Below are 57,671 nucleotides of genomic sequence, written 5' to 3' on the forward strand. Positions count from 1 at the left end.
TTGCCAGCCATAAGGAAAGTTGTCAATCAGTACCATTCTTCCACCTGTTGCTGTTGTGATGTTATGGATTTTCAAGTTGCCAACGTCACGGAGTACGTGTACGCCCTGTCCGAACTGATCGTTATAACCGCTGATAACATGAACAGTGTCAATCGTGATGTCGCGTTGCGTATTGACTGTCGTGATATCATCCCCACCAAGGCGAGCAACGGATAAAATCCCTTCCCCAGTCGCATTCTTTAATACAATGCCACTTACTACGTTAGACCCGCCGCTGGATGTCCGTAAAATGCTTGTGTGTGATTTTCCGTCCATTGACGTTCCCTTGACTTGGATACCGTCAAACGTAATGCCTGTTACGTCTCCGCCTTTTCCATACCCTTGGTAGATGCCAAGCCCACCAGTACTTGGTCGAGCATTCGCCACGCAAGCATCATCCCCAAATGTTCCGCGTATGTGGGTCACTTGAATGTTATGGGACGGCCCTAAAATATGAACACCGTCTTGATTTTGGTATCCTTCGAGGTTAAATGTAACATCATTAATCGCTCCATCGGTACTGGCTTCTGGAACCAAAGCCCACCGCATTGTTGAAGCGACCGTAATACCTGAAATCCCAAAATGATTAACCTTGTAAAAATGCACGCCGATGTTTTTGTAAGGTGTACTGGGGAGAACCTGCCCAGCGCGATTTCCATTCAATTCTGCATCCCCGAAACCGAAAATGAATATGTTTTGATTTCCGTTTACAAAGTCGGAATTGGTGATGATTCGCTCGTTCACTCCATCAGCCATAGTGAGCTTTGCACCGTTAAGCACGAGTGTTGTATCGGATGGAATTTTCAATGTCTTGTCAATGGTGTAACTTCCCTGCGGAATCACGACTATTTTTTGATGATCGCTCACCGTCATGTTTAATGTGTTTTGGATTTTTTGTGTAATGGTAGAACCAGACGTTTCCAACACGTTGTAACCCTGACCGACAAACGATTTAATGTCGTCGTTGTCGCATCCTGCTAAGATAATTGTCATAAAAGCGTATCCTGCTAAGAGAAATTTTCGAAGCATGGAGATCCCCAACCTTTTCATTTTTTCTCCATTTCACGCACCGATTATTTCATTAAATCGTTTTGCTTTTCTGTAAACCGGGCCTTTGTCTCTTTAACTTTTAAAAGCTAAAAGGCGCAGTCAATTGCTCGGAGCTTCTAACGCTTTTTTCTCACTTGGCACCATCTTAGCAAGCACATAAACAAATCCGATATGCACCCAACACATTGCCAATGTATGCCCTGGAGTGAAGTTGTAAGCGAAAATACTTAGAACCATTCCAGCGACCATGCCTGTTAAGTATGCTTTGTGTTTTTGATCTTTACAACGCCAAATTGCAGCAAATCCTTTTAACAATACATGAAGCATCAATATTACAATCATGGTCAGACCGATAATGCCTGTATCGTGCAATATGGCGACAAATGTATTCAATATCCAAGGAATAGTGTCCATGCCTGCTGCTTTGATAGAAAAGTAGCCACGTCCCCAAATAGGGTCTTTTCCCCAATCATAAAGCGCCAGCTCAAGATTATGAACCCTATAACTACCTGTTCCAGAATCAGAATCAAATAATGTATCTAATTTCATGCTAAACATACCATCAGTACCCGATAATTGATCAAAAGAACTTGAGAGATAGGGAAATATTAAAAGAAATGCCCCCGTAATAAGAAATAATATAATCACATTTCTTGGTGAAAAGAGCCTCAATTTATACACGAAGATGATTATAGAAAGACAGAGAACTATACCGATCCATACTGAACGTGTCCATCCAAGTGTTATTCCCACTAACAATAATATCATCACAGGTATACTTGTAAGAAAAAAAGGCTTATCTTTTATTTTTGCTACGAATAAAGTAATCAACAGCAATAGTACGCATCCCGCATATATAGAAAACAGATTTGGTTCAAACAACCCTCCTCTTAATGATATTGATGTTTGCCACTGACCAGTATGAAGGGCACCGTATTTTTTACCAAATAAAAAAATACCTGTGGAAGAATAATAAAAATAACTAGCTAGAGCATATATGGTTTGAATTATGCAAACACCGATATAAACGTGAATGTACTTATAAATTCTTGCGGGGTCAACGTAACTAATTAAATATATAAAGACAAATCCCATAAAAGCAAAAGCAAGTTGAAAAATTCCTGCCAGTGAATCCGATTTAAATACTGGCGTTTTAATCGAAATAACTAGTGCATATAACAAGTAAAGAATCATAATGATTATCGGCAAATTTAGTCGAGGTAGTTTTTTATCATAGCGCCTGAATATGTGTTGGATTAGGGCTATAATACAAAAAATACTGGCAATCATATCCACTCTTGCGTTGAGTCCAAACATATTGATTTTAAAAAGATTGCATGAAGCAGCGAATAAAAATACATATAAACTGTATTTCCATGAAAATGGCAAAGTTATTACTAATGTTAAAACGAGTATTCCAACAAGAAACATTACATTGAATTGGGTCGACAATATGCCGATTAAAAGAGAGACAATACTCAACAGGAGGTAAGTGTAAAACTTTGAGTCAAGAATCCGTTCCATTATTCTCTCCTCCGTGTCCGTTATTGCTCTTTTCCTGAGAAATGAAATTTAACCAAAAATCTTTTGTCGTCTTCGTAAAAACTCCGTGACCTAATTTTTGAAGCTCTTTGAACAGTTCCATATCAGATTCATTCGTCGGGTCAAAACTAACTGACTTACAAGGATACTTTTTATTCAATTAAATTCTCCTTCGCTACAAAATGTATCATTAATACAAACTGTAACATTAGATTAGCATTTATGCAATTACTTAATTGAAAAAGCACTCTTTAATTTTTTTATCACTAGTTTTTACTAATACTGCTTTATGTATATCCTCAAACCAGCAGTTGTCAAATTTAATACTATCGCCTCGATCGACTATTACTCCCTGATCCGCTTTTTGTATGGTAGATGTGATGAAATTAATTAATTGTGGCGCGTTGTCTCCTACAGGAATATTGTTATCATCAATCTCCCTCGACAACAAAACGCCCGTCCCGTTCCTTGTATGCCGGCGACTGTCTTTAATCCATCAATCTCGCAATTGAAAACGGTATGTTGCGCGTTCTGTTCGGTCATTTTTAAACCTGTACAGCCCGGATAGGTTAATGGGTCATAATATATTTCCACGCCTTCAAAGCGGTTAAATTGATATGGAAGTAGAAGTCCATTCACACCGCCCCGAAACCACATCCCCGCTTTTTTAAATCCACCAACGAACCATAAATTTTTAAATTCACTGTTCCAACATCCGCCATCTGTTCGAGTGGCAGAGGCTCTAACATTAAAATAAAATGCATAATCCTTAAAGCCGGCACAATCAATTTGGATGTTTTTCATTGCAATATTTGTCAAGGGACCGCTTATTTGCGTAAACAGAGCCGTATTTCCTGCTTTAGCTTATGATCGTTTTCCCACATTAAATCCAACCAACTTAACCCTAGTCTTAAACTCAATATTTTCGAGTACGAATGTCCCTGATGGAACTCCTATCGGCGCTCCTATTTCTATAGCCCTTTCTACTAAGAATCAAAAAAAACAGCTTTTCTTAAATGTCTGACCTTGATTTATCTTAACCATACCCAACAAATCAAGGATACCAATAACGGAATAGCTAATTTGGTAGTCCAGAATAAACCGATAACAAAACTACCATATTCACCCCGAATGATACCGCTTACATATATGGACATGTATTCATCTAGTCTTTTCGTGGCCCTGACGTTCAATCGAATCTCCCTGTTGGAGATAACGAATCATGCCGCTGTTGTAATACACGGCAGCAGCCATTAATGCTATTCCCAACAGCAGACATCCACAACTAATCACCCAGCGTTTCCGCGAATTCCCATTCATCCAATCTTTACTCATGCCATTATTGCTAATGGCATTGAGTAGTCCGAATAACATTCCTGTGTGCCACTTACAATTTCGATGTCCAAATCTTTGCTCTCCGGGCATGCACATTCCATGCAGTGACAAAGTGGAATCGTCGTCTTAAAGTAGCCTGTTTTGAAAACCTTCTCTGCGTTGCCTTTCACCATAATCATATTACATTCGACACAATAAACCATTTCCGAATTTTTCATCTTAATGCCCCCTTAAAATATATCTAAATGTCGCAAACTGTTACATTATGTATATATTATTTATTATATGATACATTATGTAACTGTTCAAGGGGTTATGTGTTTTTTAATGCGAATTGTTTGAACTATTTGTGAAATCGATAAATAGAGCAAGATGCCTAGCATTGCGCCTATTGTATCTAGAAGCACATCGGATGCCAACGCGGTGCGACCTGGAACAAAGCTTTGATGAAATTCATCGGTTGCTGCGTAAACTGAACATATAAGGACGGAGCAGAGAAAGTTCCAGCTTAAGCGCCAACGGGTAAGTGCTTTGAGTAAGCGAGTGATTAGCATGCCTAATACGCTATAGATGAACAAATGGGCAAATTTGCGAATGAAAAATTCTACAAATCCAAATACACCACTTGTTTTAATACTTATTTTATGAGAGCCATAGTTGAAGCTAGTGCCGGCAAAATGGTTCTTTATACTTTTATCCGAAAGCTCTTTTTTTATGATAGGTTTAATATCCTGCGTTTTAGAAGTTTGTGAGGATAGAGCAAAAATAAGTCCGAACCATAGCAGTATTGGCAAAATGTACAAAATAATCTGTTTCAGATTTATATTCGCTATCATTCTTGCATCACCTTATATCCATTATATAATTATTATTTGTATGCAAATCGCGCAATTCTTGTAGGCTCGGCGACATCGTATATGTTCTACATCCAAATTAATCTTTTGTATATATTAAATAAAAAACACTCCCCAAACCTTCTTTAAAAAGAATGGATGGGGAGTTTAATATTTTAGTTATTTATAAGTATTTGAGTATCTTTATACTCTATTAAAAAGTCTTTAAGCCCATCCTTCCAGGATCGAATCATTTGGAACCCGTTTAATTCTAAAGCTGAGTGTTGCATTACCGAATAACGCGGACGTTTTGCAGGTCTAGGAAATTGTTCCGAAGTAACCGGGATAAGATCAATTGTAATAGAAGCAGAGTTAAATATCTCCTTAGCAAATTCATACCAAGAGCAATACCCCGAGTTAGAAACATGATAAGTACCATACTTATCTGTTTCCATGATATCCGAAATACACCTTGCTAAATCGATGGTATAAGTCGGTGAACCAATTTGATCATGAACTACTGATAATGATGTTTGCTTCTGGGCAAGCTGCAGCATTGTTTTCACAAAATTATTTCCATGTAGTCCATAAACCCAAGAGGTTCGTACAATAAAATATTTTGGACATATGCTTCGCACAAATTCTTCACCAGCTAATTTGGATTCCCCATAAACATTGATTGGATTTGTCGCATCAAACTCTTGATAAGGCTCCAGCTTTTCTCCATTAAATACATAATCAGTACTTATATAGATTAACTTTGCCTGATATTTATCTGCAGCAGTTGCTAAATTTCTAGTACCTAGAGCATTAATATTAAAAGCTAATTCATACTCAGTTTCTGCAAGATCAACTTTTGTATAGGCAGCAGTATGTACCACGATATCAGGGACTATTTGAGAAAATATTTCTTCCACTTGATCTTTAATTGTAATATCTAACTCTTTTTTACCGAAACCATAAACTTCGTATCCTTGATCTTGCAACACTTTGATTACATCTGTACCTAACTGCCCTTCTCCACCAGTTACCAATACTTTGGTATTAGACATATAATCTCTCCCCATATTGCAAGGAGTAATAGTTCATATACTCTCCTGATTTAATCCTACGCCACCAAGTTTCATTGTTTACATACCAATCAATGGTTTCCTTTAAACCTTCATTAAATGTGTAATTCGGTTCCCAACCTAAGTGTGTTTGAATTTTAGTAGGATCAATTGCATAGCGTCGGTCATGTCCTAACCGATCCGTCACATATTGAATAAGCTCATCTGATTTTCCTAGAGTATCTAAAATAATATCTACTACTTCCCTATTTGTTCTTTCATTATGACCACCTATATTATACACTTCACCAGAAATCCCATTACGCATTACAAGGTCAATAGCATTAGCATGATCCGATACATGCAACCAATCCCTAATGTTTAATCCGTCTCCATACATAGGGAGATGCTTATCTTCCATTGCATTTGTTATCATAAGAGGAATTAATTTTTCCGGGAAATGGTAAGGACCATAGTTATTTGAACAACGGGTTATGTTTACATTTAACCCATACGTTTCATGATATGCTTTTACAAGAAGATCTGCTGAGGCCTTGCTTGCGGAGTAAGGACTATTCGGAGAAATGGGAGAGTTCTCAGTAAAATATCCAGTCTCGCCTAATGAGCCGTAAACTTCATCAGTTGAAATTTGTACATACTTACTTATTTTGTACTCACGCGCTGCATCAAGCAATACCTGAGTGCCAAACACATTTGTTTTCAGAAACAAGTCTGGTTCAAGGATACTTCGATCCACGTGAGATTCTGCAGCAAAATTCACAATCGTATCAATTTGATGAGCTTCAATTAAGCTTCGAATCAAGTCTTTGTCGCAAATATCGCCTTTAACAAAGAAATGGTTCGGTTCATTTTCAATGTCACTCAAATTCTCGAGATTACCAGCATATGTTAATTTATCAAGATTCACAATTTGATCAGTAGGGTAACGCTTTACCATATATCTTACAAAATTACTTCCAATAAAACCGGCTCCACCCGTCACCAATATATTCATTATTTAATTACTCCTTTTAATCGAAAATTTGTTTTGCCTCAGCAAGTTTCGGGTGCTTACCATCTTTATCTGATAAAATAGGCACACGAATCGGCCAATCGATTGCTAAATCCGGATCATTCCAACTAATTCCGCGATCATGCTCAGGTGAATAATACTCATCTACTTTGTAGTAAACTTGTGTATGGTTAGTCAAAGTGCAAAATCCATGTGCAAAGCCCCTCGGCACTAACAACTGCCGTTTATTCGCTTCACTAAGAACAACACCGACCCATTGACCGAATGTTGGGGAGCTCTTTCGAATATCCACCACTACATCATAAATAGCACCAGCGATGACCCTCACTAGTTTAGTCTGAGCTTTTGGCGATAGTTGATAATGCATACCTCTAAGAGTTCCCGCTTCAACAGATAAAGAATGATTGTCTTGAATAAAGTTATAATCAAAACCGATCTCTTCAAACTTCCTTCTATTATAGCTTTCCATAAAAAAACCACGATGATCCTGATGCAAATCTGCTTCAAGGATAAATACCCCATCCAACTTTGTAGCTTGTAAGTTCATGAATTTACTCCATCTCCATAATTACAATTTTATACATGTATAGGTTGTTTCTTTAAGCCTTGATTTGCAATCTTCACCAAATATTTGCCATACTCATTTTTCCTCATCGGCTCAGCCAAATTCAACAAATGTTCTCTTGTAATATAGCCTTTGTGAAAAGAAATCTCTTCCAAGCATGCTACTTTTAAACTCTGCCTTTTTTCAATGGTCTCGATGAATTGGGAAGCTTCTAATAATGATTCATGTGTTCCTGAATCCAACCAAGAATAGCCACGACCCATTATCTCAACTTGAAGATTACCTTCAGACAAATAAATCTTGTTTATATCAGTAATCTCTAATTCTCCACGAGCTGATAGTTGTATCTGCTTTGCTATCTCAACTACTCGATTATCATAAAAATAGAGCCCAGTCACCGCATAATGCGACTTAGGCTCCTCAGGTTTCTCTTCAATAGATAAAGCCTTTCCTGTGTCATCAAAATCAACTACACCAAAGCGCTCCGGGTCATTAACATAGTAACCAAACACTGTAGCCCCATGTTCCCGTTCGGCTGCTTGTTGCAATAGTTGAGTTAATCCATGGCCATAGAATAGATTATCACCTAGAATTAATGCTACAGAGTCATCGCCAATAAAGCTTTCTCCAATAATAAACGCTTGAGCTATCCCATCTGGTGCAGGCTGCACTGCATAGGAAATCGATATTCCCAGATCCGTTCCATCATTAAAAAGTTGTCTGAAGCGAGGAGTATCTTCAGGCGTAGATATAATAAGAATTTCTGTAACACCAGCCAGCATTAATACAGATAATGGATAATAAATCATGGGTTTGTCATAAATCGGTAGTAATTGCTTCGAAATTGTCCTCGTTAACGGATATAATCTTGTACCGCTGCCACCAGCAAGGATAATTCCTTTCATATTGACACCGCTCCTTTTGATAACTGAACCTCTTTATTTTCTAAAGCTAGTTGGGTATCAAGGAATAATGATTCGTAGGTATCTACAATCTTAGTCCATGAATAATCATTCTCAATTCTCTGTCTGGCTTTTGTTTGCAATGCTTCAATAATGCTGTGGTCGTAATAATCAGCTTGATCAATTAAAGTAGCAAGTGAGCCATCTTTTTTAGTAAAATAGACTGCTCCGTCTCTACCAACCTCTTTATTAAATACCACGTCTAGCAGCAAATTTAATCTGGTGGACGCGAGTGCTTCTAAAAGTGATGGATTTGTTCCTCCCACTTCATGACCATGAAAATACCCATATGCTAATTCCCGTATCTTTTTTAAAAGTTCTTGATCGTATACTGTACCTACAAATTTAATCCTTGAATCTTTTTGGAACTGAGTTCTTTCAGAGAGCCCTTGAAAAAACTGGTTTTGTTCTACATTGGAAATGATGACCAAATCCTTGCTGGAATTGGATTTCATGAACTCATGGATCATAAGTTCATAATTATTTTCAGGAACAAAGCGTCCCACAATCAAATAATACTCATTTGAACGAATATCGTGCTTCTGATACCAATTTTGCAGACCCTCTGCTTCGTCAGTTAAGTTAGACCTAGTGACGTCTGCGCCATAAGCAATAAACGAAGTTTTTGGTGAGTAAGCAGCGTAATCCTCTTGTATATAGCTTTCAATACCAACAGAATCACATACTAGCAGATCTGCATGCTTCACCATAAGTCTCTCTGATATCTTCCAATAGCGCTTAATCCATTTGTTCCACTTACTACGCTTCCATTCGTGACCATCAGGATTAACAAAAACTTGAACCCCCAACTGCTCAAGCTGTCTTTTATAGAAATAAAAAAAAGGCCCGATTCTACAGGCCAAGATGTATACAATACTATCTTTTAAGTTGTGTTCACGTATATACTTAATGCATTTTTGTAGGCTTCGAATATCATATAAAACAGCTGTTGCTCCACCGATTTTTTTCGTTTTTACATTAAAACATCTAGCTCCATTATGTTCAAAGACATCATCGTTTTCGGCCATGCAGGATACGTGATAGCGAATACTTTCTCGTTGACGACGAACGGTCAATTGTTCTACAAAGGTTTCAAACCCACCGTATTTAGCAGGTATTCCCTTCGATCCGATAATAAATATATTTTTCATTTATTCTATCTCCTATGAAGAATATTGGTAGAGCTCAATAATCTCTTTCGCATGCTTTTTCATCTCGTAATCAAAGTTCATATTTAAAATATTTTCATTGATCTGTCTCAAAATATTTCTATCGTTAATTATTGTTAGAAGCAGAGATTTAAGTTCGTCCTTGTTTGCTTTAAATATAATACCAGTCTCTCCATTTTCAATAATATCCTGGCACCCTACATATTCAGAAACTACTATTGGGACTCCAAAAGATAATGCCTCTAATCCAATAAATCCAAAGGTTTCTTTCCATATACTCGGTATTACGAGAACATCAATTTGATTAAATATTTCCTTTAACTTAGAATGATTGTATTTTCCATAAAAAGTAAACAGACTGCTATCATATTCTTCACTATCACTCTTATTATCACCATGAATATGTAAATGCCAGTTAGAATTATCTATATCTTTGAGAACTTCTTCTAAAAAATAAAAACCCTTATATTGGTCGATTGGTCCGAGGTAACCAATGTTTAAGGGTTTTTGTTGATCATATGTTTTATGTCCTCTTGCATCATGAATATCTCGGTGTGCAATTGGTATTATTTTCCCTGGCGTTTCAAAATATTTATCAAATTCCTGTTTTGCTATAGAGCTATTAAAATGAAATACATCTACTTGTTTAAACATCTCCATATAATATTCTCTTAAATTGGAGTATTCCTTTGCCATCTCTTGAATATTTTCTTTTTCATTATATATTTCATTCTCTGACCGGTTTAAATACTTTTTTTTCTCATTTTTTCTTAGTTTTTTTACTATAGAACTATCTTTAAAGGTGCGATATAATTCCGATTGCATAATAAATATCTTTAACATACTATATCCATTGATATTGCATGTTGTACACTTGTTTCCAGCTTCATAGTCATTACATATTTTACCTGTTGTATCAATTAAATTAACCTTAGGACATATACCATAATAATCATGTGTTGTGAAGGAGGTTTTAATATTCAACTCTCGAGTGGCTTCAAGTATTTCCTTATGAACTCCCATTAGAGTATGAAAATGAATTACGTCAGGTTTCAGTTCATTCAGAAAGTTTATATACACTGTTTTATCAATAGCTTTCGTAAATTGATTAGGCTGCTTAACACCGCCAAGCAAAGGAACAGGTAGCGGATTTATTATTTCGAATATTTGAATGCCTTGATGTGATTTTCTTTGAGTAATAGCTACTTTTCCAGTATTATAATGGCCAGGATACATTAAATTCACATCGTGATTAAGCTCTATTTGTGATAACATTAAGTCATATGAATACTTAGTTAATCCTCCAGTTCTATAAGGAGGAAGACCTAATGTTACATGTAAGATCTTCATAGATTCAGCTCCAAGCTTATTATTTGATACTTTTTTAAAGCCATTATTATTGATAATTTAAGCATTTGAACGGCTTGCGAGTTTTTTCTTAATCCTTATTCGTGCAACAAAAACCTGTTGTAGTTTATCGTATTCCTTAAGTTTGAGTAACCTTGATACTATAATAAAAACAGGAATACTAATTATAGTTGCTGAGCAAATTCTAAATAGCGGACTATTTATGCTGCTGCTTAACATCTTACCTGTTACCCACCAGATTATTGATAGTACAATAGACAAAACTAATATTTTTGCGAATTCTAGCCAATCAAAATTGGAGAAGTATCGGTGTTTGGTCTGAAGTCTAAATCCAAGCATAACACTTGCTGCTATCATCGTTAATGAGCCGGATAACGCAATACCAAAAATCCCAAAAAGTCTACATAACACCACGCTAAGAACAATGTTAATAATTAAAGCATATAAAGTGTTCATTGTAGGAGTTTTTACGTCAAGCTCAGCGAAATAAACACGATTCAATACATATCTAAGTCCAATGCCTATTAGTCCTATACTATAACCTGATAATGCTAAAGAGGTATTTTCAAGTGCAATGTTATCAAATTCGCCTCTTGCAAAAAGTACAGTTACAATATCTTTGCTAAAGATAATAATAAATAGTGAAATTGGAATGATAGTTAGGCAACTAAAATTAATTGTGTTACTTAATAATTCCATTGTCTCTTGTTTCTTATTATGAATTGTCTCTGAGATTTTAGAGAACATAATCATTCCAATTGAGCTAACAATAATCATAACAACCATCTGAATTACCCTATCTGCGTATGATAATGCTGATATACTTCCTTCTTGCAACCCAGATGCAAGAAACCGATCTACAAATACACCCAATCGTTGTAAGATAGTTCCCAAATAGACTGGTAATAATAGATAGGAGAACTCTAATAATTTTGAATTCTTTAGCGAATAAACTGTTTTAAGGCTGTAACCAACCCCTTGCCTCCTCAAATCCCACATTAAGTAAATCATTTGTATCAATAAACCCGATAACAAGCCTATTCCTATTGATAAAACACCAAATTGATTATGTAAAATCATCATAACTACGATCGAAGTAATATTTAATGGTATACCTATCAATGTAATTAATTTATACTTTTCTAACTTTGTTCCAACAGCGAGATAAACAGCACAAATAAATGTTGGAACTAACTGAAAGCAGGATACCCATAATATGTATACACTTTGCTGATTATTCATTTTAGGCATGTCATTTAACGCAAATTGAAGTATTGGTTTATGAAATATAATTGCAATTAATGTTATTAAGACAAAAATAAAAGTACCAATACTAAGTACTTTAGACAAAAACAATTTATTTGATGCCACATTAAAATCTTCTTTACCAGAGAGAAATGGGATCAATGCTATCGATAATGCTGCTGTAATTCCTGTCATTAATACTTCAGGGAAGGTATAAATGTAATAAAATAAATCTAATTCCGCACTTGCTCCGTAGTAGTACCCAATGACAACCTCTCGAATCATTCCAGAGATTTTTGCAACAACTGCAAGAAATATAGTTATTGCAAATAAAGCTGTTGTATTTTTATTTAAAGTGCTCATATAGCATGTTCACTCTCTGAGGTAAGGTTAGTGTATAATGCCTTATGTTCCAAAAGCATCTTTTCTTTTGTGAATTTTTCCTTAATCAACTGCTGACCTTGTAATCCATGATTTAATATCATTTTGGGATCGTTAATGTAGTAAGACATACTCTCAACCAATTGATCAATGTTTCTTGGTTCAACCAATCTTCCGTTTAAATTATGCTTAACTACCTCTGGTATTCCATTCACTCTTGAAGCGATCACCGGTGTTTTGGAGCACAGACTCTCCAACACAACCATTGGAAACCCCTCAAATAATGAGGGTAGTACTAATACATCAATTTGACTAAGAATGTTTGGAATATCGTTGCGAAAACCTAATAATGTAACATATTTATCCAGTTGATGAGAAGAAATTAATTCCTTAAGAAGCCCTTCCTCTTCCCCTGTTCCAGCGATAACTAGATGAACATTTTTATTTGTATCGTCTTTGTATTTAAGAACTATTTCGTTCCAAGCTCTAATTAAATATGGCAAACCTTTTTGTTTAGATAACCGTGATATAAACCCGAATGTATAAGTTTCCTTGTGGCCTTCATTATCTTGCTTGCTCAGAAAGTATTTTTCAATATCGATACCATTATGGATGGTCATAATGTTTTCACTCTTGAAATTCACTTTATATTTATTCATTAAATCATTTGATACACAGATGATATAATCTGTAAAATATTTACTAAGTATATATTCAATTTTTGTATACACTTTCTTCCTTAACTTCGATATTGTGTAATTATTTTCTTCGATCAATAAATGCAAGGTCCAAATACTTTTGACTTTTCTTTTTGAAAATAAACATGCTATTCTACCAAAGAGCCCACCTCTGCTACCATGCGAATGTACAATATCAATTTGGTAAGTATCGATATAGTTCGCCAGTTTTCTCATTGATTTAAAGTCTGTAATGCTTTTCATCTCTAACTCCAAAATCTGATCTCTCCCGATTTGATGCTTCTCAAAAAACTGAGGACGAAATGGACCACATAGATAAGCTTCAAACTGCTCGGAATTCAAGTTTCTATATAGATAAGTGATAACTTCCTCTTCTCCACCGGGTTCCTGAAATGCTCCTAAAAATAACACTCTTTTTTTATGCATCCAACAGTTCTCCTAATTGTAATTTCTGACTGGTTGTTGATTTACCGCCTTCAATTATCTTATATAGTAAATTATTATTTAATTTTGCTTTTTGAATAATGCGAGGAATGTTTAAATGTAATATATCCTTCATTCGTGGTAGATCATTAAGTGCTTTGTCTAGCTTTAAAATCAATTCCTTACTTTCAATTCCTTTTATATCTAATACATAGTCTTGCAATCCAACAGCCTGCATAATGCCATCTGTTTTCAAATCGTATGAAATTGCTACACATGGAACTCCCTCTGAAAGAGAGAAAATATTTGAATGCATTCTAGTTCCTACAAATAAATCCATTCTCGAATAAACATATTTTAATTCCTCTGGAATAAAATCTTGATCCAACAAGTGAACTTTGTTATTTCCACTAAACGATTGATAGATTTCTCTGCTTATAATTAAGTCATTATCTTCTCCTGGCCCAACACATTGAGGCATTAAAAAAATGTCAACCTTATAGTTGGCAAGAAGATATTGTATGGATTCTTTAACAGCAGATTTGTATTGATCTAACAGTTCTTTTCTGTTTGAACTTCCTGGAAAATGCCAAAATCTCATTGTAAGACCAATTTTTAAGTTACCATTATCTTGCAGTAAATCATTGATTTCTTTAGATTTTAGTTCTTTCTTTTCTAAGAGGAAAGCAACATCGCTAGTTTCAAAGTAATTATTTAATTTCGGAACAAATTTCATTAAATACTGGAACGAAATTGGTTCTCTTGGAAGTACTAATTCTGCTTTTTTAAGTAGGTATTTAATCCTATTTTGCACGAATGAGTTACTACCAAATTCACCAACCGTTTGTGCATAAACAATAAACTTCTTTTTATACTGAATTGCAGTAACAAATTGTATGTAATGGTACATAAAATCACCTAAAAACTGCGCTAAATTTCTCGCTTTGAAATAGCCACCACCGCAACTTACGATGATATCTGCCTTTTTAATTTCTCGAACAGTATTATTAAAAGGTATGCTTAGGAAATTAAGTAACCAAATCCAAAATAAAAGCAGAACATTTCTAATCGTTTTTAGTAATCTGTTTTTCCCCGTATACGGTTTAATTATGCAATCAATAACTTCACAGTCACCGTACTTACCGATATCTAAATCTTTAAAAAGTGATACAACTTTAATTTCCGCATTTGGATATCTTTTTCTGAATTCTTGTACCATCGCTCTTATTATGCCAGCATCTCCCTTATTTAAATAACAGTAAGCATTAGTAATTATTATTTTCATACAAGAATAGCACCTATCCTTTTTTATTTTTTAGACTAAGAAGAAAAATGCAAAAAATAAAATATTAGGTAAAGAGTTTTGGCCGAAATAAAAATAGAACTAATCGAACCCCACTAATTTATTATAAGTTAATGAATAACTAAGTGAGATACCAATCTAAAAAGCACCTTTTGAGCCAAATAAAACAAATATCGTTCTAAATATTATTTTAAAATCATATATTACTGATCGTTCTTGTATATAAACCAAATCTAACTCCACCATTTCTTCAAACCCAACATTATTTCTACCACTTACCTGCCACAAACCCGTGCAACCCGGAGTCACTTGCAAACGTTGTTTATGATAGGTATTATACTCCTCAACTTCTCGAACAAGAGGTGGCCTTGGACCAACTAAGCTCATCTCACCTTTGAGAACATTCCATAGTTGTGGAAGTTCGTCGATACTTGTTTTCCTAATATATTTTCCAACATTCGTAATTCGGGGATCTTCTTTCATTTTAAACATATGACCCTCAATTTCGTTTTTCTCCAAAAGACTTTCTAGAAGCTCTTCTGCATTTGAAACCATCGATCTAAACTTATACATCTTAAATAGTTTTTCATGTTTACCTACGCGCTGCTGGTAAAAAAATACGGACCCTTTCGGGTCCTCAAGCTTTATGAGTATAGCTATTACCAGAAAAACCGGAACACAAAAAAGTAGACCAATACTTGCTCCCATAACATCCAGCAAACGTTTTACGATACTGTAGTGAATTTTAGTCTTATATGCATAATATTGGTTAGTATCAAGAATCTGTACATCATTGGATAATTTAGGCATAGTATTACCTCCTAACTAATTGCTCGGGGCGATATTTCACGTTTAAGAACTTCATCTAATGCTTGAAGTAACGGCACTCTAAGCTCGTTGTTTCGGAGTGCAAAATCAAGTGAAGTAAGAATGAAACCTAATTTTTCTCCAACATCATATCGAATTCCATTAAAATGATAAGCATACACATCTTGCACTTCATTAAGTTTACAGATGGCATCTGTTAGTTGAATTTCCCCACCCGCTCCACGTTCTTGAAGTTCTAAAAACTCGAAAATTTCTGGAGTTAAGATGTACCTTCCCATAATAGCGAGGTTTGATGGTGCTGTTCCTTGAGCTGGCTTCTCTACGAAATTCTGCACCTTGTACAGGTTCCCATTTCTACTAATCGGATCAATAATTCCATAACGCTTCGTCTCTTGGTCGGAAACTGGTTGTACACCAATTACCGAAGACTGTGTTAGCTCAAATTGATTCATTAGCTGCCTTAGACAAGGTATTTCTGCTGTTACGATATCATCTCCTAATAAGACAGCAAATGGCTCATCGCCAATGAATTTACGAGCGCACCATACTGCGTGCCCTAATCCTTTTGCTTCTTTTTGCCTTATGTAATGAATATCTACTTTGGCTGGCCGTAAAATTTCTTCCAAAAGTTCAAGCTTGCCATTTTCTTTTAAGTTATACTCTAGTTCAAAAGCATTATCGAAATGATCTTCAATAGCCCGCTTCCCTTTGCCAGTTACAATGATAATGTCCTCAATGCCAGATTCAATAGCTTCTTCAACGATGTATTGAATGGTAGGTTTATCCACAATAGGAAGCATTTCTTTTGGCATTGCTTTGGTTGCTGGTAGAAATCGGGTTCCTAAACCTGCTGCTGGAATGATTGCTTTTCTTACTTTTCTCTCCATCGAAAGTCCTCCTATTTTCTCTAATTTATTCATTTTTCTCTAAGTTGCCTTAAAAAAACCAGGCATGTTGTTTTACTATAATAAAACAACACGCCTCGTAATTTTAAAATTTATTATGGGGCATTTAACCCACCCTCACTCCACACCACCGACGCTAAACGTCTAAGGCTTAATAGCCCACAGCATGATCGAGTGTCTACAATGATAAGGGTGTAGTAGACATTACCCACAACTAATTTCATTAAGTCCGTTTATTCTTTATGACCGTAATAATAGTAGTAAGTGGAATCACCTTTGCTGTGACGCTTATTATTCAGTACCACTCCAAGAATCTTGGCCTGAACCCGCTTCAAGTTATCTATAGCTTTCTTGGCCACATCTCGTTTTACTTTTCCTTCATTAATGACCAATACAACACCATCGCATTTTGCCGCTAAAATTTGTGAGTCTGTAACAGCTAATGTTGGTGGAGAATCAACAACAATAACATCGAATCTTGCTGCCATATCCTCTAAAAATGCTGTCATTTTCTGGGACGTTAGCAATTCAGATGGATTCGGTGGAATGGGACCTGAAGGGATGAGGAACAAATTATCAACCGTGGTGTCAAACATGACATCATCCACATCGTTTTGACTGGCTAATGTATTCGTTAGCCCTTTGCGATTAGACTTACCGAAATAGTGGTGCATAGTTGGCTTCCTTAAATCAGCATCGATGACAAGTACTTTCTTACCTTCTTGTGCATAAGCAACTGCTAAATTAGCTACAGTTGTTGATTTGCCTTCAGCTGGCTGAGCGGATGTAACAAGAATCGTTTTAATAACTTGATCAATGGATGAAAACTGAATGTTTGTTCTTAACGTTCTATATGCTTCCGAGATATGAGATCGTGGGTTAATTTCTGTAATTAGTTGATGTTTATTGGTTGGCACTGGCATATACCTTATCCCCTACCGTTCTTTGTGGTTTAGATGGTGCTTTATCCCTCAAATCTTCTGTTCTCACCCTAGAGATAATGGTAAGTGTCGGTAATCCCAGGTATTCTTCGATATCTCTATCCGTCTTGATGGAATCGTCTAAATATTCAAGAAGGAGTACAATGCCAATGGAGATCATCAGTGAAACGATGAATGCGATGATTATGTTTAGTTTTTTGTTAGGGGCCACTGGACCCAAGTTATCTTCGGGCTTCGCTTCATTTAAGATTACTACGTTGTCTACTTTCATAATGGATGGAATGACATTCTTAAATACTTCGGACACTGCATTAACTGTTTTTGCAGCTTCTTCATACGATCCACTCGTGATAGATATTGTCATTACCTGTGTATCATTCGTAGAGCTAACGCTAATCATGCCCGCAAGATTAGTAACTGTAAGTCCAAGGTCAGGATATTTCTCGACAACTTTATCCAAAATTGCAGGTGTTTTTATAATTTCCTTATAGGTATTTACTAACAGGGAGTTTGTTCGAACAGAATCATAATCTAAGAACTCCTTCCCTTGATATTCACTCGATTTATTTACAACAATTTTAGTATTTGCCGCATAAATTGGTGAAATAAAATAATAGCTCATAATACCAGTTGCGATACTTGACAGAAGTACAACGATTGCAATTAGCCATAACCTTTTTTGAATAATCTTGAAATATTGTTTAAATTCAATTTCCATTTGTGACCTCCAATAGTTGAATTATTAATGTTACAAAATGTATCACCAGCTATGATGAAAGTGTATTGAATTCTATGTCCCCTCTCCTTATTAGCATTATTCGACATTTTCTCAACAATCTGATACGAATTGTATCATCAGATACAACCTACTTTAAGATACATTTTGTATCCTGTCAATGCTTACTTATTTTCGCTTTAAAACTATTCTATTTTTCCATCTTTGCTGGTAATAGTTCAGATAGGCACTCCAAAGCGATTTCACCTTATATCCAGCTAATAAGTGGGTAATCCGCGATACAGGAGGAATAAAAAATTCAATTATATATGTAAATCTTTGTTTCCAATTTTCATAAACTTGCATAGAAAACATATGACGGTAGAGAAACAGCTTATACGGCTTTTCATTCGATGTACCGACATCATAATAGGGTTTTATCTTATAAGGCCTGCGGTTGAACTTCAAGGATCTAAATAAATCAGGAAATATATCATAGACAATGGATAAAGCTGCGTTTATTCTTTTTGATGTATGATGCTTTCGAGATAATGCTAACAATTGTTGAATATTGAAATCTTCTCCTGATTTATGTAACAGATGCGCAATATCGATGATGTAACGCGGTGATAACATAAAATGCTTCATGGAGTGAAGACAAATAAAATAGAGTGTATGAAGGTCATTAAATTGTTTGATGTATTGGAAGTTCTTTATTGGCAAAGCCGAGTCCCAAAAGTCTTCCACCCTAATTTCTGAAAGTCGTGGATTATCTATACTCCAATGCAATTCAACTAACAGAGGAATAGAACCGTCCGAAACAACTCTATAATAAACCTCATGGTAGCCACGATTATCTTTCTCAATAAAGTGATACCCTAATTCTTCAAGGACTCTAACTGCGTGAGGAAGGCTTGATTGACGAATGAGAAGATCGATATCGCCCGTACCTCTAACTGCAAAGTGACCGTAAAATCGTTCCGAATAAGGTATACCTTTGAGAGGAATTACTTCAATACCTTCCTTCTCGAAAATGTTTAATATTCGCTCTGTTTCTACTTTTATGACAAAGTTTTGCTGGACTAGGTACTCGAATTCACTTCCCAACTTACTTCGCAGCTGCGCTGGAAGAGTTAGCCACCGATCAGAATCCCGCAACATATAGTAGGCCATCCCGGCTAAAGAATACTCGTCGAGATCACTACCTATCTGTTCATACTCTGCCTCTGAAAATTCAAAATTAGCTTCTTCGTTATATAGTGTTTTCATGAAATCTAACACTAATCCGTTACTTACCGATTGGGATTCCATATTGTTCTCCATCACCCTATACGTTTTGTATCTTGATACCCTCACTTTATGATACAAAATGTATCTTGTCAATGTTTTTTATATATTCATATAAATGACCATATCTTTTTTTTATATTGATATGATTCCGTCATTATAGATTCATTGTGTACGATACGTGAAGCATTCAGAATATAATTCTCAACGGCTTTATAGCTAATATGCTTTTCCAAATAAGAAAAAGCCACAGATAAATCACTTTTCCTGTTTGCCATATTATGAGCATCCGAGGCGATCGTATGAGTTAAATTTTTCTTGCATAATTGAATGGCAAACCTTTGGATCTTGCGCCCAAACAAACCCATGATCGATTGAGATGTGATCTGGCATAGACATCCTTGCCCAACAAGCTGTTGGAGACGGCGAGGATCCTTAATAAAATCTATATTTCTTTCAGGATGTGCAATCATGACGGTTAGACCTTGGATGTGCAATTCATACAACAAATCCTCTACATAATCCGGGACGCCATAAGATGGCATCTCCAACAATAGATATTGCGTATCGTTCAATGTTCGAATGGTTCCAGCTTCCAAATCGTCAAGAAGTCCCTTGTAAACTCTGACCTCTTGGCCCGGAAGAATTTGAACAGGAATATTCCTAGTCTCGAGCTCGAGGTTAAGCTCCTGTACGGCAAGACCGACTGCAGATGCATCATTATCATGTCTTCCATCACCATGATGAGGTGTAGCTACAATTGTATGGATCCCTTCGTTTGCCGCGTGAATTGCCATTTCAACTGCTTCTTCCAGACTTCCTGCTCCATCATCTAATCCCGGTAGAATGTGACAATGCGTATCGATCAGCATGATACATCAAATCTTTTCGCAGCAGCTGTGTTCATCACTGAGTTTACATAGCCACGAACAGCTTTCTCAAATGCTAAGGCAATTCTGTTTTCCCGAGAACGTATCGTTTGTTGTACGATTACTCCTGCAAATATGTCTTCCTCCAGCCACTCTACGATATATGCGTACCCATTCTCCAGAGTTCGTTGTTCTCTAATCACACCGGATACTGACAATTCTTCATTTTGAAACCTAAATTGAAATTTCCAAATCACATTTTCATTAATAGGCAGGCTTAAATAAGAAGTAAAACCCATCTGCCAGGGGCTAACTTCAATCACTTTAAAAGGTGTTTGCTTTGATACTATCTTACGATGGTCGATCTGTATGATGTTCATAAAACCGTAGCATGGAAATTTCAACTTATTCTCCGTAAAGCAGCCATCTGCAAAGCCGGTTGCCATCTCTTTCCCAACCCCTTCTGAGTTACATTTTGTATCGAATGGCATAGATGACAACAATTTTCGTTTTCTTATCGAGTAGAACACTGGTATAATAGATCTAACAACATGGTTATAATGTTTAATATTCTTAATTGAAATGTGGGGAAAATGATAATGACTAAATACGGGGACAGAATTGCCCTTCTGCGTGATAAGCATGCACTCACCCAGGAAGATCTAGCTAACAAGCTGGGCATTTCAAGAGCCGCGCTATCACACTATGAGACCTCTCGTAGAGAGCCGGATTACAATACCATCAATAAAATTGCTTCATTTTTTCGCGTATCCATAGACTATTTGCTTGGAAGAACGAATGAACCTGATAGTATTCTCGATCAAGAGATTAGGGAATTCGTTGACAATCTGGAACTTTCTGACGAGAAACTTTTGGAGAAATTTTCATTAACAGTGGATGGGAAGAAACTATCTTCCGAAGAAGCCCGACGATTTATTGCTTTTGTTAGAGCCGAACGTTCACTTGATTAGGAAGGGATCCCTTCTTAGATTCGCTTTCGCTCCACAACATAAATTGGTTTATATCCAACCCCATCTGTCGTAAAACATCCTTAATGTCGAGTGATACTGGCTTATGTTTCTGCATAAAGGAACCTCTTCCTGATCATGTGATTTTTTCTGACATGGCTCTCGTTTGTTTATGTATTTAATTTATGATACATCTTGTATCATGTCAAGAGCATTTTTCAAATCGCACATATCCGATAGAGCATCAACAATTATTGTTCGTCTCTTGAAAATAACATCTTTTGTTTTCAAAGTTATGTCGGTATATCTTAGATTATGTTTGCAATCCCTCATCTTTACGAAAACATATAATTGAAAGCGCGCCCAAATTTGATAGCCGGAACTTCTTAACCACTAATGCTTGTTTTTTGCGTAACTTCCGAGTTAACTCCAATATATCTTAGAGTAACAGAGGGGGCAGAATGGTTAAACAAATCACGAAGTACAGAAATATTTTTTGTCTTTAGGTAGTAATGATACCCATACGTCTTTCTTAGCGTGTGGGTTCCAATATCATTGAGACCTATTTGTTTGGCAGCTTCATTCAGAATGCGATAAACACGAATACGCTTAATTGGCTTTCCTGTTCGTTGAGAAGGGAACACATACGCGTCATCATTCATATATTTCACATACTCTAAGATGGCTTCTCCCAAAGGCTGTTGGATCATAAACGTCTTTTCTTTTCCAGTCTTCTCTTCCTTAAGCGTAACTTTATTCTTTCCCTTCAAATCTTGTACTCGTAATGTAAGTAAATCACTTAAATGCAGCCCTGAATTAATGCCAATTGTAAATAAAAGCCAATCTCTAAATGACTGTCTAATCAAAATTTCTTGCATTTGCTCAATCTTTTCTTTATCTCTAATGGGTTGTACGATTTGCATGTAACGACGCTCCTTTTCATCATAGTATTCGTTTTATGTGATACATTTTGTATCATAGACATCGTGAATGGTCTACTTCCTCAGTTATTCCGTGTTAATCCTTCAGTAAACTCCCACTAATCTCCTTAACTTTATCCAAATCGGGAATCCAGTAGTATAAACGTAATTGTACCAATGGATCCATGTCATAACCGCTATGGCCCGGAATTTGTTTGGTCGTAAAATCCTCTGAAGTCATCCCCTTAAATAACCAAGCTAAACTAATGATATCGTTGTCTTGGAAATTGGTATCGATGATATCTTTCTTAACCTTTGTTAACAAATTTGCAATTTCACCAATATGCTCTGGCTTCAATATTTCTTGAGCCACATTTTTTAATATTTGCGATTGCTCGCTTTGTCGACCAAAATCACCATCAGGGAAAGCATACCGTTCTCTTGCTAAGCTTAATGCCAGTTTACCATCGATATGCTGCATCCCTTTGGCTAACGTAGTTTTAGAATGGAATAGGTAAATATCGTTTTTAACCTCAACATTCACACCGCCAATGGTATCTATGAAATCCTCAAAACCTTTAAAGTTTGTTTTTATGTAATAATTAATGGGTACATCTAAGAAATTACTAACGGTTTGAAGGGCAACCTGGGTCCCCTCTTCATTCCCTCCCTTCATCTCGCCAAGTATGTGTGCATGGTTTATTTTTGTATAGCCAACACCATCAATCTTGACACGGCTGTCTCTAGGTATGGAGACGATGTTAACTTTACGCTCGGATGGAAGGATATGTAACACCATAATCACATCTGATCTTGAATTTTCGTCCCCTCTAGCATCAGTTCCAAGAACTAAAACATTAAATGCTTTAATAGTCTTAGGTTGTTCCGCTGGTGGTGTTGGTACATTCGTAGACACTGCCGGCTTACTTAAAACAGGCACTTCTAATTGTTGAAAATGGTGATTAGGCTCATATTTCCAATATAGAAATCCCCCAATACCCACGAATCCAACAAGAAGTGAACTTGCAGTGTAAACTACCCAACGTCTCATAAGGTCACTTCCTTAATCTTTCCATTTTCCCGATACGTATTGTATCATTGGATATACACAAAAACAATACCATTTTAAATTTATGTTCATTTGCAATTCCTCTTGACTAGATACATTTTGTATCGTAAAGTAATTTATTATACGAAAGGAGTTCTTCATGATTTTCCAGATGTTTTGAAAATAGTAAATACATGCTATTGACATGATACGAACCGTATCATAAAGTTATCTTGGGAAGATCTCTATACATAGAAGTGTCCCTATAGGAGGTGAGAAATTTGAATAAAAAAAACTATTCGGTTCCGCAAGTTATAAGCCATCAATTGATCAAATTCGAAACTGTCCCTTCCCATGTATGTGATGGACCTGCTGGAGATAAAAACCCGCACTGCAAGTAAGTAAGGCTTAAACGGAGATAGGACTTGTCTCTTTCCAAACAAGTCCTATCTCTGATTACCTTAAGAAAGGATCAATTATGCATAAACTTATTATTCAAATTGCGGAGCATCAACTTGAAATAAACGTTGCCTCAGCTTTCTTAAAAGATTGGCTGGTAGCCAAGTTTCATGCAACTGAAATTATGGATTGCTCTCAACTAGGGTCCTCAGATCTCACGATTCTTATTGAAGATGGTTATGGCACCCCATTTGAATCATTCGATGTCAATATTTCTACTACCCCTGAACTGATTACTTACCTTCGCAACGACTATCGCATTCAAGTCTTTCGTGATTTTACACATGCTTACATCTCGGCCTATGATGATTTCGCTTTAAATCATGCCCTTCTGCTCCTATATAGTGGATTTATTGCCCATCACGGGTGGGGACTTATGACACACTCGTCGTGCATCATGAGTGAAGGTCATGCCTATTTGTTTGCCGGACAATCAGGAGCTGGTAAATCCACCGCGGCCCTATTGTCATCCCCAAGAATGGTTCTCTCCGATGAAGCAGCTTTAGTCAAAGTAACGGATAACAGTGTCAGAATATATAACTCCCCATTTCGCAGTGACTCTTTTTGGGAAAGGGAGCAGATGAATGAATCCTATGAACTGAAGGGGTATCACATTTTACGGCAATCGCAGCAGATTAAGCGTCATCCTGTTCAAAAAGCAGAAGCCATGATCTTCCTAATGAACACCATTTTCTACTGGGCCTTCCTCCCAGAGGAAACAGCAAAGGTAGTAGCCATGTGTCGTAAACTGGTTAATAACGTGACTTTCTATGAGCTTTATTTTCAAAAAAACAACTTGTTTTGGGAGGTCATCCATGAGCACACTCATGAACAATACGTATAGATGTTCTGCGAATCTGGATATGATGGAGGTCGACGGTGAGTTCTTAATTCTTGATAGCAACCAACTCACCGTCACAAAGTTAAATGAAATGGGGGGCAAACTGTGGGGATTGCTGCAGCAAGGTCTCACTTTGCAACAAATCATAACTGCCATACAAGATGAGTATGACATTAACGGTGCTGATGTAGAAAGTGACGTGGTCTCTTTCTTGAATGAGCTGAGCCAAATGGGATTGGTGGAACATGGGTCAGTACGATAGATCTACATTTGACCTTCTACATAAAGTATTCGCTAGAGAGCAAGAAATCCATATCACATCCGCGGGGAACAGCATGTACCCATTGATTAAAGAGGGAAATGATAGTGTGTTCACCAAAGTATCCCCTTCTGAGATTAAGAGAGGGGATATTTTACTATTTCGAGATGATAAGGGCAGACTTATTGGCCATCGCTTTTACTATAAGGATCCTTCTAATTTTTATTACTGCAAAGGTGATTCTAATCTTTCTTTTGACCGCCCTATTCCGGAGAACCACATTCTTGGAAAACTAAAAAAGATTCAGAAAAAGAATATCCTGCTGCATGAGCACGATTGGACTTATAAAATATGGGGAAGCTTAGTTATCCATATTCCTCTGATTTCACGTCTGCTTCGCAAATATTTAAACGTCAGGAATTCCTGAAAGCGGCAGTGAATACTACAACTGTCCGCTTTCTATTTGTTCTTGAGGGCGCATTGCCTTCCACTGCTTCTCATACAATTCCCAGTACAACCCTCGATTCCCCCACAAAGTATGATGAGTTCCCTGCTCCACGATTTCCCCTTGGTTCATGACAAGGATTTGTTCAGCCCTTACTATCGTTGACAACCGGTGAGCAATGACGAAGGTTGTTCTGCCCTGCATCAGTTTATCCAGCGCTTCAGTAACCAACGCTTCTGATTCAGCATCGAGAGCGGAGGTAGCTTCATCCAAGATGAGAATACGCGGATTTTTCAGAAATGCTCTAGCGATGGCAATCCTCTGCTTCTGACCCCCGGAAAGTCTAGTTCCTCTTTCTCCAATTATGGTACTGTACTGATCTTCCCATTCCATAACAAATGTATGTACATTTGCCGCTTTTGCAGCCTCAATAACTTCATCTCTAGTAGCTTCGGGATTACCGTAGCTGATATTTTCATAAATCGTCCCCGAGAAAAGAATATGGTCTTGAAAAACAGCCGCCACTTGATTTCTCAAACTATGTAATTCATATTCCTTCAAGTCTATCCCATCTAAACGAACAGTTCCGGCTTCCGGATCATAGAACCTAGAAATAAGTTGAATGAGTGTCGATTTCCCTGCTCCGCTAGGACCAACTAGAGCAACCATTTGTCCGGGATAAGCTGTAAAATTAATATTTTGTAATGCGAATTCTTGCTCTCCGCGTTCTTCTTTGTAAAAGAAGCCAACATGCTCAAAGCGAACTTCCCCTCTACATTGGTCTAGAGGAATTGCATGATCTGCGTTCTTGATTTCAGGTTCAATGTCTAATACTTCAAAGATTCGTTCCAGATTTGAAAATGAATTTTGTATCATAACATTTGTCGCAGCGAAACGGTTAATAGGTCCGTAAGCTAGCGCTAAATAGGCCTGAAAAGCGATTAAGCCTCCTACTGATAAGTCTCCATTTAATACAAAAGAAGCACCCGCAATCCAAATGATAATCTTACCTATTTCGGTTAATGATTGTGTGATTCTACCAAATACATTACTCAATAAGTACGTATATCTTAACTTAGATGTGTAGGTCTGGGATTGATTACGAAGGCGTTCCAGCTCAAATTGTTCCCTTTGAAAAGATTGCACAACCCTTACTCCAGAAACCCGTTCGACCAGATCGCCAGACATATTCTCAGACTCTTGATGTACTTCCTTCCATGAACGTCGAAGTTTACTGTTAAACTTCTTGTGCGAAATGGCGTACAAAGGAAGTAGAATGAGACAAAATAGCGCTAATTTCCAATGAAGAAGCACTACCATACAACCCGCAAAGATCACAAAAAGAAGGTCAATTAGAAGGCCCAATACCCCTGCACTGACCAAGTTTTGAGCACCATTCACATCTTGGATGACACGAGATATAATACTCCCTGCTTGACGTGAATCAAAAAAACGAGGGGAAAGCTTTAGAATATGTGCATATAGTTTCAACCGAAGTTCGTTAGTTAATTGAATGAATAATTTGGTCTCCATCCAATTCCTTGCAAATTGCAATACGATGCCCATACACATAGTTAGCGTGAGTAACGAGATAATCTTCCCTAGCGTCCAGGTTCCTTCTTTTCCAATCAAAATATGATCAATCATAATTTTCGTAATCCAGGGTGCGATTAGAGAGACTCCAGCTTGCAGAAGCCCAGTTAAGAAGATAACCATCACGAAGGGCAAATGAGGTTTAACTAAACCGAAAAATCGTGAGGCAAGACTATACTTGGTTCGAAACATATTTACCCCCTAGTTACATTTTGGAGCTAATTGGCTAGTCATTTTATTATATGTTACATTCTGTTTCTAGGGTAGCATATCCTTGATTTCAAACAAAAAAAATCTCTCGTAATAATCATTTCTGCATCCAATGTTATATGAAAAAGATTGCCAACTACCTGGCCAGAAAGGCGGGATAGCAGGCAATCTTATTTTGTTTAACTCATTCTAATCGAAGTAATTACGGTAGGTTCACTTGTGAACTTCGAGACTAAGAGAGCTTGCTGCAAAAGTAATGCGAGCAGCCTGCGCATCGATCCTATGCCAATTTTGCTCATAATATTGGCAAGATGAATCTTCACCGTTTTCTCACTGATACAGCAGCTCTCAGCAATTTCCTTATTTGTATACCCATAAGTAGCGATTAATGCGAGAATTTCTGATTCACGCTGCGTTAAACCATAATTCGTAAAAAATTGGGACAGAACTTGGTTATCTGCAATAGTATCATGATTCATATAACAACTTCCTTTATATGGATATGTCTTTCTCGACTTAGATCTAGAAATGACTCCTCTATCTTAACAAGCGGATTCGTATCATCCGTAGGATTAATATAAACGACCTCTCCAGAGCGGCCATCGGTTAGCCTTACTGTTCTGCCGATCAAATTATTAATCATATTAGTAAGAAATACTGACACAATGTGGGGATCCAATTCTCCGAAAAACCCTTTCCTCATCCGGCTTACAACCTCGTAAAAAGGCATCATTTCATGATACGGCCTCTTCGAGGACATCGCGTGAAAGACATCGGCAACCGCAACAATTCGGCTCATTCGATCCAAGTGACTATCCTTTAATTGCAAGGGGTATCCAGTGCCATCTGCCCGTTCATGATGCTGTAAGGCAACTAGAGCCACTCTGTAGTTAATCCCAACCGTTTCCTTAAGCATGTTATAGCCTAAAATCGTGTGTCGCTTTATTTCATCGTACTCTTCCGTGGTTAATTTCCCCGGCTTCATTAGAATCTCTTGTGAAATCTTGATCTTACCAACATCATGCATCGTAGCTGCTAACGATAATAACGCCACTTCATTATCAGCTAAATTTAACCATTTGCCAATCCGCGTTGAGAGTATGCCTACACCAATATTATGCTGATGCATGTACTCATCTTTCGCTTTGACAGCTTCAAACAATTGAAATAAATCGGGGTTCTCAGCAGCCTGCAGAACGATAGGAATCAACTCATTCTTGATTTCCAGCAGCGGAATCTTCTTCTGAGATTGAATTCGCTCGAATAAGTCCTTGGCATATTGAGAAGCTTTTTGGACAAGGAGTTCGGAAGAATCTGGAGGGGAAACAGAATCAAGCTTATGCTCATGCATGGTTGTCGTAACGATACCCATAAAGTCAATGCGATGCTGCCGAAACAAATCCAAATGCTCTTGATTGAGAACCGATTGACTTGGTACTAACACAAGTCCATGGCTTGTAGTCACATCGTATTTCAACATCTTACCCAATAGTTCTCTCAATAAAGCTCGCTCCAATTATTCCAAAATATAACCTCTTTCAATTATATACGACAAAATTAGTACAATCTATGGGATTAGAATCCCGTATTTCACTGGAAAATGTAGGATAAACCACCTATGTCATTCCTCAAAATCACCAAAAGTAGGACTATTGATCTGCTCATTGTGTTCAATTGACGTCAATTCCACATCGTGACATCCGTCTACTCTGCTGCATATAGTAAGTATCGACTAATCCGCTTTTACCTAAGGAGGAAATTACGCAATGGCTTCAGACAACAAACAAGATGAACTTCGTGAATTCGAAACTGAATCCGTACAGCCTGAAACTTCGGAACAGTTCTATCCTGCTTCATATCCGCAAGCTTTTCCTTATCCGTACGGTTATGCAGCACCCCAAGCTTATGGTTGGGCGCCTACTTACGATCCGCGCGGCTTGGGCGGCTTAGGCGGCATGTTCGGACTTCCGGGTTTCCCTGGGCAATCGGGATTCCCTGGATCTGGCATGTCTCCTGGATTTCCCGGGCAGTCTGGTTTTCCTGGACAATCGGGCTTCCCTGGGCAACCTGGATTCCCGGGGCAATCTGGATTCCCTGGGCAACCCGGATTTCAGGGGCAGCCTGGATTCCCCGGGCAACCTGGCTTTCCTGGGCAGCCTGGCTTTCCTGGGCAACCTGGATCCCCTGGGCAACCTGGATCCCCTGGACAACCTGGATTCCCCGGGCAACCTGGATTCCCTGGGCAACCGCAGGGAGAAGGGCAAGCCCCCACTTCCGCACCTCCAGCTTATACACCGCAGAAACCGTTTAAAGCGGAAGGTGTCTCCGCTTATGCCGTAGACCCGGGAGCTATCTCCCGCTGCTTGTTTAATTTCACTTATGTCTGGCTCAGCAACGGCCAACAGTTCTGGTATTTCCCTACTTTTGTCGGACGCCATTCAATTGCAGGCTTCCGTTGGACTGGGTTCTCTTGGATGTATTTCGGTATCGATTTGCGCAATATTGACTCATTTACTTGTTAAAATAATGCGAAAGAAAGCTGTTATTCTCACAATGAACTGCGACCCGAAAGACGGACACTTTGAAAAAAGCGTCCTCTCTCGGGTCTTTCTTCGTTAACCGCAAATAGGGATTCATTGATCCAGCAACCTCAGCGAGCATTGACAATTGATCCCGATGAAAGACACCTTAATGTAGAGAAAGATAGATGAATGAATCGGCAAATAGCCTTTGCGAATGTGAATTGTTGACAAGAAGGATAAACGACTCCGTCGTCCTTTTGGGGCGAGCACGTTTGTCAAGACTGATGACGCGAAGTGTAATAAAAATTTATACTTTCTGCCCTGAAAACTAAAAATTTTCATTCATCAGTGGTGCCGCAACGCGGCATGTCGAGGAGAACTATTATTCAAGAGCCAAAATAACTGCGAAAGTGCAGGTATTTTGCTATTAAAAATTTTCATTCATCAGTGGTGCCGCAACGCGGCATGTCGAGGAGAACTATTATTCAAGAGCCAAAATAACTGCGAAAGTGCAGGTATTTTGCTAAAAATCGTTTGAATAGAGGAAAAGCCTGCAAATATGCAGGAATTTTCAACTCTACCATCCTGAAATTAAAAAAAGACCGAAAAAGCCTGCACAATTGCAGGAATTTACGAATTGGAGATAATCGAAGAAAAAAAGCATGTATAATTGCAGGCTTATCACAACCGTAATCACTTCTGAGTTCTTCTCGTNGCACAATTGCAGGAATTTACGAATTGGAGATAATCGAAGAAAAAAAGCATGTATAATTGCAGGCTTATCACAACCGTAATCACTTCTGAGTTCTTCTCGTTAAAGTTCGCTCCAACCCAAATTAATAAGGMGAGACTTTGGCCTACGACCAAAGATCCCTATTGGGGATACCGAGAACTTATACCTTCTGTGGTAAATAAAGGGTAAGCTTCGCTTAACCCAAACCCAAAACATATAAATTCTTATCTGTGAACAAAATCACCCTGCGGGTGAATAACACGTTCTAGCCGACGGACTACTCAGTCCTCGGCTCTTCTTTTCTTATCAATGTTCCATTGCATTCAGGACAAGAGGGCACGACCAGGAAACGGGTTATGTCCTTTTTGCTGTTCACATAGATTTTTCACTTTAGCCAGCCCAGGGAATTTTCTATATGATTTTTCATATATAATTTCCAAGCATCGAAACAGAAACAGTGCTCAAACCAAATCCGGGACTTTGGAAAGAGCCCACATATTCATAGTAGTTGACCCACTGGGATTACTCCTCATAGCCCTTGCGGGTGATAAACCACTTATCCCCAACTTTATGCACGCTTTATCCACAACAAGCAAATATCATAATTTCCTATACGACAAGAAAAAGATGGCCCCGACGAATACAGGAGCTATCTCTAAACAGCATAATTTAGATTCTTTCTTTTAAGTGCCCACGAATGGAGCACAGTTCACAAGATAATAACAGCCCCTTCCTACTCTTTAACCTTCCTGCCAAGCGAACCGGTATCCAATCCCAGGCTCCGTAAGGATATACTTCGGTCTTGTTGGATCTTCTTCAATCTTTTTCCTCAGATGACCGACATACACTCTCAGGTACTGGCTGTCTGACTCATACTGCTGGCCGCCCCAAACTTGTTTGAGCAGTTGTTTATGAGTCATCACTCGTCCGGCATTCAGGGCGAGCACTTTCAACAAATCGTATTCCGTAGGTGTTAATTTGAGTTTCTCATCATTCAGCTCTACACTGCGTTGAGATAAATCAATCACTAAATGACCCAGTTTCAACACCGGTTCGTCCTGCGTCTTGGCGATATGCCGTAAGGCAACTCGCATACGGGCCATAAATTCGCCCATGCCAAACGGCTTCGTTACATAATCGTCGGCGCCGCGATCCAAGGCAGCAACTTTATCTTGCTCCTGGTCTTGAGCCGTAAGAATAATGATCGGCACCTGCGACCACTCACGGATATGCGCCAGCACGTCCATGCCTGTCATATCAGGCAATCCTAGATCTAAGACAATAAGATCTGGACGCACCATCGTAGCCTGCAGCAAGCCTTCTTGACCAGTGGAAGCTTCAGCGGCTTCAAAACCATGTGCCGTTAAAGTGACGCGCAGTAATTTTCGAATTTGTGGTTCATCATCAATGATTAAGATCTTCGCCCCTGTGGTTGTCATTCTCATCCCCGTCTTTCTCAGCGAATTGTAAAGGCAAGCTTATCCGAATAGCTGTTCCTCGATTCCTACCATTATTCTTAGCTGCAATATGGCCGCCATGTGCTTCTACAATGCTTTTACTGATCGCAAGCCCTAGCCCTGTACCAGGGATATGTTTGGTTAAATGTCCTCTATAAAATTTCTCAAATACTCGCTCCAGATCAGCTGAAGCAATGCCTGCACCCTCATCCTTGATGGTCAAATCCAGCATGTCTTGGTTGTGATCCGCTTCAATTACAATTTCGCTTCCATCAGGCGAATACTTAATGGCATTACTAATTACATTAATCAACACCTGTTCAATAAGAACTTCGTCTAGAGGTACCGATGGAAGATCTGGAGCAAGACGTATGTTTACTATTCTATGAAGCAAAGCATCGTTCAATTGCTTAAGCGCAACACCTACAATATCCTCTATCCCGCACCACTGTTTATTTAAACGCAGCATGCCGCTCTCAATCCGAACCATCCCCAGTAAATTGCCTACCAACCGGTTCATTCGGGTAGCTCCCTCGCGAGTCGTTAGTAACAACTCTCGTCGATCTTCAGGACCGAAGACGTCTTCCCCTTCCAGAAGTCCGGTTACTGAACCAATGATGGTTGCCAGAGGCGTTCGCAATTCATGGGAAAGCGAATCCAACAGCGCGGTCCGCAGCTTCTCTGATTCTGCGGTCAACTGTGCCACCTTGGCTTCATTCGCGAGTTTAACGCGAGATATCGCAACGGCCGCAAGATCCGAGAGCGCTTCGATGATCCGAATAAGCTCTGGCATATCCGGCAAATGTCTATCGCCCACATGAACAGCAAGCACGCCATGAACTTGATGATCCGTAGCTAAGGGGACATGCAGATCCGATGATTCACTGAGTGTATGAGTCCCTCGACCCGCAATGGAATTATGTTTGTTCACCCATGCGGCGATAGACAGGTGAGATTCATCATTAGCCCAATCTCCGCCATCCTTCGAGTAGGCTTCTAATTGCTGTTCACCCAACTGGTTTGTCAAAATGATTGCAGCCTTAGCATCAAGCGTATCGGATATATGCTGAACAATCTGATTCAATAGCACATCTAAGTCTGAAAAGGCTGTAATCTTACGACTTAGCGCATACAGAGCAGCCGTATTTGCTTCTCTCTGCTGGGCTTGATGGATTTGACTCCGCAGCTTTGAAGCTAGGCTTGACGTAAGGGCTGCAACGGAAAAAAATACAATAAAAGAGATCACATAACGCAAATCTGCAACCGTCATGCTAAAGACGGGAGGCACAAAAAAGAAATCAAACGCTAATATCCCCATTCCCGCTGCAAAAAAGGAGGGGCCCCTCCCCCATCTTACAGCACTAAAAAGAACTGGAAATAAATAGAGAAGCGCAATATTAACTAAATCCAAAAAAAGACCAAAAACTCTTAGAAATAGGGTCGATACTGTAATATAAATAGCGATAATAACATAAGATTTCCAGTTAATAAATTCATTTGTTTTATTCTCCATAAGTTCATTTTACCCTATTTCCCGAAGTTTGCCACATCTCGTAATCGGCAACAATCAGCACATCCATTGCACTTGCAAGCGGCACAAGCTTTTTGACAATGGCGTCTTTCCACACAATAATTTGAGTCGCTCCCGCCTCACTTGCTTTGGAAGCAAACACCTGCGGAATATGTTTGCGGTTAGCCACCTCTTGATACGAAAACTCGCCTCCGAGCCTAATGGTCAGCTTTTCCAATGACTCTAGTTTTCGCCTCCACTCCTCTGAACTTCCCATCGCAACAAAGCTTACATGCCAAGCTGCTTTAAGCCGATGTGCGATCCGAAAGCCGCGACGAATTAAGCGATCGGCTTGTGAGATTTCCGTGACACATACGTAAATAACTTCTTTTCTTCGCCATGGGCCGCGAAGCGAGCTCTTGCGCTCCATAGATTCTAGACGTTCATCTACATCATCAGCGATTTCGCGCAGCGCGAGTTCCCGTAAAGCGATCAGATTCCCCGTTTTAAAGAAATTGTTCAGCGCTTGATCTACCTTTACCATTGCATAAATTTTGCCATCTCTCATGCGAAGCTGTAAGGCCTCGGGGGCAACGTCGATTAACTGTACTTCATCCGCCATGCGAAGAATACTATCGGGAACCGTTTCCCTAACCCTGATACCCGTAATTTGTTCCACGGCATCATTTAAGCTTTCCAGGTGCTGTACATTAAAGGTTGCTATGACCGATATGCCCGCTTCCAGAATTTCCAGCACATCTTCATACCGCTTTTTATACTTACTGCTGGGTACATTCGAATGGGCTAATTCATCTACCAAAACCACTTCCGGTCTAAGACGTATGATTTCTTCTGTATCCATTTCCTCCAACTTTACACCTTGATACAGGATTTCTGCCCGCGGTATGATGTCAAGTTCGCCAATCTGTGCGATGGTCTCTTTTCTTCCATGGGTTTCAAGTAAGCCAATCTTCACATCAATCCCCTTTTTGAGCAAATCATTGCCTTCCCGAAGCATCGTATACGTTTTACCGACACCTGGGGCAGCTCCAATATAGACTTTAAATCTACCTCGTTTGATTTTTCCGATTTTCGCTTCTACTTCTTGTTTGCTCAATCGTTTATATTTATAAGGTTCCTTCAGCGAGTGGATATGGGCAGGCAGAATGCGCTCACCCTCCTGAGAAGCACGATCAGCAATCAAGAACACATCGATATTTGTCGTTCTTTTTAACACACCATTGATGACGGAGCCTTGTAAAAGAGTTTGCCATTTGGTTTGCTTAGAATGACCTAATACAATGCGTGTTACATGATGGGCTATCGCATAGTCCACCAATATTTGAGGGATACTGCGACGGTTCCCAAAGGGCAGCTCCTCAAATTTGCCGCCTATTTTTTGGACAAGCTTCATAATGGACCTGCGAAAAGTGGCCGCCTCTTTGGTGAGCGGTTTATTAAAATTACGCAGCGTAACCACATGAAGATCACCATTCAATCGCTTAGCGATCTGTTGTCCTCTTCGCACGTAGATAGATCCGTTCCAATGATACTGCGTCGTTACTAGAATGCGCTCTGTCGCTCCAGATGGACCCAGAATCCCCATTTGTTCGCGATGTTCTTCCAGAGAAACGTTAACATCCTCAGCAACAAGACGAAGCGCCAATTCACGCAGCACGCCTAAATTACCGCGTTTGAATAAAGCTGTATCTTTATTCCCTATTAAATGGCCTTCTTCCATTCGATTTAAAATCGTTTCTGGCGTCGCGTCGATTAATCGAACCTCATCAGCGAGTTCCAACGTATCTGAGGGAACGCAGTGCCCTACCTCAATGCCTGTTAGTTTATGAGCAACCTCCATCGCCTCTTCCAGCTCATACACATTCACCGTAGTAATAACACTAATATCATTGGAAAGTAAAAACTTAATATCGTCTAACCGGGACGGAAACTGTGCGCCTTCTCGATTACAATGAGCTAATCCGTCTACAAGGACGACCTCCGGGTTTCTTTCGATTAATGCATCCAAATTGAGATCTTTTTGCTCGACTCCATCTTTGATCCAGTGAATGCTTGGTACCCTTTCCAGATCCCCCAATTGTTCCACAGTTTCCGGTCTTTGGAGTGTCGATACGGCACAAATAACCACATCGATCCCCTGCTGCTTGAGGTTTTGCCCTTCGCGAAGCATGTGATAGGTTTTACCTGATCCACTAACGGCGCCGATATATATTTTAAAACTGCCGCGGTGCAGTTTAGAGATGGAATATAGGATTTCTTCCGGTGTTTTTCTTTTGAAACCTTCCAAATGGCAACATTCTCCCTTCTCCCTAAAATGTGCAGAAACCACTCTCATGATAAACGAGAGTGGCTGTCTGCTTATCTCACAATTTCACTAGCTTAAGCAGTTCCATATTTAATTCGGTCACATTGACTCTTGGCTCACCGAAAACCCCGAGTTGGCGCGCTTTTGAATGCTTATCAATCAGGTCATTGAGACTTATCTCGGAAATCCCCGTTTCCTTGCTAATTCTAGGCACTTGAGCCTTTGCCCCTTCTGGAGACAAATCCGGATCAAAACCGGAACCGGAGACAGTGACTAAGTCAGCTGGAATTTCCGTTAGATTAGGATTTTCTTGCTTCAAGGCATCGATTTTCTCTGCCATTGCCGCAGCATAATCACTCGAAGCCACAGCTGTATTGGAGCCCGACGAGGCAGTCGGATCATACTTGGCTGCAGATTCTCTTGGATGGAAGAGTTTCGGAGACTCAAAGGCTTGAGAGAGTAATTCCGATCCAATCACGCCACCGCCTGATTCTATGAGACTTCCATTCGCTTGTTTAGGAAATAAAACTTGAGCTATACCCGTCGTTACAAGAGGATAGATGAGCCCACAGACGATCATGAAAAATAATGATACCCGAACAGCTATAAAAACCGATTTCATAACGCTATCTCCTCGTTTCTCTTTCACTTTAAACGATATTTAATCCGTGAAGCACCATATCAATGATTTTAATCCCGATGAAAGGCACGACCACACCGCCCAGACCATAAATCAGAATATTACGCGACAACAATTTATTTGCTGACATCGCCCGGTACTTAACACCTTTCATGGCAATTGGGATGAGCAGCGGGATGATGATAGCATTGAAAATGAGCGCTGATAAAATAGCTGATTCCGGCGAAGCCAGATTCATAATATTCAAGGCCTGCAGCTGCGGCATAGCTAGAATAAACATCGCAGGAATGATCGCGAAATACTTGGCAATGTCGTTAGCGATAGAAAATGTTGTTAAAGCTCCGCGAGTGATCAGCAGTTGTTTACCGATGGAGATGACAGAAAGCAGCTTGGTCGGATCGGAATCCAGATCGATCATGTTGGCAGCTTCTTTCGCAGCCATCGTGCCTGAATTCATCGCCAAACCTACATCGGCTTGAGCAAGTGCAGGAGCATCATTCGTTCCGTCGCCTGTCATGGCTACGAGTTTACCTTCTTGCTGCTCTTTTTTAATCGCGGCAATTTTATCTTCCGGCTTCGCTTCAGCGATAAACTCGTCAACACCCGCCTCAAGCGCAATCGTCGCAGCTGTTAGTGGGTTATCCCCTGTGCACATGACGGTTTTGATGCCCATTGCACGAAGTTCAGCAAATCGTTCCTTTAAGCCCGGTTTTACCGTATCCTTGAGATAAATAACGCCGTAGATCCGTTCGTTAACCGCGACAGCCAACGGAGTGCCTCCGGCTTTGGCAATTCGGTTTGTGATTGTTTCTAAATCACTAGGAATTTTCCCGCCCATAGCTGCTACATATTTCTTAATCGCATCGACAGCACCCTTACGGATTTGTTTACCATCAGCTAAATTAAGCCCCGACATCCGTGTTTCAGCTGTAAACTCAACGACTTCTGCGCCTTCATAGCTAGCTGTTTGCCAAGACTCGCCAAGCTTATTTGCTAGCTCCACAATAGAGCGTCCCTCAGGAGTTTCGTCCTTCACTGATGCTTGTAAAGCTGTAAAAGTGATGTCTTTCACAGCTACGCCATTCACAGGTACGAACTCCGAAGCCATCCGATTCCCGAATGTGATCGTCCCTGTTTTATCTAGGATCATCGTATCGATGTCGCCCGCGGCTTCAACCGCTTTACCTGACATGGCAAGCACGTTAAACTGAGTCACACGGTCCATACCGGCGATCCCGATAGCTGACAAAAGACCTCCGATTGTCGTTGGAATGAGACAGACCAGCAGAGCAATCAGCGTGGAAATCTCTAATTTCACGTCCAAAAACTTCGCCATCGGAACCATGGTCACAATAACGATTAAGAAGATTAAAGTCAGAACTGCAAGCAGCGTCGTTAAAGCAATTTCGTTCGGCGTTTTCTGCCGTTTGGCGCCTTCCACGAGCGCAATCATGCGATCCAAGAACGATTCGCCGGGATCGGTCGTTACTTTGACAACGATATAGTCAGAAGCGACACGTGTTCCACCTGTTACAGAGGAGAAGTCACCGCCTGCTTCCTTAATAACCGGAGCGGATTCGCCCGTAATGGCGGATTCATCAATGGAGGCCAAACCTTCAATGATTTCACCGTCGGACGGGATGATCTCACCGATTTCAATGCGGACCACATCTCCCTTACGGAGAGAGGTCGAGGACACTTCCTTATAAGAACCATCCTTTTGAACCAGACGAGCCATGGTATCGGATTTCGTTTTCCGCAAAGAATCGGCCTGTGCCTTGCCTCGACCTTCCGCCAGAGCTTCAGCGAAGTTAGCGAAAAGCAAAGTGAAAAGCAGGATCAAGAACACAGCGATATTATAACCCCGCCCTACTTCTGTGGTACCAAAAAGATCTGGAGCGAGTGAAAGCAGAAGCGTAATGACCGTGCCGATCTCAACCACAAACATAACCGGATTTTTGATCATCGCCCAAGGATTTAATTTTTTAAACGAATCAACGATTGCTTGATTCATGATTTCTTTTGTCATTGTTTTTTTACGTTCCACAGCCATATGAATACTTCCTTTCTATCTCGTTTTTCCTTTAACGCGCCGCCAAATGTTCAGCAATCGGCCCCAGTGCCAGCGCCGGGAAGAACGTTAGAGCACCAATAACCAGAATAATCATGATTAAAATCCCCATAAATAAAGGTGTATTCGTGCGCAATGTGCCTGTCGTAACAGGAACTACACGTTTAGTAGCTAGTGAACCCGCAATAGCCAGCATCGCGATGATCGAAATGTAACGGCCAAACAGCATGACCATACCGATACCCAAGTTATAAAAGTTCGTATTGGCTGTTAATCCGCCAAAAGCAGAACCGTTATTGGCTGCACCAGACGTGAAAGCATACAGCACTTCCGACAACCCGTGCATCCCCTGATTGGCTATCGAAGTAATGGATTCAGGCCGTATAAGCGCCCAAGATGTCGGTGCCAGTATGATGAGCGGATGGATAAGAATGGCGATTGCCGCCAACTTCACCTCTTTGCCTTCAATCTTTTTGCCTAAAAACTCAGGCGTACGACCCACCATCAGTCCACAGATGAAAACCGATAGAATGAGGTAAAGCAAGCCGTTTAACAAGCCTACCCCTTTACCGCCGAACACATTGTTCAGCATCATTTCCGCAAAAGGCACGATGCTTCCGAGCGGAGTGAGCGATTCATGCATGTTGTTAACGGAACCTGTTGTTGCTGCCGTAGTTACAGCAGTAAAGAGAGCAGATTCAGCAATCCCGAAACGGACTTCCTTCCCTTCCATGTTGCCGTGTACACCCATCGCATCAACCGCCGTTATACCGCGATATTCGGCGTAGAATACCGTAGACAACATCACGATAAAAATGATCCCCATAGCAGCAAAGATCGTCCAGCCTTGCTTTTTGTTCTTAATCATTAGCCCGAATGCGTACACCAGAGATGTGGGCAGCAGCATCATACAAATAATATGGATCAAGTTGGATACAGGGGTCGGATTCTCAAAAGGATGCGCAGCGTTCGTACCGAACCACCCGCCACCGTTCGTACCAATATGCTTAATGGATTCGAGCGAAGCCACTAGCCCGCGGGTAATCGTTTGCTGTGCTCCTTCAATTGTTGTAGCCTGCACGGCTCCCAGCAATGTTTGCGGAACACCTTGAAAAACTAAGACTAAGGCAACAATGAAGCTAAGCGGTAGAAACACCCTCGTAATCGCCCGAGTAATATCCACGTAGAAGTTACCGAGATTATCTTGACGGCCAATCAAACCGCGAATAAAAGCAACCGCCACTGCAAATCCAGTTGCAGCCGATGTGAACATGGGGAACGTAATCGCCACCATTTGAGAGAAATAGGACAATGTATTTTCACCGCTGTAGGCTTGCCAGTTCGTATTTGTAATAAAAGAAACAGCTGTATTAAAAGCTAAAGCCGATGGCATATTATCGATGCCGTCTGGATTGAGAGGCAAATATTTCTGAAGACGAAATACCGCATAAATCAAGAGCAGCATGACCAAATTGAGTAATAATACGGCTCCTACATATTTTTTCCAGCCCATCGCTTCCTCTTCTTTAACACCCATCAAACGATAGGATACACGCTCAAAAGGACCAAAAACACGATCAAGGCGACTCTTTTCATTGCCAAACACTTTAACCAAATAACCACCCACAGGCTTCACCAAAAGCATAATAATCCCCAGTGTAATGATTACCTGTATCAATCCCATACCCATAGTAGGTTCTCCCCCTGCTTACAAAAGTTCTTTTTATGCAATTAAAATTTCTCTGGCTTCACTAAAACAAAACCGAGATACACCATGATGGCAAATGCAATTAGTCCAATAACAATCATATCGTTGCCTCCTAAAAGGATTGGTCAATAGCCTCGTTGCAGTACATGAGCTCACACTTTTTCACAAAATTTAAAAAATCCCCAAAATCCTAGAAATGTTAACCCCATTAATAAAATCATCGTTACATCATTGTACATAACGCACCTCCTTGAAATCAGACAGAACCACATGCTTCCCAAAACATTGTAACGCCGAACCGTATAAAAATGAGGTAAAGAATCTATAGCATCCGTATAAAAAAAGCATAAAAATAAATGGACAAATAAGAGCCCCTAAAGACTCTTATCCCGCTCCTTTAGCCACTTTCTGCGCAAATAGAAGCTCCCAAAGGCTCTTATTTCTCTGAGTAGCTAGCTTTCACCCAATCAACGACCAATAAGAGCCCCTAAAGACTCTTATCCCGCTCCTTTAGCCACTTTCTGCGCAAATAGAAGCTCCCAAAGGCTCTTATTTCTCCAAGTAGCTAGCTTTTACACCCTATCAACGACAAATAAGAGCCCCCAAAGACTCCCTCTCCTTTTACCCCATTGTGTGAAAAATGAATCATAAATACCCTCGCACTTCCTATAGGGAATGTCGAGGTATATCTTTTTTTATAAAGCAAACTGACAAAAGTAGTGTTTTTTCATCAAAGGATTCGACAAGACTCAAATTGAATAAATATCGTACTATACTTAGAAAGGTTGTGGCTTCAGTGTACTCACACGAAGATTTAATCTCAATTCGACTCGCGATCATGCTCTTTGTGGTTCCAATACTGTGCGTCGCATCACTTTATTTGATTAGATAAAAAACATACCAGCAACTTCCTTGGGTTGCGTTCTTAGCCCATCACTTAACAGATTGGACCATTTGACAGACTACAGAGCATAGCGCTCACATGAAAGGTTGTGGAGTCATGAAATGGATAATCTGGTGGTTCAAACCGAAGCAAGTAAATGTAACGGGGTATATTCGGCTTCACGGCACTTGGTATGTGATACAAAAGTAAGTCATGGCAGCATGAGTAAGGACAGCAACTGTTACTAGACGACGATCTACAAAAAGAAATTGCCACAGTAAGCCCTTCGGGGCTTTTTTTAATTCGCGATTAAAATCCTAAAATTTGATTCCCCCGTTTTTCATTTCGAAAATTCAGCTATGTATTCAATTAGATTTACGTTGTATAGTGCTAAAACTGGGCTAGGGAGAAATCGGTTTATTTCATTGTGTTTAAGTTGTAGGATGACACGACTTAGGACAAAGGCTGTCTTTATATAGCTTAATTGTCCTATTTTTATTATATGTTCCCGTTGTAGGTTGAGTTTTTATTGATACAATGGAAATATGTTCTAAGCAATCCATTGAGGAGTGATAAAAGTGTTAGCCACATTTAATAGGACCTGTTCGTTATTTATTGTGTTTGTTTTATTTTTTGGACTCCTATTCGACATGTCATTCTCGATCCCGAAAGTTTATGGCGCTGCGGCCACACATTTTTATATATCGACGCCTGCAAACGCTGCTGAAGGAACTTCATTCAAGGTTGTTGTAAGGGCTTTGGATAGTTCTGGGGAAATAGATACCGGTTATATCGGAACAGTAAATTTTATAAGTAGTGACGGAACGGCTAGTTTACCTGCAAATACGAAGTTAACAAATGGTGTGGGAACATTTTCAGCTACGCTGCATACGCCTGGTAGCGGTCAAACCATATCAGTGACAGATACAGTTACAGCGATTACAGCCACAAGCAACCCCATAAACGTAATTGGGCAAGCTGATTTATCGTTGCAAGTAGAAGTAAGTAATATAACGCCTAAAGTGGGTGATTTGATTACATATACATTAACTTTAACGAATTCAGGTCCTGATGCCGCGACAGGTGTCAAGGTCACTGCTGCACTTCCGGCCGGTGTTGCCTTTGCATCGGGGACATCGTCACAGGGAACGTATGATCAAGTTGCTGGGGTATGGGGAGTTGGAAAAGTTACAGCAGGAAGCAAACTAACACTTGCGATTGCAGTAAAGGTTGCCTCACCTAATACTCAGATTTTTACCGTAATCGTATCCCAATCTGACCAATCTGACCCGAATCCCGTTAATAACATGGCGACGTCGACAGTGAGCCCCATAAATGTGCAAGCCGATTTATCTTTGCAAGTAGCAGTAAGTAATAAATCTCCTAAAGTGGGTGATCTGATTACATATACAGTAACTTTAACGAATTCAGGTCCTTATGCCGCAACAGGTGTCAAGGTCTCTGCTTTACTTCCTGCCGGCGTTACCTTTGCATCGGGGACATCGTCACAGGGAACGTATGATCAAGCTACTGGGGTATGGGTAGTTGGAAGCGTTTTGATAGAAAGCCAGCAAACACTTACGATTGCAGCAACAGTTACATCACCTAATGCTCAGATTAGTACGTCATTCGCAGCATTTGCTGACCAACCTGACCCTAATCCGGGTAATAATTCGGCTACGTCGACTGTGAGTTCAGTAAATGGGCAAGCCGACCTATCGTTACAATTAGTAGCAAGTAATAAAACGCCTAAAGTAGGCGATTTGATTACATATACAGCAACTTTAACGAATTCAGGTCCTGACGCCGCGACAGGTGTCAAGGTCTCTGCTTTACTTCCGGCCAGCATTACCTTTGTATCGGGGACTTCGTCACAGGGAAAGTATGATCAAGCTTCTGGGGAATGGACGGTTGGAAAAGTTGCTGCAGGAAGCCAGCTAACTCTTAAGGTTGCAGCAACAGTAATATCACCTAATGCTCAGATTAGTACGTCATTCGCAGCATTTGCTGACCAACCTGACCCTAATCCGGGTAATAATTCGGCTACGTCGACTGTAGTTTCACATGCAGATGTCCCTAATGATCCAGACGTCCCCAATGAGGTCAATCATCATCTTCCGTATATCAACGGATATGAAGATGGTTCGTTCAAGCCTGATATGAATATGACGAGAGCAGAGATTGCCTCCATCCTCTACAGTTTTATTGCGAACAAAGAAGGGGCAAAGCCTTCCAAGTTCAAAGATGTTTCCTCTGGTGCATGGTATGAAGAGGCGGTCAGTTATTTGTCGCAGCATGGGATGTTGAATGGCTATGACGATGGTACTTTCAAGGCGAATCAACCTATTACGCGAGCAGAGCTAACGACCGTTTTAACCAGTTATTTCAAACTAACTCTGACGGATACGATCACAAACAAATTTATTGACGTTGGTGCCCAGCATTGGGCCAAGAAGTATATCGACTCGGCAGCAGTCAAAGGATGGATCAACGGGTATGAAGATGATATGTTTCGACCGGACAAAAACGTCACTCGTGCAGAAGCCGTGGTGATCGTGAACCGTGCGCTGGTACGGAAAGTGGATCCGAGTAAGGTGGAGACATATAAAGGGAAATTTACGGATATCGCAGGACACTGGGCCGCAGGTGATATTATTGAAGCGGCGGTTGCACATGACTATGTAAAAGTGGCGGAAGACAAGGAGAAGTGGAAGTAGAAAGTTGTCCATGAGCAAGCTGGCAGTGGACCAGATTAACAAACAGATGATGAATGAGATGAAACAGGCGGCATAGGTTTTCCACAACGGAAAGCGACTTCATCCGAAACAAAACTAAAAAAAACATGAAAAATAAAGGTTCTTGACCAATTCTTGACCAATGTTATCGAATTGGTCTTTTTTTCTCGTTCAAAATTCGTTTTAGCATATAGTTTGATATGACAGGGGCTCTTTAGCTAACTTACAGCATCGATGATTCCATCAACCAGTGCCCTGGCAATCGCTTTGGTAAACTTACTTTTTTTGGTGTTGAACCGCCTGATATGTACCGGATCTGTGGGTATAAGCGGAATAATGGCGTGGGAGTATTTTGTTGATATTTTTGAGGATGGCAGAGTGGTTGTTATACAGCGGGGAAATGAAGTGAAGGATTTCTGAAAAAACCTACACAGTTGAATGACCTGCAGGCGGCAGGGGGATTTTGTTATTTGAGAATCTGCAATACGCTGTAATAAATTCTTTAGCACATGAAATTCTTCTCCTTTAAATGCAAACTCATTAATCCTTTTCATATCAACCTTTAATAGGATATTCTCATGTGCTAGCTGACGATCTTGTTCTTCTAAATATTCACACAGGGGCCGCTTACGTTTGAGTTCGGTCTGCTTAAACGTTGCAGTGCGAAGCACATAAGACGGTTTGTCATCACCTTCGTAAACTAGATATTTCCTGTCATAAGAGAAGGCTTTTTAAATCTTTAAAACAGCCGTCGCTTTTCGCAACTGAGGGATATATTCTCGAACTTCGGTTATTTGCATCGTTAAGCTCCTCTCGAGTATCTTGTTTTTCTATATTAAAAACAGACATCCAGAATGTAGAGACTTATAAAAAATTCTACAGGATTTGAGGAAACCCTTCCAACTACAATGACAGTTATTTCAACGACAAGGAGCAGGTCGCCGTTGCGCCTGCTCCTTTCATAATCATTCCACTATTGTTCTCCGCTAGCTCAATAAACTTTTAAAATAATGAAGCCTTTATTTTTCTTGAATTATGTGTTACTTACAGTGATTAAACGCTTGTAATAACGTTCGCCCCAGTTCAATCTCACTAGAATTAATACCAATTTCAAACACAGGATCATTTTTTTCTGAAATATATCCGGATGATTTATACTTTTTATTTGGAGAAATTACGTAAATCCCTTTTTCAACCCAAAATCTAACTCCGACACAAGAAAACTTCTTTACAAACTGATTCATATTTTTTACCTGCCCGTCCTTACATATATCCCCCTTTATGGATTCACTCCAGGATAGTTCAGATTCGGATAGAACGAGAGCTTGTCTCAAAGTTGTACCTAGAGCTTCTGGGTTTATTTCTTCATCTAAAATGATTGTCTTATTTGTCGCTGCACTTCCACCGGTAGGATGTTTAGCTAATGGATTAAACAATAACATACCACCAGTATCACGTTTATAAACAGCAACTGAATGTACTATGGGAAATTTATCTTTCTTATTTTCCTTCTTTGAGAAAAGCGAGAAGAGTTTATTAAGCAATTTCCAAACTCACATCCTTTAGCCAGCTGCTATTTGAAGGGACATTTTTATATGAATTATCCACTTACTTTCAATTTATCCGCAGTAGCAATTTTCACATAGATAATATACATCAATGATTTTTACGTTGGAAGGATCATTATTATACTCTTCAGATTCTGTACCTTCGAACAATCTCCAACCACTGTCTTCCTTCCGGTCTGATTGCTCGCGATATAACCAACGAATTGTCCATCCCTTTTCCAAACATTTCTTTGATACTAAAGCCTTATCCTCCCCAATTTCTAACCAGTGCGGATCGTCTTTTTTAATGATTACTCTAGCAATATTCTTAGGTTCAAATTCAATTATTTCTCCTGCGTTGAGTGAATTAATATAGAGAGGCTGATTAATCAGTATTCCAATGTATTTTTTGCAAAATAACTTCCTACCAGTTACCTCAACCCACATCCTCTCCGCTCGAGGATTATCTCCATCTGGATGACTTAAAATAAAATGCAATCTTACTACATCCCCTATTTTTAACGTTACCCGCTAAAGCTATTATATCGTTTCTCTTACAATCAAATAAGGGGTACCAATAGGCTTTATTAATATCCCATACATTTCTTACTCTATTTTCTATGTGGTCCGCCATTTCTTCCGATAATAAAGTTTTCCCCATAGTACACCCATTTGAATCCAAGTTTATCTTCTCCAAATTACAACAATGGATCATGCTAACCATTACTTTGATAAACAAAAGAGGGATCTCTGCCGCGAAGCAAGCCTCTCAACAAACGTTCTTCGTTTAGCTCAGATACCAATATAAATCATTTTGTATTCACCCGACTCAACCATGGTTGATAATTCAATTAACCTGCATAGAGTATCAAGGAAACGCTGTGGAGAGACTTATTTCGTTTTTTCAATGCATCTGAGGCTTTGCGTTTTTATGGTATTTTTATACATTTTCCAGTGATTTTTTACCCCCTTTTTATACGATTCAACGTTACAATTGTGTAGCAAATGACACGTTGATCATCATGAAAGTCTTAAGTCAAAAGGAGAAATGCTATGGCCTCCTCTCCCTTTTATTATTTAGGGGTAGTACCCAATTTGTTAAATCCGATTCATTTAGTTTACGAGTGGTTTGGTGTCTTATGGCTAGAAGAAGATCATCATTTCCCCGTTATTGTTGGTTACTGGTTTTCTAAAGAACGGTCCGATATCACACAAAATGCGATTCTATCAGGGTTTTCAAAATGGACCGAGATATCCGATCAACAGATCATTATGAGACTGTATCAGTCCATTAGAAACAAGCAAAAAAAACAGGATTGGGAGAATCGGACCCGGTTATCCATCCGTACTATTTTCAAGTCACCTTGGAATGAAGTTTCCTCTGGGTTGTATATCATAAAATCTCGGGACATATACCCCCTTCATGCTTCAGCCATACTTAAGAAAAAATTCTTTGTTTGGTTGGAGCACACCGCCGTATGTGAAACAGAGGAAGAACTTCATGAATTTATGAACCAGGTGAAGGAAGAGCATCAAATTGAGCTTTTCATGAAAATCAAGCATTAGAATGATTCCAAAAAAACAGCCTCGGACTTGGTTAAAGTCTTTGACTGTTTTTTATGATCCTTATCCGAATTTAATCGTGTAAATGATACGGTATTGTTGTAACAGCAATATCTTTTCTAGATTGGAGAGCTTTTCTTATCCGATTTGCGGATTGATTATGCAGTAAACGGTGCCACCATTTTTTCGTTACAAATTGCGGAAGTAAGACCATTATATTGTTGCTTTCAGAAGTGTTTGTATCGATTCGATTAATAAATTCAATTAACGGCCTTATCACTGTTCTATACCGAGATTTGAATACAACTAATCTAACGCCGGGATTCCACTTTTCCCACTTTTCTTGAAATTTATCTTCATCTTCATCTGAAAAAGAAACGTAGAAAGCAATAGCATTGGGTGAAATCGATTTAGCGTAAGTTATTGTATCTGCCACGACTCTGTGTATTCCCGCAATAGGAATGATCACGACAAGTTCATCTCTTTTTGGCAAAGGTTCCTCTAAATTTATTCTTAATTCATCCGCCACATCCTCATAATGACGATAAACTTTCGAAATCATCCATAACATAATCGGACTTATCACGATAACGATCCAGGCACCCTCCAAAAACTTGGTGATGCTAAAAATGATCACAACGGCCAATGTGACTATGGCCCCGAATCCATTTATTATTGACTTCTGAAACCAGCGTTTCTTCTTCTCCCTGACCCATTTTAAGACTAATCCACCTTGTGCCAAGGTAAAGGATAGGAATACCCCAATCGCATATAAAGGAATAAGTAGATCCGTTTTCCCTTCAAAAACAATAAGTAAAATGATAGATAGTATACCAAGCGTTATAATACCGTAATTAAATGCTAATCTGTCCCCGCGGTTTGAAAAGACCCTAGGAAAGTTTTTATCTTGTGCCATGATAGAGGCCAAAATCGGAAACCCGTTGAAACTTGTATTCGCTGCAAGAACCAGAATCAACATCGTTGCAATTTGTGTGATGTAGTAAATAACTCCACGACCAAAAGCTTGTTCCGTGACCATTGATAAAACCGACTCGCTTCCCTTCGGGTCTGGCGACACGTGATAAGCCAAGGCGAGAACTGTAACACCACCAAAAATGACCGCTAATAACAAAGCTAGTGAAATAAGCGTCATTTTAGCATTTTTTTCTGATGGTCGACGAAAGTGAGGAACAGCATTTGATATGGCTTCTATTCCTGTAACCGCCGAACAGCCAGATGAAAAGGCTTTTAACAAGACAAACAAAGTTAAACCCGATGGCATTACTGTTGTCAATGGAATACCATGGGGTGCAGTCGCAGCTCCTGTAAGTACATCAAAAGTTCCTTTACCAACCAAAGCGATCATACATAAAATAAACAAATACGTTGGAAATGCAAAAATGGATCCAGACTCAGATGTTCCACGTAAATTAATAAAAACCATAATTATGACGAGCAGTATACATATCTCTACTGTATAGGGCGTAGTTTGTGGAAATGCAGATGTAATCGCAATTACTCCCGCTGAAATCGAAACAGCGACGGTTAACGTATAGTCAATTAACAAGGAGACACCGGCTAATCTCCCCCAAAACATCCCCAGGTTTTCTTTAGAAACCATGTAGGCTCCGCCGCCCTGTGGATATGTATCAATGACCTGACGATAGCTAATGACGAGTATCCCAATGAGTAAGATGATAGCAATCGCAATGGGAAGAGAAAATGAAAAAGCAACAATTCCAACAGTAGCTAATTCCAACAAAATTTGTTCGGTCCCGTAAGCGACAGAAGATAAGGCATCCGAGGATAAAATCGGAAGAGCTTTCCAAACAGGCATTTTCTCAGATTCGATTTCACTTGATTTTAATGGTCTTCCGAATAAAAACTTCTTAATTGAATCCGTACTCACATCATAGCCCCCAAAATACAATAATTACTTTTTCTTGCAGTGTAGATAGTATTTCCTAAAAAATCAAAAAAACACAAGGTTAGACCTTGTGATATCGTCAGCTACCCTCCCACTATCCGCTTACGAGGTTAGCTGTCGGATTCGGACTGTGAGAATAACCCTACTGTACTTTGTTGTACAGATTCACCCCTAAAGTTTGGTTCCCCCGTTTTTCATTTCGAAAATTCAGCTATGTATTCAATTATTTTAACCTATTGAATCTTACTCCTTTTTCCATAATCTTGTAAAGCACAAAATTTATATGTTCCTTTGTTAGAGGAATTTACTCGTAATAACCTCATGCTACCAAACAAAGTATTTTGTTTAAAATACTACCTTGACAGACATAGTAGTGTGTCGTATTATATGGATGTGAGGTGATTACATGAACGAGAACAAAATTACATCCGACTTGCTGCGCGGACATACCGATACGATGATTTTACGACTCTTATCCGAAGCTGACCGCTACGGGTACGAAATTGTTAAACTGATCGCCGAGCGCTCAAGCGGCGAGTATGAATTAAAGGAAGCCACGATGTACTCCAGCGTCCGGCGGCTTGAAACAGACGGCGATATTGAGTGGTATTGGGGCGATGAATCTCAGGGCGGACGTCGAAAGTATTTTAGGATTACCGAAAAAGGCAAAGGTGCTTACGCCCGTAACAAAAGCAATTGGGAGTATTCAAAGCGCGTACTAGAAAATTTATTATAAGGGAGAGATTTTTATGATGAATCCGAAATTGACGAACTATTTGAACGGTGTGTTTACGCCATACGATGGGGTAAAAAGCGTCACCGAATTAAAAGCAGACCTACACTCCGATTTGCAGGAGCGATATCGTGAACTCAAAGCCGAGGGCAAAGACGATGAAACCGCGTTTACTTTGACCATTGAGAGCATCGGCGACATCGAACAAACGATATTGGAAGTCGCCAACCTCTCCCGCTCACTGGAACGGCAAGTAGTGACAAACTTTAGCGCAAGCAACCTGGCAATGAGCGACTTTGCAGGCGTTAGGGCCCATAAAGGTCAATTTAATGCTAGCGCGTTACGCGGTGCCGACTTTGCGGGCGCAGACTTGACCGGAAGTTCGTTTAAGAGCAGTGATGTACGTGAAGCCAATTTTGACAGCGCAAATCTGACCGACTGCAACCTATCCGTCAATGACCTTTCAAATGCGAGCTTCAATAAATCAATCCTTTTACACACTACCTTCAGCACGTCAGGACTGGACGGAGCAAAATTCACAGGTGTAAAACTGACCGACGTCACGTTCTACATGTCCGACCTTAGAAAAACTATTTTTGAAGGTTGTATCTTTGACGGCGTGGCCTTCAAATATTCCGACCTGAGCGGGCTGCGTCTTGACGGGCAAACCTTTATCGGCGTTAAGTTTGACAAGTCGGCATTAAACGAAGTTTCGTTTAGGGGCGCTACATTCAAGAATGTGTCTTTTCAAGCGTATTTTTCGTTGACCAATAAGTATTACCGTTCCATCAAAACGATCTGCTTTGACGGTGCAGTCATGGATAAGCTGACCTATGCTTCGCTTAAAGGCATGGGGGCCGATTTGTCCAAGGTTACTATTCGATAAGGAGGGGGAAGTTATGCAAAATAATTCGATTCAAGTCATTGGACTGCAAAAGTCTTACAAGCAGCATCAAGTCCTAAAGGGCGTTGATTTCGAGGTGGAAAAGGGCAGTATTTTCGCCCTGCTCGGCTCCAACGGGGCGGGCAAGACAACGGTTGTCAAAATCCTCACCACGCTGCTCAAACAAGACAGCGGAACTGCCACAGTAAACGGATTCGATGTTGCATCAAAACCCGAGAATGTTCGGCAGGCGATCAGTCTGACTGGGCAATTTGCCGCAGTGGACGAAATTTTAACCGGTCGGGAAAATCTGATCATGATTGCCAAGCTGCGATACCTCAAAAATCCGCGTCAGGTTGCGGACGACTTGCTTAAACGCTTCGGCTTGACAGACGCCGCCGACCGCAGGGCGTCTACTTATTCGGGTGGTATGCGCCGCAGGCTCGACATCGCCTTGAGCCTTGTGGGAAAACCGCAGATCATTTTCCTCGACGAGCCGACCACTGGGCTTGACCCCGAGGCGCGCATCGAGGTTTGGAAGATTGTCAAGGAGCTTGCCGACGGCGGCACGACGGTACTCCTAACCACACAGTATTTGGAGGAGGCTGAGCAGCTTGCCGACCGAATTGCCATTCTGCATGAGGGCAGGATTATCGCCAGCGGCACGCTCTCCGAGCTAAAAAAGCTGTTCCCATCCGCAAAGGTGGAGTATGTTGAAAAACAGCCGACATTGGAGGAAATATTCCTCGCAATCATCGGCAAAAAGGAGGCAAAGTAAATGGAGGCGGCAAAAAAACACTTTTTCAGCGATATGGGCGTTATGCTTGGACGTTCCATGCGCCATATTTTCCGCAGTATGGACACCATCTTCACGGTCTGCATCACTCCGATTGCGATGATGCTGCTGTTCGTCTATGTGTTTGGCGGCGCAATCCAAACCGGTACGGATAACTATGTGAACTACCTGTTGCCCGGTATCCTGCTGATTTCGATTGCAAGCGGTATTGCTTATACGGCTTACCGCCTGTTTTTGGATAAGCAACGGGGCATAATTGAGCGGTTCCACTCCATGCCGATTTCACGTTCCGCCTTACTGTGGGGGCATGTGCTGACCTCGCTTGTATCCAACGCCATATCGGTTGTCGTCATCATTCTCGTAGCGTTGATTATGGGCTTTCGTTCGTCGGCGGGGCTACTGCCATGGCTTGCAGTAGCCGGCATACTCGCGCTGTTTACGCTAGCATTAACTTGGGTCGCGGCGATTGCCGGACTGACCGCAAAAACGGTGGATGGCGCAAGCGCCTTTTCCTACCCGATTATCTTCCTGCCGTTTATCAGCTCGGCGTTTGTGCCGACCAAGTCGATGCCCTCTGTCGTTAGAGCCTTTGCCGAAAACCAGCCGGTGACCTCGATCGTGGAAGCCATCCGTGCACTACTATCAGGTCAGCCGGTGGGCAATGATATATGGGTCGCTCTTGCATGGTGCGTCGGGATTTTGTTGGTAGCATATTTCTTTGCAATGAGGGTGTATAAAAAGCGGGTGTGAAAACCTGTCATTTTGGAAACGACGGATTATTTTGTTTTTGCAGGAGCAGGTGTCGCAGTAGATTCTTGATTCTTGCTTGGTAGCATATTGATTATAGAACCATTACCCCAGGCCGTAGGTACATCACCTTTCCAAGTTTTCAAAAACTGATAGTCAACTAACTCAGAAGTGATTGACTTAGCTAATTCCAGGTTACCCTTTGCTTGCTGTTGCGCCACATATAAATCAGCATCAGCTTTTGCCTTAGCAGCAGTTGCATCAGCTTCCGCTTTTACTACATTTTGCTGCGCATCAATCTTTGCTTTATCCAAATCGTTTTGAGCTTTCATAGCATTCTGAGCAGCGATTTGCTTCTGTTCGATGGATTGATTGAATGCCTCAGAGAAGGTGAAGTTAACAATAGAAATATCTTTAACATCAATATGATAATTAAATAAAGCTCTTTTCAAAAGATCACTGGTTTCTAATGCAACCTGCTCCCGTTTAGAAATCAACTCTTCTGCACTGTATTTAGCTGTTACACCTTTGAATACTTCTTGAACGTGTGGGCTGATTACTTTTGCGTCAAAGTCAACTCCAACATCTGTCAATAGTTGGTAAGCTGCATCTTTATCGATTGTATAGTTAAGAGCTACATGACTGTGTACAGGTTGTAAGTCTTTTGAAGAAGCAGCAGCATCAGATTCCGCTTTAGCCACTTGTGTATTGACTTGAACAATACTAGTAACAAACGGCCATTTAAAATGAGCTCCTGGAGAAAGCTCTGTAGAACTTATGCTACCTAATGTTTTACGAAATCCCACATGACCGTTCTCTACCGTACTGAACATAGAGAATCCTAGGAGTAATACAACAGCTCCGCCTGCGACGTACTTGATACTTTTCTTAGCTCCGTTAACTTGCTTCTGATAATTAGTCTGAATTTCCATTGATAAGTTCCTCTTCTCAGTAATTAGTCGCTTAAAGCAAACGTTTGTAAATAAATGGTTGTGAAGCATTCCCTATCAATTCAAATACGGTTCTAATAATGGTTTGTTTTTAGTAGGTCGCCAACGAATCCTGTGTGCTATTTATTCGACTCCGTCCGGGAAGTGCTTCTCGTGATATTTGTCGCCCTTGTGCTTGAGATCGTCAACGGTTTGCTCTAACGTTGAAATGATTTGCTCTTTCATCAGTTTCACTGTTTCGTAGAACGCAACTTCCTGAGCGCCTACTGGCTTGATGCCGGCAATGGCTTGAGCCGCAATAAGATTTCGGTGATGATCTTCAAATTCATCAAGAGATTTGATCACATGTTTGGCATAAAGTACGATATCTTTGTTCTTATCGGGAATTTCTTTTTCCATTGTTTCAATTCGTTGCTTAATCATAGGTCAATCACTTGCCTTTCGTTAAAGTTATCTTGTTTATTGAATAGAGAAATTCCGGATTTCATTGCAGATGTGACCTCAGGATCAACGATGCGGAGCATTTCCCACTTCCGTATAAACTTGAGAAGCATACCCCTATTTTCAATGTTTAGTTTTACCTCACTCAATCTTCTTAACTATATTCGATTCCGGGATCGATGGGTGAAGAACGTTTTTGATAATATCCATTAGCGGATAACCCGTTAATGTTTGTGTTAGCTCTGGAACTGAGGACATCATTTTTGTGATGTCTGAAGTGATTTTGTTTATACCAGTAGTTGTACTATCCTGCGAAATAACTGTGATTTTGTCCACATTAGACAATGGCTGTGCAATGCGTTCTGCAAGCTCAGGCAAGATCCTCAGCATTTCAACGACTAATGCTTGTTGCGTATATTCTTTATAAGCATCTGCTTTTTTCTCCAATGCTTCTGCTTCAGAGAGGCCGGCCATCTTAATGACCTCAGCTTCGGCTTTACCTTTGGCAAGCGCAGCCAATGCATTAGCGTCTCCACGTTTTATTGTGGATTCTGCTTCTGCTTCCGCTTGAAGAATCGCCTTTGATTTTTCACCTTCTGCACGAATCACTGCAGCATGTTTATCCGCTTCCGCAGGTTTAATTATACTTGCCTGTAATTCTTTTTCCTTCAATCCTATCTCAGCATCACGAACTTTGGCATTCGCTTCAGCCTCCAATTGACTAATACGAACTTTCTCCGTGATAATTTGCTGTTGTAGTTTGTTTTGCTGCAACTCATAAGCAAGGTCCGCTTGTGCCCGCTTTGCTTCTACTTCCAACTTGAATTCTGCTTGCTTCACTTCAAGCTCTTTCTGATGCTCAGATTCTTTGGTTTTTGAAGCAGATTCAGCTTCAATTCGCTCTTGATGTGCACTAGCCTGTGCAATGGCTGCTGCTTTATCTGCTTCAGCTTTGTTAATTGCAACATCCCGCTCATTTTGGGCACGCGATATAGCGGCTTCCTTCTTAACTCTTTCAATTTCAGGAACTCCTAAATTATCTATATAACCAAGCTTATCCATAACCCTCTTTATCGTGAAGCTTACAACTTCCAACCCCATTTTGTCTAAATCCTCCGAACACGTCTGACGCATTTTACTGTTAATTTCCTCAGGATTTTTCAAAATTGAAGAAACTTCTAATTGTCCGACTATACCACGAAGATGTCCTTCTATAGAGTGCAAGATGATATTTTCCCGCTCGGTATCGGGTCTTTCTAGAAACTGCTCACTTGCTGTGAGGATGGCCGTAGGATCACTTTTAATTTTGATCTGTGCAACGGCTTCAATATTGAGTGCAATACCTTGTTTAGAGAACATCGATTGTTGCGGAACTACATCAAAACTCATAAGCATCATTGAAATTGTCTTAGAGTTCTGTAATCCGGGCATTACAAACAAGCCTCCACCTTGTATTACTCGTTTCCCACCAAGACCATAAACGATTAACGCTTGATTGGGAGGGACTTTTTTATATGCACTAATCATACTAGATAAGAGCAATAAAACGACAACAACAATGGCACTGACAACATAAATAGCAACCATAGTACATGCACCTCATCATGGATTTAGATTTCATGTTTCTCAAACATAGAAACTACTGCAATCCCTTTTTCAACTTTCAGAATGACCACTTTTGTACCTTTAGGGATCATGTATCCATCCTGCTCCTTCACACCAATAGAGCGTGTTGTTCCATGTAAAATAAATTTCATTTCTCCAATACTCTCTAATTGAACTGGAATACTTATCGTACCTAGTGTGCCAACAAGTTGGTAATCCATATCCTTCATCACACTCTCATCGCGCAGCAATACTTTAGATAAGAAAATGAACAATAATGCGGAAATAATAAAACCAGCGATTACGGCGATTAAGATGATTAGTATTCCGCTGATGAAGCTGTTATTGAGTAGGATATACCCTATTCCTCCGAATCCTGTAAGGAATGCAAGGATGGTTGAAAGATTGAACGGCGAGTGACCTCCATGAAAATCAGTTGAGTGGTTACCCAAATGAAAATGATAATGATGGTTACCGAGTCCCCCAACGAAGCATGTAATTAAAGTGAGAATCAGTCCCACCCAAAAACTAATGATATACAGGATGAGCAAATACATCCCCCTCTCTTCTAAATACAAATGGTTTGGTGACAACTTTTAAACACATTATCTTTTGCTGTAATCCCAATTATTGGCAATACAAAAAAACCACAGAAGCACATGGCTCTCCGTGGTCAATAATAATTGATCATGGCAGTCATCCTCTCTCAGTCAACGCTTACGAGGTTAGCTGACGGATTCGGGCAGCGAGATTGCCCTACCCACATTACAAATAAAAGTATTTGCATTGTAGGATTCACCCCCTTGCGATAAACTATTTTCAATAGTTACCGCGAATGGTTCCCCCGTTCCTTTTCAGGATTAAGCGATTTAGGAACAGTATTTAGTTGATGAATTGAATAATACTCTCATATGTAAATAATGTAAAATTTGTTTTTATATGAATTGGTGGCAATATGAATAGAATAAATATTGTGAAGGCGCATACATCCACATCTTTCTTTTATTATCTAATGTTATCTCTGGAATTCTCTATATTTCATGAAAAATAACACGTAATTCTTTGGAGGTGTGTTTAGTTTAATTTTCGTAATCAATTACCATTTTATTTAAGAACAACCCCTGCTTGAAAGGATTATCCAAAGATCGACCAATTGTTTGAAATTATCATGAGTGGAAGACTTGATGCGGTTTCTGAGTAGAAATATAGTCAACTTTTGAGAATAAGCATTAGACTCATCTACATATAAATCAAAATTACATCCTATTGCAACTAAACCATTATCTTTGGCTGCATTTATATCCGATAGTGGCCGATCCATCCTCAGAGTATCCAAGTATTTCCTACGCCTAAATACTTCAACGGATTTCATCTCTTTCTTCGCAGAATTCTACCGTTTCTATATTAACATATATTGGAAGTATCCTGCCCGTTACTTGAATGGAACAAAAATAGGAGCTGCCGCGAGGCAAGCTCCTTCACTATCGTTCTGCGTTTAGCTTAATCAAGAACACTTAAAATTTGTTTTTTGTGATGATCATCATGTTCAGTAAATTCATGAATTATGTAAAGCAGAGAGTAGGAGGGCGTACCAGGTTAACGCGATTATGAATCAATCATCTCATCGTTGCTTGGATTTTACGACCTGAGAGCGAGCTGCTGTCATGAATCGGTCAAATGATTTAAGTATATTTGTTTACATCTGCAAATTTCACTAACGAACTCTATATTTCACTAACCATCTTTATTTTCCTTGATCAAATCTAACCTTTTTATCAGCAACAGTCACCTTCAAATGCATGAGCCCACTATGTTTATTTATTTTGATTGGTATCCCAACACTACCCAACAATTTTAATGCCTCATCTTGAGTTTTAGTCTTCGCTTCTGTTTTATCTGAGATCAACCGAACAACAACTCCACGTTTCTTGGCAGATTTGATTGCTTTTACAATATCGGGATACGTTATTATTAGTCATAGTATGGCATGGTAATAGCCTTTTCCGCAAATGCGACAAATACCAGTAAAATAAAACAAAAATCCCTCACAAGCCAATTACGGCAAGATGGGGGAAGGAAAATTTTCCTGAGCTATTTTTTGGAGCCCATTTCAACTGTGATCTGCACAAGAAAAATACGATTAGGAAATTTCATAAAGTGACTTCGCTAATTTACATCAAATGGATGAACCAGTTTAAACTAAAAATTATTGTCCAAAACAATAAACTTAAAATAATACTGTTAAATAATCCTAATGCAGTGTTGGGACAATCACTCATAACATCCATCATCACCCTTCACATGTTCATGCCCATATCATTCGTTGTAAGCACTTTCATTTGGTCCGTACTTTTATTGTATCTTTTTTGCTTTGTCTGATACGTTCCTATAAGTTAGAAATAGAAAAAGGACCCCTTTCGACAATTTAACAGGGAAAGGGATAATCCAAAATATAAAGAATATATATTAAATGAATTTTCTAAGAGGAGAATGGTCGAGTGGTTTATTTGTCCCTAATGCTTCTAATACTCTTATTTTATATAAGTTTTATCTTACCTACACAATGGTTGAAAATTGAGCGGATTAAATATCCTTTGGATTTAAAATTGAA

Annotated in this window: 55 protein-coding genes, 1 pseudogene and 2 riboswitches (2 of these 58 running past the window's edge); of the genes and pseudogenes, 12 read left to right on the forward strand and 44 right to left on the reverse strand. The window is 39.8% G+C overall.

The window, feature by feature from the left end:
• The 22 genes from ASG93_RS11020 to ASG93_RS11125 all read right to left on the reverse strand — a co-directional run.
• A protein-coding gene (locus ASG93_RS11020) for a hypothetical protein (RefSeq protein ID WP_156410869.1) crosses the window boundary here: on the reverse strand, positions 1 to 1,032 show its 5' portion. 363 nt of this gene lie to the left of the window's left edge; only the first 1,032 of its 1,395 coding nucleotides appear in the window; the start codon lies at positions 1,030 to 1,032; the stop codon falls past the left edge of the window.
• Positions 1,033 to 1,188: 156 nt separating this feature from the next.
• Positions 1,189 to 2,613: an O-antigen ligase family protein gene (locus ASG93_RS11025; RefSeq protein WP_056831814.1), complete on the reverse strand. Its 1,425-nt coding sequence runs from the start codon at positions 2,611 to 2,613 to the stop codon at positions 1,189 to 1,191.
• Complete coding sequence (locus ASG93_RS11030; protein WP_056831817.1) at positions 2,597 to 2,791, reverse strand: hypothetical protein; 195 nt, start codon at positions 2,789 to 2,791, stop codon at positions 2,597 to 2,599. Before ASG93_RS11030 ends, ASG93_RS11025 begins: the two co-directional genes overlap by 17 nt.
• 251 nt (positions 2,792 to 3,042) lie before the next feature.
• A complete protein-coding gene (locus ASG93_RS11035) occupies positions 3,043 to 3,450 on the reverse strand; it encodes a hypothetical protein (RefSeq protein WP_056831819.1) in 408 nt (135 codons plus the stop codon).
• Between the two features lie 342 nt (positions 3,451 to 3,792).
• Complete coding sequence (locus ASG93_RS35000; RefSeq protein ID WP_156410870.1) at positions 3,793 to 4,005, reverse strand: hypothetical protein; 213 nt, start codon at positions 4,003 to 4,005, stop codon at positions 3,793 to 3,795.
• Positions 4,006 to 4,271: 266 nt separating this feature from the next.
• Positions 4,272 to 4,802 carry a VanZ family protein gene (locus ASG93_RS11045; RefSeq protein ID WP_056831823.1) on the reverse strand — a complete coding sequence of 177 codons (531 nt, stop codon included), beginning with the start codon at positions 4,800 to 4,802 and terminating at the stop codon, positions 4,272 to 4,274.
• Between the two features lie 173 nt (positions 4,803 to 4,975).
• On the reverse strand, positions 4,976 to 5,851 hold the full coding sequence (gene rfbD / locus ASG93_RS11050) for a dTDP-4-dehydrorhamnose reductase (protein ID WP_056831825.1): 876 nt from the start codon (positions 5,849 to 5,851) through the stop codon (positions 4,976 to 4,978).
• Entirely contained in the window at positions 5,844 to 6,863 is a 1,020-nt protein-coding gene (gene rfbB, locus ASG93_RS11055) for a dTDP-glucose 4,6-dehydratase (RefSeq protein ID WP_056831827.1), read from the reverse strand. Before rfbB ends, rfbD begins: the two co-directional genes overlap by 8 nt.
• 16 nt (positions 6,864 to 6,879) lie before the next feature.
• Positions 6,880 to 7,428, reverse strand: coding sequence for a dTDP-4-dehydrorhamnose 3,5-epimerase (rfbC, locus tag ASG93_RS11060; protein WP_056831829.1), 549 nt, complete (start codon positions 7,426 to 7,428; stop codon positions 6,880 to 6,882).
• 29 nt (positions 7,429 to 7,457) lie between these two features.
• A complete protein-coding gene (gene rfbA / locus ASG93_RS11065) occupies positions 7,458 to 8,351 on the reverse strand; it encodes a glucose-1-phosphate thymidylyltransferase RfbA (protein WP_056831831.1) in 894 nt (297 codons plus the stop codon).
• Entirely contained in the window at positions 8,348 to 9,559 is a 1,212-nt protein-coding gene (cps2T, locus tag ASG93_RS11070) for a beta 1-4 rhamnosyltransferase Cps2T (RefSeq protein ID WP_056831833.1), read from the reverse strand. Before cps2T ends, rfbA begins: the two co-directional genes overlap by 4 nt.
• A gap of 12 nt (positions 9,560 to 9,571) precedes the next feature.
• Positions 9,572 to 10,927, reverse strand: a complete 1,356-nt coding sequence (locus ASG93_RS11075; protein ID WP_056831835.1) for a glycosyltransferase — start codon at positions 10,925 to 10,927, stop codon at positions 9,572 to 9,574.
• 57 nt (positions 10,928 to 10,984) lie between these two features.
• On the reverse strand, positions 10,985 to 12,553 hold the full coding sequence (gene murJ, locus ASG93_RS11080) for a murein biosynthesis integral membrane protein MurJ (RefSeq protein ID WP_056831837.1): 1,569 nt from the start codon (positions 12,551 to 12,553) through the stop codon (positions 10,985 to 10,987).
• On the reverse strand, positions 12,550 to 13,695 hold the full coding sequence (locus tag ASG93_RS11085) for a glycosyltransferase family 4 protein (RefSeq protein ID WP_056831839.1): 1,146 nt from the start codon (positions 13,693 to 13,695) through the stop codon (positions 12,550 to 12,552). Before ASG93_RS11085 ends, murJ begins: the two co-directional genes overlap by 4 nt.
• Positions 13,688 to 14,977 (reverse strand): polysaccharide pyruvyl transferase family protein, encoded by a 1,290-nt coding sequence (locus ASG93_RS11090; RefSeq protein ID WP_056831841.1) that lies wholly within the window; start codon positions 14,975 to 14,977, stop codon positions 13,688 to 13,690. Before ASG93_RS11090 ends, ASG93_RS11085 begins: the two co-directional genes overlap by 8 nt.
• A 156-nt stretch (positions 14,978 to 15,133) precedes the next feature.
• Positions 15,134 to 15,805, reverse strand: a complete 672-nt coding sequence (locus ASG93_RS11095) for a sugar transferase (protein WP_056831843.1) — start codon at positions 15,803 to 15,805, stop codon at positions 15,134 to 15,136.
• An 11-nt stretch (positions 15,806 to 15,816) separates the two neighbouring features.
• Positions 15,817 to 16,710 (reverse strand): UTP--glucose-1-phosphate uridylyltransferase GalU, encoded by an 894-nt coding sequence (galU, locus tag ASG93_RS11100; RefSeq protein ID WP_056831845.1) that lies wholly within the window; start codon positions 16,708 to 16,710, stop codon positions 15,817 to 15,819.
• Positions 16,711 to 16,961: 251 nt separating this feature from the next.
• Positions 16,962 to 17,651 (reverse strand): CpsD/CapB family tyrosine-protein kinase, encoded by a 690-nt coding sequence (locus ASG93_RS11105; protein WP_056831846.1) that lies wholly within the window; start codon positions 17,649 to 17,651, stop codon positions 16,962 to 16,964.
• Positions 17,632 to 18,387: a YveK family protein gene (locus ASG93_RS11110; RefSeq protein ID WP_056831848.1), complete on the reverse strand. Its 756-nt coding sequence runs from the start codon at positions 18,385 to 18,387 to the stop codon at positions 17,632 to 17,634. The genes ASG93_RS11105 and ASG93_RS11110 overlap by 20 nt, the downstream gene beginning before the upstream one ends.
• A 186-nt stretch (positions 18,388 to 18,573) precedes the next feature.
• Positions 18,574 to 19,695: a nucleotidyltransferase family protein gene (locus ASG93_RS11115; protein WP_056831849.1), complete on the reverse strand. Its 1,122-nt coding sequence runs from the start codon at positions 19,693 to 19,695 to the stop codon at positions 18,574 to 18,576.
• A gap of 86 nt (positions 19,696 to 19,781) precedes the next feature.
• A complete protein-coding gene (locus ASG93_RS11120; RefSeq protein ID WP_063891852.1) occupies positions 19,782 to 20,543 on the reverse strand; it encodes a tyrosine-protein phosphatase in 762 nt (253 codons plus the stop codon).
• Entirely contained in the window at positions 20,537 to 20,986 is a 450-nt protein-coding gene (locus ASG93_RS11125) for a hypothetical protein (protein ID WP_056831850.1), read from the reverse strand. The genes ASG93_RS11120 and ASG93_RS11125 overlap by 7 nt, the downstream gene beginning before the upstream one ends.
• Before the next feature lie 153 nt (positions 20,987 to 21,139).
• Between ASG93_RS11125 and ASG93_RS11130 the strand changes: the two genes are divergently transcribed.
• Positions 21,140 to 21,511 (forward strand): helix-turn-helix domain-containing protein, encoded by a 372-nt coding sequence (locus ASG93_RS11130; RefSeq protein WP_056831852.1) that lies wholly within the window; start codon positions 21,140 to 21,142, stop codon positions 21,509 to 21,511.
• 383 nt (positions 21,512 to 21,894) lie between these two features.
• Here the strand turns inward: ASG93_RS11130 and ASG93_RS11135 are convergent, their stop codons facing one another.
• Both ASG93_RS11135 and ASG93_RS11140 read right to left on the reverse strand, forming a co-directional pair.
• Positions 21,895 to 22,431 carry a site-specific integrase gene (locus ASG93_RS11135; RefSeq protein WP_056831854.1) on the reverse strand — a complete coding sequence of 179 codons (537 nt, stop codon included), beginning with the start codon at positions 22,429 to 22,431 and terminating at the stop codon, positions 21,895 to 21,897.
• 94 nt (positions 22,432 to 22,525) lie between these two features.
• A complete protein-coding gene (locus ASG93_RS11140) occupies positions 22,526 to 23,479 on the reverse strand; it encodes an LCP family protein (RefSeq protein WP_056831856.1) in 954 nt (317 codons plus the stop codon).
• Between the two features lie 475 nt (positions 23,480 to 23,954).
• On the opposite strand from ASG93_RS11140, the gene ASG93_RS11145 reads away from it, so the two are divergent.
• From ASG93_RS11145 to ASG93_RS11155, 3 genes are read left to right on the forward strand one after another with little or no spacing between them, the layout of a single operon-like run.
• Complete coding sequence (locus ASG93_RS11145) at positions 23,955 to 24,779, forward strand: hypothetical protein (RefSeq protein ID WP_056831858.1); 825 nt, start codon at positions 23,955 to 23,957, stop codon at positions 24,777 to 24,779.
• The gene (locus ASG93_RS11150) at positions 24,751 to 25,038 is read left to right on the forward strand and encodes a PqqD family protein (RefSeq protein WP_056831859.1); all 288 of its coding nucleotides are present in this window, start codon (positions 24,751 to 24,753) and stop codon (positions 25,036 to 25,038) included. Before ASG93_RS11145 ends, ASG93_RS11150 begins: the two co-directional genes overlap by 29 nt.
• Positions 25,022 to 25,462, forward strand: coding sequence for a signal peptidase I (locus ASG93_RS11155; protein WP_056831861.1), 441 nt, complete (start codon positions 25,022 to 25,024; stop codon positions 25,460 to 25,462). The genes ASG93_RS11150 and ASG93_RS11155 overlap by 17 nt, the downstream gene beginning before the upstream one ends.
• 15 nt (positions 25,463 to 25,477) lie before the next feature.
• Here the strand turns inward: ASG93_RS11155 and ASG93_RS11160 are convergent, their stop codons facing one another.
• The 3 genes from ASG93_RS11160 to ASG93_RS11170 all read right to left on the reverse strand — a co-directional run bounded on the left by ASG93_RS11160 (position 25,478) and on the right by ASG93_RS11170 (position 28,784).
• Positions 25,478 to 27,265, reverse strand: coding sequence for an ABC transporter ATP-binding protein (locus ASG93_RS11160; protein WP_056831864.1), 1,788 nt, complete (start codon positions 27,263 to 27,265; stop codon positions 25,478 to 25,480).
• A gap of 197 nt (positions 27,266 to 27,462) precedes the next feature.
• Positions 27,463 to 27,762, reverse strand: a complete 300-nt coding sequence (locus tag ASG93_RS11165; protein WP_056831866.1) for a response regulator transcription factor — start codon at positions 27,760 to 27,762, stop codon at positions 27,463 to 27,465.
• A complete protein-coding gene (locus tag ASG93_RS11170) occupies positions 27,759 to 28,784 on the reverse strand; it encodes an HD-GYP domain-containing protein (protein WP_056831868.1) in 1,026 nt (341 codons plus the stop codon). The genes ASG93_RS11165 and ASG93_RS11170 overlap by 4 nt, the downstream gene beginning before the upstream one ends.
• A gap of 454 nt (positions 28,785 to 29,238) precedes the next feature.
• On the opposite strand from ASG93_RS11170, the gene ASG93_RS11175 reads away from it, so the two are divergent.
• Positions 29,239 to 29,805 (forward strand): collagen-like protein, encoded by a 567-nt coding sequence (locus ASG93_RS11175; RefSeq protein WP_056831932.1) that lies wholly within the window; start codon positions 29,239 to 29,241, stop codon positions 29,803 to 29,805.
• A 1,473-nt stretch (positions 29,806 to 31,278) separates the two neighbouring features.
• On the opposite strand, the gene ASG93_RS11180 is transcribed toward ASG93_RS11175, so the two are convergent.
• The 7 genes from ASG93_RS11180 to ASG93_RS37155 form a co-directional block, all read right to left on the reverse strand.
• The gene (locus ASG93_RS11180; protein ID WP_056831870.1) at positions 31,279 to 31,977 is read right to left on the reverse strand and encodes a response regulator; all 699 of its coding nucleotides are present in this window, start codon (positions 31,975 to 31,977) and stop codon (positions 31,279 to 31,281) included.
• On the reverse strand, positions 31,943 to 33,508 hold the full coding sequence (locus ASG93_RS11185; protein WP_056831872.1) for a DUF4118 domain-containing protein: 1,566 nt from the start codon (positions 33,506 to 33,508) through the stop codon (positions 31,943 to 31,945). The genes ASG93_RS11180 and ASG93_RS11185 overlap by 35 nt, the downstream gene beginning before the upstream one ends.
• 4 nt (positions 33,509 to 33,512) lie before the next feature.
• Positions 33,513 to 35,813 carry a histidine kinase gene (locus ASG93_RS11190; RefSeq protein WP_056831874.1) on the reverse strand — a complete coding sequence of 767 codons (2,301 nt, stop codon included), beginning with the start codon at positions 35,811 to 35,813 and terminating at the stop codon, positions 33,513 to 33,515.
• Between the two features lie 76 nt (positions 35,814 to 35,889).
• Positions 35,890 to 36,453 carry a potassium-transporting ATPase subunit KdpC gene (gene kdpC, locus ASG93_RS11195; protein WP_056831876.1) on the reverse strand — a complete coding sequence of 188 codons (564 nt, stop codon included), beginning with the start codon at positions 36,451 to 36,453 and terminating at the stop codon, positions 35,890 to 35,892.
• 28 nt (positions 36,454 to 36,481) lie between these two features.
• Positions 36,482 to 38,524, reverse strand: a complete 2,043-nt coding sequence (gene kdpB, locus ASG93_RS11200; RefSeq protein WP_056831878.1) for a potassium-transporting ATPase subunit KdpB — start codon at positions 38,522 to 38,524, stop codon at positions 36,482 to 36,484.
• A 31-nt stretch (positions 38,525 to 38,555) separates the two neighbouring features.
• A complete protein-coding gene (gene kdpA, locus ASG93_RS11205; RefSeq protein WP_056831934.1) occupies positions 38,556 to 40,226 on the reverse strand; it encodes a potassium-transporting ATPase subunit KdpA in 1,671 nt (556 codons plus the stop codon).
• Between the two features lie 47 nt (positions 40,227 to 40,273).
• Entirely contained in the window at positions 40,274 to 40,351 is a 78-nt protein-coding gene (locus ASG93_RS37155; RefSeq protein WP_082562338.1) for a potassium-transporting ATPase subunit F, read from the reverse strand.
• 1,360 nt (positions 40,352 to 41,711) lie between these two features.
• Here ASG93_RS37155 and ASG93_RS11210 point away from each other — a divergent pair.
• Positions 41,712 to 43,850 (forward strand): S-layer homology domain-containing protein, encoded by a 2,139-nt coding sequence (locus ASG93_RS11210; protein ID WP_056831880.1) that lies wholly within the window; start codon positions 41,712 to 41,714, stop codon positions 43,848 to 43,850.
• A gap of 236 nt (positions 43,851 to 44,086) precedes the next feature.
• On the opposite strand, the gene ASG93_RS11215 is transcribed toward ASG93_RS11210, so the two are convergent.
• The 3 genes from ASG93_RS11215 to ASG93_RS11225 form a co-directional block, all read right to left on the reverse strand.
• Complete coding sequence (locus ASG93_RS11215; protein WP_056831882.1) at positions 44,087 to 44,539, reverse strand: hypothetical protein; 453 nt, start codon at positions 44,537 to 44,539, stop codon at positions 44,087 to 44,089.
• Positions 44,540 to 44,908: 369 nt separating this feature from the next.
• Positions 44,909 to 45,412, reverse strand: a complete 504-nt coding sequence (locus ASG93_RS11220) for a contact-dependent growth inhibition system immunity protein (RefSeq protein WP_056831883.1) — start codon at positions 45,410 to 45,412, stop codon at positions 44,909 to 44,911.
• Positions 45,413 to 45,487: 75 nt separating this feature from the next.
• Positions 45,488 to 45,913, reverse strand: coding sequence for an immunity protein Imm33 domain-containing protein (locus ASG93_RS11225; protein ID WP_056831885.1), 426 nt, complete (start codon positions 45,911 to 45,913; stop codon positions 45,488 to 45,490).
• Positions 45,914 to 46,468: 555 nt separating this feature from the next.
• Here ASG93_RS11225 and ASG93_RS11230 point away from each other — a divergent pair.
• On the forward strand, positions 46,469 to 46,981 hold the full coding sequence (locus ASG93_RS11230) for a hypothetical protein (RefSeq protein ID WP_056831887.1): 513 nt from the start codon (positions 46,469 to 46,471) through the stop codon (positions 46,979 to 46,981).
• A gap of 70 nt (positions 46,982 to 47,051) precedes the next feature.
• On the opposite strand, the gene ASG93_RS11235 is transcribed toward ASG93_RS11230, so the two are convergent.
• Positions 47,052 to 48,887 carry an APC family permease gene (locus tag ASG93_RS11235; RefSeq protein ID WP_056831889.1) on the reverse strand — a complete coding sequence of 612 codons (1,836 nt, stop codon included), beginning with the start codon at positions 48,885 to 48,887 and terminating at the stop codon, positions 47,052 to 47,054.
• A gap of 101 nt (positions 48,888 to 48,988) precedes the next feature.
• Positions 48,989 to 49,128, reverse strand: a riboswitch (cyclic di-AMP (ydaO/yuaA leader).
• Positions 49,129 to 49,311: 183 nt separating this feature from the next.
• On the opposite strand from ASG93_RS11235, the gene ASG93_RS11240 reads away from it, so the two are divergent.
• Genes ASG93_RS11240 through ASG93_RS11255 form a run of 4 tightly spaced genes read left to right on the forward strand, consistent with a single transcriptional unit; the run spans position 49,312 to position 52,067 of the window.
• On the forward strand, positions 49,312 to 49,641 hold the full coding sequence (locus ASG93_RS11240) for a PadR family transcriptional regulator (RefSeq protein WP_056831892.1): 330 nt from the start codon (positions 49,312 to 49,314) through the stop codon (positions 49,639 to 49,641).
• Positions 49,642 to 49,657: 16 nt separating this feature from the next.
• Positions 49,658 to 50,524 (forward strand): pentapeptide repeat-containing protein, encoded by an 867-nt coding sequence (locus tag ASG93_RS11245; protein WP_056831936.1) that lies wholly within the window; start codon positions 49,658 to 49,660, stop codon positions 50,522 to 50,524.
• A 13-nt stretch (positions 50,525 to 50,537) separates the two neighbouring features.
• A complete protein-coding gene (locus ASG93_RS11250; protein WP_056831894.1) occupies positions 50,538 to 51,299 on the forward strand; it encodes an ABC transporter ATP-binding protein in 762 nt (253 codons plus the stop codon).
• Positions 51,300 to 52,067 carry an ABC transporter permease gene (locus tag ASG93_RS11255; protein WP_056831896.1) on the forward strand — a complete coding sequence of 256 codons (768 nt, stop codon included), beginning with the start codon at positions 51,300 to 51,302 and terminating at the stop codon, positions 52,065 to 52,067.
• Positions 52,068 to 52,093: 26 nt separating this feature from the next.
• On the opposite strand, the gene ASG93_RS11260 is transcribed toward ASG93_RS11255, so the two are convergent.
• The 6 genes and pseudogenes from ASG93_RS11260 to ASG93_RS34090 form a co-directional block, all read right to left on the reverse strand.
• On the reverse strand, positions 52,094 to 52,996 hold the full coding sequence (locus ASG93_RS11260; protein ID WP_056831898.1) for a prohibitin family protein: 903 nt from the start codon (positions 52,994 to 52,996) through the stop codon (positions 52,094 to 52,096).
• A 141-nt stretch (positions 52,997 to 53,137) separates the two neighbouring features.
• Positions 53,138 to 53,437 (reverse strand): hypothetical protein, encoded by a 300-nt coding sequence (locus ASG93_RS11265; RefSeq protein WP_063891853.1) that lies wholly within the window; start codon positions 53,435 to 53,437, stop codon positions 53,138 to 53,140.
• A 159-nt stretch (positions 53,438 to 53,596) separates the two neighbouring features.
• Positions 53,597 to 55,042, reverse strand: a complete 1,446-nt coding sequence (locus ASG93_RS11270) for a flotillin family protein (protein ID WP_056831900.1) — start codon at positions 55,040 to 55,042, stop codon at positions 53,597 to 53,599.
• A gap of 23 nt (positions 55,043 to 55,065) precedes the next feature.
• Positions 55,066 to 55,611 (reverse strand): NfeD family protein, encoded by a 546-nt coding sequence (locus ASG93_RS11275; RefSeq protein ID WP_056831902.1) that lies wholly within the window; start codon positions 55,609 to 55,611, stop codon positions 55,066 to 55,068.
• Between the two features lie 147 nt (positions 55,612 to 55,758).
• Positions 55,759 to 55,937, reverse strand: a riboswitch (cyclic di-AMP (ydaO/yuaA leader).
• Between the two features lie 231 nt (positions 55,938 to 56,168).
• A pseudogene (locus ASG93_RS36295) lies at positions 56,169 to 56,369 on the reverse strand (hypothetical protein); the annotation flags it as partial.
• Positions 56,370 to 56,804: 435 nt separating this feature from the next.
• The gene (locus ASG93_RS34090) at positions 56,805 to 57,032 is read right to left on the reverse strand and encodes a phospholipase D-like domain-containing protein (RefSeq protein ID WP_082614851.1); all 228 of its coding nucleotides are present in this window, start codon (positions 57,030 to 57,032) and stop codon (positions 56,805 to 56,807) included.
• 526 nt (positions 57,033 to 57,558) lie between these two features.
• Here ASG93_RS34090 and ASG93_RS11280 point away from each other — a divergent pair.
• A protein-coding gene (locus tag ASG93_RS11280; protein WP_235550818.1) for a metallophosphoesterase crosses the window boundary here: on the forward strand, positions 57,559 to 57,671 show its 5' portion. The gene runs 649 nt beyond the window's last position; the window shows 113 of its 762 coding nt (coding positions 1-113); its start codon is at positions 57,559 to 57,561; its stop codon lies beyond the right edge, outside the window.

The sequence above is a fragment of the Paenibacillus sp. Soil787 genome (assembly GCF_001429545.1).
Lineage (GTDB): Bacteria > Bacillota > Bacilli > Paenibacillales > NBRC-103111 > Paenibacillus_E.

Bases quoted from the DNA above. Each gene is read 5' to 3' on its own strand.
- ASG93_RS37155 (WP_082562338.1), bottom strand. From the start codon at position 40,351: ATGATTGTTATTGGACTAATTGCATTTGCCATCATGGTGTATCTCGGT.
- ASG93_RS11045 (WP_056831823.1), bottom strand. From the start codon at position 4,802: ATGATAGCGAATATAAATCTGAAACAGATTATTTTGTACATTTTGCCA.
- ASG93_RS11175 (WP_056831932.1), top strand. From the start codon at position 29,239: ATGTTCGGACTTCCGGGTTTCCCTGGGCAATCGGGATTCCCTGGATCT.
- ASG93_RS11075 (WP_056831835.1), bottom strand. From the start codon at position 10,927: ATGAAGATCTTACATGTAACATTAGGTCTTCCTCCTTATAGAACTGGA.
- ASG93_RS35000 (WP_156410870.1), bottom strand. From the start codon at position 4,005: ATGTTATTCGGACTACTCAATGCCATTAGCAATAATGGCATGAGTAAA.
- ASG93_RS11160 (WP_056831864.1), bottom strand. From the start codon at position 27,265: ATGTTTCGAACCAAGTATAGTCTTGCCTCACGATTTTTCGGTTTAGTT.
- ASG93_RS11125 (WP_056831850.1), bottom strand. From the start codon at position 20,986: ATGGCAACCGGCTTTGCAGATGGCTGCTTTACGGAGAATAAGTTGAAA.
- ASG93_RS11245 (WP_056831936.1), top strand. From the start codon at position 49,658: ATGAATCCGAAATTGACGAACTATTTGAACGGTGTGTTTACGCCATAC.
- kdpC (WP_056831876.1), bottom strand. From the start codon at position 36,453: ATGAAATCGGTTTTTATAGCTGTTCGGGTATCATTATTTTTCATGATC.
- rfbB (WP_056831827.1), bottom strand. From the start codon at position 6,863: ATGAATATATTGGTGACGGGTGGAGCCGGTTTTATTGGAAGTAATTTT.
- ASG93_RS11165 (WP_056831866.1), bottom strand. From the start codon at position 27,762: ATGAATCATGATACTATTGCAGATAACCAAGTTCTGTCCCAATTTTTT.
- ASG93_RS11270 (WP_056831900.1), bottom strand. From the start codon at position 55,042: ATGGTTGCTATTTATGTTGTCAGTGCCATTGTTGTTGTCGTTTTATTG.
- ASG93_RS11140 (WP_056831856.1), bottom strand. From the start codon at position 23,479: ATGAGACGTTGGGTAGTTTACACTGCAAGTTCACTTCTTGTTGGATTC.
- ASG93_RS11145 (WP_056831858.1), top strand. From the start codon at position 23,955: ATGCATAAACTTATTATTCAAATTGCGGAGCATCAACTTGAAATAAAC.
- ASG93_RS11240 (WP_056831892.1), top strand. From the start codon at position 49,312: ATGAACGAGAACAAAATTACATCCGACTTGCTGCGCGGACATACCGAT.
- ASG93_RS11150 (WP_056831859.1), top strand. From the start codon at position 24,751: ATGAGCACACTCATGAACAATACGTATAGATGTTCTGCGAATCTGGAT.
- ASG93_RS11095 (WP_056831843.1), bottom strand. From the start codon at position 15,805: ATGCCTAAATTATCCAATGATGTACAGATTCTTGATACTAACCAATAT.
- rfbC (WP_056831829.1), bottom strand. From the start codon at position 7,428: ATGAACTTACAAGCTACAAAGTTGGATGGGGTATTTATCCTTGAAGCA.
- ASG93_RS11180 (WP_056831870.1), bottom strand. From the start codon at position 31,977: ATGACAACCACAGGGGCGAAGATCTTAATCATTGATGATGAACCACAA.
- ASG93_RS11260 (WP_056831898.1), bottom strand. From the start codon at position 52,996: ATGGAAATTCAGACTAATTATCAGAAGCAAGTTAACGGAGCTAAGAAA.
- ASG93_RS11025 (WP_056831814.1), bottom strand. From the start codon at position 2,613: ATGGAACGGATTCTTGACTCAAAGTTTTACACTTACCTCCTGTTGAGT.
- ASG93_RS11105 (WP_056831846.1), bottom strand. From the start codon at position 17,651: ATGCCAGTGCCAACCAATAAACATCAACTAATTACAGAAATTAACCCA.
- ASG93_RS11090 (WP_056831841.1), bottom strand. From the start codon at position 14,977: ATGAAAATAATAATTACTAATGCTTACTGTTATTTAAATAAGGGAGAT.
- ASG93_RS11115 (WP_056831849.1), bottom strand. From the start codon at position 19,695: ATGGAATCCCAATCGGTAAGTAACGGATTAGTGTTAGATTTCATGAAA.
- rfbA (WP_056831831.1), bottom strand. From the start codon at position 8,351: ATGAAAGGAATTATCCTTGCTGGTGGCAGCGGTACAAGATTATATCCG.
- kdpB (WP_056831878.1), bottom strand. From the start codon at position 38,524: ATGGCTGTGGAACGTAAAAAAACAATGACAAAAGAAATCATGAATCAA.
- kdpA (WP_056831934.1), bottom strand. From the start codon at position 40,226: ATGGGATTGATACAGGTAATCATTACACTGGGGATTATTATGCTTTTG.
- ASG93_RS11230 (WP_056831887.1), top strand. From the start codon at position 46,469: ATGGCCTCCTCTCCCTTTTATTATTTAGGGGTAGTACCCAATTTGTTA.
- ASG93_RS11185 (WP_056831872.1), bottom strand. From the start codon at position 33,508: ATGGAGAATAAAACAAATGAATTTATTAACTGGAAATCTTATGTTATT.
- ASG93_RS11110 (WP_056831848.1), bottom strand. From the start codon at position 18,387: ATGGAAATTGAATTTAAACAATATTTCAAGATTATTCAAAAAAGGTTA.
- ASG93_RS11265 (WP_063891853.1), bottom strand. From the start codon at position 53,437: ATGATTAAGCAACGAATTGAAACAATGGAAAAAGAAATTCCCGATAAG.
- galU (WP_056831845.1), bottom strand. From the start codon at position 16,710: ATGGAGAGAAAAGTAAGAAAAGCAATCATTCCAGCAGCAGGTTTAGGA.
- ASG93_RS11255 (WP_056831896.1), top strand. From the start codon at position 51,300: ATGGAGGCGGCAAAAAAACACTTTTTCAGCGATATGGGCGTTATGCTT.
- ASG93_RS11120 (WP_063891852.1), bottom strand. From the start codon at position 20,543: ATGCTGATCGATACGCATTGTCACATTCTACCGGGATTAGATGATGGA.
- rfbD (WP_056831825.1), bottom strand. From the start codon at position 5,851: ATGTCTAATACCAAAGTATTGGTAACTGGTGGAGAAGGGCAGTTAGGT.
- ASG93_RS11155 (WP_056831861.1), top strand. From the start codon at position 25,022: ATGGGTCAGTACGATAGATCTACATTTGACCTTCTACATAAAGTATTC.
- ASG93_RS11130 (WP_056831852.1), top strand. From the start codon at position 21,140: ATGACTAAATACGGGGACAGAATTGCCCTTCTGCGTGATAAGCATGCA.
- murJ (WP_056831837.1), bottom strand. From the start codon at position 12,553: ATGAGCACTTTAAATAAAAATACAACAGCTTTATTTGCAATAACTATA.
- ASG93_RS11250 (WP_056831894.1), top strand. From the start codon at position 50,538: ATGCAAAATAATTCGATTCAAGTCATTGGACTGCAAAAGTCTTACAAG.
- ASG93_RS11135 (WP_056831854.1), bottom strand. From the start codon at position 22,431: ATGCAAATCGTACAACCCATTAGAGATAAAGAAAAGATTGAGCAAATG.
- ASG93_RS11085 (WP_056831839.1), bottom strand. From the start codon at position 13,695: ATGCATAAAAAAAGAGTGTTATTTTTAGGAGCATTTCAGGAACCCGGT.
- cps2T (WP_056831833.1), bottom strand. From the start codon at position 9,559: ATGAAAAATATATTTATTATCGGATCGAAGGGAATACCTGCTAAATAC.